This window comes from Synechococcus sp. Minos11, from assembly GCF_014279855.1.
GTDB lineage: Bacteria > Cyanobacteriota > Cyanobacteriia > PCC-6307 > Cyanobiaceae > RCC307.
This window is the reverse complement of record NZ_CP047953.1, coordinates 1,941,452-1,994,905: the sequence shown is the minus strand read 5'-3', so window position 1 is coordinate 1,994,905 and position 53,454 is coordinate 1,941,452. Positions and strand designations below refer to the sequence as shown.

The 53,454-nt window shown below is 62.4% G+C and carries 57 protein-coding genes and 2 tRNA genes (2 of these 59 only partly in view); 26 read left to right on the top strand and 33 right to left on the bottom strand.

Annotated elements, in window-relative coordinates; all coding sequences use genetic code 11:
* Both argS and nadC read right to left on the bottom strand, forming a co-directional pair.
* A protein-coding gene (gene argS, locus SynMINOS11_RS11275) for an arginine--tRNA ligase (RefSeq protein WP_186548580.1) crosses the window boundary here: on the bottom strand, positions 1-20 show its 5' portion. It extends 1,753 nt beyond the left edge of the window; only the first 20 of its 1,773 coding nucleotides appear in the window; its start codon is at positions 18-20; its stop codon lies beyond the left edge, outside the window.
* A gap of 37 nt (positions 21-57) precedes the next feature.
* A complete protein-coding gene (gene nadC / locus SynMINOS11_RS11270; RefSeq protein WP_186548578.1) occupies positions 58-957 on the bottom strand; it encodes a carboxylating nicotinate-nucleotide diphosphorylase in 900 nt (299 codons plus the stop codon).
* Between the two features lie 24 nt (positions 958-981).
* Between nadC and SynMINOS11_RS11265 the strand changes: the two genes are divergently transcribed.
* The gene (locus SynMINOS11_RS11265; RefSeq protein WP_186548576.1) at positions 982-2,583 is read left to right on the top strand and encodes an NCS2 family permease; all 1,602 of its coding nucleotides are present in this window, start codon (positions 982-984) and stop codon (positions 2,581-2,583) included.
* A gap of 4 nt (positions 2,584-2,587) precedes the next feature.
* Here the strand turns inward: SynMINOS11_RS11265 and mnmE are convergent, their stop codons facing one another.
* The 4 genes from mnmE to SynMINOS11_RS11245 all read right to left on the bottom strand — a co-directional run bounded on the left by mnmE (position 2,588) and on the right by SynMINOS11_RS11245 (position 7,986).
* Positions 2,588-3,949, bottom strand: a complete 1,362-nt coding sequence (gene mnmE, locus SynMINOS11_RS11260; RefSeq protein ID WP_186548574.1) for a tRNA uridine-5-carboxymethylaminomethyl(34) synthesis GTPase MnmE — start codon at positions 3,947-3,949, stop codon at positions 2,588-2,590.
* Complete coding sequence (locus SynMINOS11_RS11255; protein ID WP_186548573.1) at positions 3,946-4,341, bottom strand: Hepatitis C virus core protein; 396 nt, start codon at positions 4,339-4,341, stop codon at positions 3,946-3,948. The genes mnmE and SynMINOS11_RS11255 overlap by 4 nt, the downstream gene beginning before the upstream one ends.
* 65 nt (positions 4,342-4,406) lie before the next feature.
* A complete protein-coding gene (locus SynMINOS11_RS11250) occupies positions 4,407-5,663 on the bottom strand; it encodes a chloride channel protein (protein ID WP_255445408.1) in 1,257 nt (418 codons plus the stop codon).
* A gap of 1 nt (position 5,664) precedes the next feature.
* Complete coding sequence (locus SynMINOS11_RS11245; RefSeq protein ID WP_186548569.1) at positions 5,665-7,986, bottom strand: RelA/SpoT family protein; 2,322 nt, start codon at positions 7,984-7,986, stop codon at positions 5,665-5,667.
* A 20-nt stretch (positions 7,987-8,006) separates the two neighbouring features.
* Here SynMINOS11_RS11245 and nikE point away from each other — a divergent pair, with 20 nt between their 5' ends.
* The gene (gene nikE / locus SynMINOS11_RS11240) at positions 8,007-9,635 is read left to right on the top strand and encodes a nickel ABC transporter ATP-binding protein NikE (RefSeq protein ID WP_255445407.1); all 1,629 of its coding nucleotides are present in this window, start codon (positions 8,007-8,009) and stop codon (positions 9,633-9,635) included.
* Between the two features lie 109 nt (positions 9,636-9,744).
* Positions 9,745-12,339 carry a cellulose binding domain-containing protein gene (locus SynMINOS11_RS13030; protein WP_255445406.1) on the top strand — a complete coding sequence of 865 codons (2,595 nt, stop codon included), beginning with the start codon at positions 9,745-9,747 and terminating at the stop codon, positions 12,337-12,339.
* Here SynMINOS11_RS13030 and SynMINOS11_RS11225 read toward each other — a convergent pair.
* From SynMINOS11_RS11225 to SynMINOS11_RS11215, 3 genes are read right to left on the bottom strand one after another with little or no spacing between them, the layout of a single operon-like run.
* Positions 12,336-13,286 (bottom strand): RluA family pseudouridine synthase, encoded by a 951-nt coding sequence (locus SynMINOS11_RS11225; RefSeq protein WP_186548567.1) that lies wholly within the window; start codon positions 13,284-13,286, stop codon positions 12,336-12,338. The genes SynMINOS11_RS13030 and SynMINOS11_RS11225 overlap by 4 nt on opposite strands.
* Complete coding sequence (gene ylqF, locus SynMINOS11_RS11220; RefSeq protein ID WP_186548565.1) at positions 13,283-14,146, bottom strand: ribosome biogenesis GTPase YlqF; 864 nt, start codon at positions 14,144-14,146, stop codon at positions 13,283-13,285. The genes SynMINOS11_RS11225 and ylqF overlap by 4 nt, the downstream gene beginning before the upstream one ends.
* Positions 14,143-14,526, bottom strand: a complete 384-nt coding sequence (locus SynMINOS11_RS11215) for a universal stress protein (RefSeq protein WP_186548563.1) — start codon at positions 14,524-14,526, stop codon at positions 14,143-14,145. The genes ylqF and SynMINOS11_RS11215 overlap by 4 nt, the downstream gene beginning before the upstream one ends.
* 103 nt (positions 14,527-14,629) lie before the next feature.
* On the opposite strand from SynMINOS11_RS11215, the gene SynMINOS11_RS11210 reads away from it, so the two are divergent.
* Entirely contained in the window at positions 14,630-15,838 is a 1,209-nt protein-coding gene (locus SynMINOS11_RS11210) for a phosphoglycerate kinase (RefSeq protein ID WP_011936642.1), read from the top strand.
* Between the two features lie 100 nt (positions 15,839-15,938).
* Here SynMINOS11_RS11210 and SynMINOS11_RS11205 read toward each other — a convergent pair whose 3' ends face one another.
* The gene (locus SynMINOS11_RS11205; protein ID WP_186550905.1) at positions 15,939-16,157 is read right to left on the bottom strand and encodes a hypothetical protein; all 219 of its coding nucleotides are present in this window, start codon (positions 16,155-16,157) and stop codon (positions 15,939-15,941) included.
* A 58-nt stretch (positions 16,158-16,215) separates the two neighbouring features.
* Here SynMINOS11_RS11205 and SynMINOS11_RS11200 point away from each other — a divergent pair, with 58 nt between their 5' ends.
* Positions 16,216-17,112, top strand: coding sequence for an NAD(P)-dependent oxidoreductase (locus SynMINOS11_RS11200; RefSeq protein ID WP_186548561.1), 897 nt, complete (start codon positions 16,216-16,218; stop codon positions 17,110-17,112).
* On the opposite strand, the gene SynMINOS11_RS11195 is transcribed toward SynMINOS11_RS11200, so the two are convergent.
* Positions 17,078-17,806, bottom strand: coding sequence for a hypothetical protein (locus tag SynMINOS11_RS11195; RefSeq protein ID WP_186548559.1), 729 nt, complete (start codon positions 17,804-17,806; stop codon positions 17,078-17,080). The genes SynMINOS11_RS11200 and SynMINOS11_RS11195 overlap by 35 nt on opposite strands.
* A 50-nt stretch (positions 17,807-17,856) precedes the next feature.
* Between SynMINOS11_RS11195 and SynMINOS11_RS11190 the strand changes: the two genes are divergently transcribed.
* On the top strand, positions 17,857-18,939 hold the full coding sequence (locus SynMINOS11_RS11190; RefSeq protein ID WP_011936638.1) for a UDP-N-acetylglucosamine--N-acetylmuramyl-(pentapeptide) pyrophosphoryl-undecaprenol N-acetylglucosamine transferase: 1,083 nt from the start codon (positions 17,857-17,859) through the stop codon (positions 18,937-18,939).
* Here the strand turns inward: SynMINOS11_RS11190 and SynMINOS11_RS11185 are convergent.
* Positions 18,936-19,499 (bottom strand): thioredoxin domain-containing protein, encoded by a 564-nt coding sequence (locus SynMINOS11_RS11185; protein ID WP_011936637.1) that lies wholly within the window; start codon positions 19,497-19,499, stop codon positions 18,936-18,938. The two genes, SynMINOS11_RS11190 and SynMINOS11_RS11185, sit on opposite strands and share 4 nt — an antisense overlap.
* Positions 19,500-19,554: 55 nt before the next feature.
* Here SynMINOS11_RS11185 and SynMINOS11_RS11180 point away from each other — a divergent pair, with 55 nt between their 5' ends.
* Positions 19,555-19,959 (top strand): 4Fe-4S binding protein, encoded by a 405-nt coding sequence (locus SynMINOS11_RS11180; RefSeq protein WP_043738372.1) that lies wholly within the window; start codon positions 19,555-19,557, stop codon positions 19,957-19,959.
* Positions 19,959-20,492: a hypothetical protein gene (locus SynMINOS11_RS11175; RefSeq protein ID WP_011936635.1), complete on the top strand. Its 534-nt coding sequence runs from the start codon at positions 19,959-19,961 to the stop codon at positions 20,490-20,492. Before SynMINOS11_RS11180 ends, SynMINOS11_RS11175 begins: the two co-directional genes overlap by 1 nt.
* On the opposite strand, the gene SynMINOS11_RS11170 is transcribed toward SynMINOS11_RS11175, so the two are convergent.
* The gene (locus SynMINOS11_RS11170) at positions 20,456-22,189 is read right to left on the bottom strand and encodes a transglycosylase SLT domain-containing protein (protein WP_186548557.1); all 1,734 of its coding nucleotides are present in this window, start codon (positions 22,187-22,189) and stop codon (positions 20,456-20,458) included. The two genes, SynMINOS11_RS11175 and SynMINOS11_RS11170, sit on opposite strands and share 37 nt — an antisense overlap.
* 111 nt (positions 22,190-22,300) lie before the next feature.
* On the opposite strand from SynMINOS11_RS11170, the gene SynMINOS11_RS11165 reads away from it, so the two are divergent.
* Both SynMINOS11_RS11165 and glmM read left to right on the top strand, forming a co-directional pair.
* Positions 22,301-22,483, top strand: coding sequence for a hypothetical protein (locus SynMINOS11_RS11165; protein ID WP_186548555.1), 183 nt, complete (start codon positions 22,301-22,303; stop codon positions 22,481-22,483).
* An 81-nt stretch (positions 22,484-22,564) separates the two neighbouring features.
* The gene (gene glmM / locus SynMINOS11_RS11160) at positions 22,565-23,944 is read left to right on the top strand and encodes a phosphoglucosamine mutase (RefSeq protein WP_011936632.1); all 1,380 of its coding nucleotides are present in this window, start codon (positions 22,565-22,567) and stop codon (positions 23,942-23,944) included.
* Here the strand turns inward: glmM and SynMINOS11_RS11155 are convergent.
* From SynMINOS11_RS11155 to SynMINOS11_RS11140, 4 genes are read right to left on the bottom strand one after another with little or no spacing between them, the layout of a single operon-like run.
* Positions 23,926-24,873 carry a BadF/BadG/BcrA/BcrD ATPase family protein gene (locus SynMINOS11_RS11155; RefSeq protein WP_186548553.1) on the bottom strand — a complete coding sequence of 316 codons (948 nt, stop codon included), beginning with the start codon at positions 24,871-24,873 and terminating at the stop codon, positions 23,926-23,928. The two genes, glmM and SynMINOS11_RS11155, sit on opposite strands and share 19 nt — an antisense overlap.
* Positions 24,870-26,177 (bottom strand): IctB family putative bicarbonate transporter, encoded by a 1,308-nt coding sequence (locus SynMINOS11_RS11150; RefSeq protein ID WP_186548551.1) that lies wholly within the window; start codon positions 26,175-26,177, stop codon positions 24,870-24,872. Before SynMINOS11_RS11150 ends, SynMINOS11_RS11155 begins: the two co-directional genes overlap by 4 nt.
* Positions 26,174-26,845, bottom strand: coding sequence for a tRNA (guanosine(46)-N7)-methyltransferase TrmB (trmB, locus tag SynMINOS11_RS11145; protein ID WP_255445405.1), 672 nt, complete (start codon positions 26,843-26,845; stop codon positions 26,174-26,176). The genes SynMINOS11_RS11150 and trmB overlap by 4 nt, the downstream gene beginning before the upstream one ends.
* A gap of 5 nt (positions 26,846-26,850) precedes the next feature.
* Entirely contained in the window at positions 26,851-28,092 is a 1,242-nt protein-coding gene (locus tag SynMINOS11_RS11140) for an FIST signal transduction protein (protein ID WP_186548547.1), read from the bottom strand.
* 61 nt (positions 28,093-28,153) lie between these two features.
* On the opposite strand from SynMINOS11_RS11140, the gene SynMINOS11_RS11135 reads away from it, so the two are divergent.
* Together SynMINOS11_RS11135 and SynMINOS11_RS11130 are read left to right on the top strand one after the other, a co-directional pair.
* Positions 28,154-28,768, top strand: a complete 615-nt coding sequence (locus SynMINOS11_RS11135) for a DUF3177 family protein (RefSeq protein ID WP_186548545.1) — start codon at positions 28,154-28,156, stop codon at positions 28,766-28,768.
* Between the two features lies 1 nt (position 28,769).
* Positions 28,770-29,054: a DUF7734 family protein gene (locus tag SynMINOS11_RS11130; RefSeq protein WP_186548543.1), complete on the top strand. Its 285-nt coding sequence runs from the start codon at positions 28,770-28,772 to the stop codon at positions 29,052-29,054.
* A gap of 4 nt (positions 29,055-29,058) precedes the next feature.
* Here SynMINOS11_RS11130 and ileS read toward each other — a convergent pair whose 3' ends face one another.
* Positions 29,059-31,938, bottom strand: coding sequence for an isoleucine--tRNA ligase (ileS, locus tag SynMINOS11_RS11125; protein ID WP_186548542.1), 2,880 nt, complete (start codon positions 31,936-31,938; stop codon positions 29,059-29,061).
* 23 nt (positions 31,939-31,961) lie between these two features.
* The gene (locus SynMINOS11_RS11120; protein ID WP_255445404.1) at positions 31,962-32,768 is read right to left on the bottom strand and encodes a Ycf66 family protein; all 807 of its coding nucleotides are present in this window, start codon (positions 32,766-32,768) and stop codon (positions 31,962-31,964) included.
* A 38-nt stretch (positions 32,769-32,806) separates the two neighbouring features.
* Between SynMINOS11_RS11120 and SynMINOS11_RS11115 the strand changes: the two genes are divergently transcribed.
* The 3 genes from SynMINOS11_RS11115 (at position 32,807) to crtR (ending at position 34,638) form a co-directional block, all read left to right on the top strand.
* A tRNA-Leu gene (locus tag SynMINOS11_RS11115) sits at positions 32,807-32,888 on the top strand.
* 74 nt (positions 32,889-32,962) lie between these two features.
* Positions 32,963-33,565, top strand: coding sequence for a hypothetical protein (locus tag SynMINOS11_RS11110; protein ID WP_186548540.1), 603 nt, complete (start codon positions 32,963-32,965; stop codon positions 33,563-33,565).
* An 83-nt stretch (positions 33,566-33,648) separates the two neighbouring features.
* Complete coding sequence (gene crtR / locus SynMINOS11_RS11105; RefSeq protein WP_043737383.1) at positions 33,649-34,638, top strand: beta-carotene hydroxylase; 990 nt, start codon at positions 33,649-33,651, stop codon at positions 34,636-34,638.
* A 1-nt stretch (position 34,639) separates the two neighbouring features.
* Here the strand turns inward: crtR and gatC are convergent, their stop codons facing one another.
* The 4 genes from gatC to SynMINOS11_RS11090 form a co-directional block, all read right to left on the bottom strand.
* Positions 34,640-34,933, bottom strand: a complete 294-nt coding sequence (gene gatC / locus SynMINOS11_RS11100) for an Asp-tRNA(Asn)/Glu-tRNA(Gln) amidotransferase subunit GatC (protein ID WP_186548538.1) — start codon at positions 34,931-34,933, stop codon at positions 34,640-34,642.
* Positions 34,930-35,700 carry a creatininase family protein gene (locus SynMINOS11_RS11095; RefSeq protein WP_186548536.1) on the bottom strand — a complete coding sequence of 257 codons (771 nt, stop codon included), beginning with the start codon at positions 35,698-35,700 and terminating at the stop codon, positions 34,930-34,932. Before SynMINOS11_RS11095 ends, gatC begins: the two co-directional genes overlap by 4 nt.
* 3 nt (positions 35,701-35,703) lie before the next feature.
* Positions 35,704-35,826: a hypothetical protein gene (locus SynMINOS11_RS13025; protein ID WP_011936619.1), complete on the bottom strand. Its 123-nt coding sequence runs from the start codon at positions 35,824-35,826 to the stop codon at positions 35,704-35,706.
* 697 nt (positions 35,827-36,523) lie between these two features.
* Positions 36,524-37,372, bottom strand: a complete 849-nt coding sequence (locus tag SynMINOS11_RS11090) for an FkbM family methyltransferase (RefSeq protein ID WP_255445554.1) — start codon at positions 37,370-37,372, stop codon at positions 36,524-36,526.
* On the opposite strand from SynMINOS11_RS11090, the gene SynMINOS11_RS11085 reads away from it, so the two are divergent.
* On the top strand, positions 37,357-37,962 hold the full coding sequence (locus SynMINOS11_RS11085; protein ID WP_370586166.1) for a DNA-3-methyladenine glycosylase: 606 nt from the start codon (positions 37,357-37,359) through the stop codon (positions 37,960-37,962). The genes SynMINOS11_RS11090 and SynMINOS11_RS11085 overlap by 16 nt on opposite strands.
* A gap of 33 nt (positions 37,963-37,995) precedes the next feature.
* Positions 37,996-39,036 (top strand): aspartate carbamoyltransferase catalytic subunit, encoded by a 1,041-nt coding sequence (locus tag SynMINOS11_RS11080; RefSeq protein WP_186550854.1) that lies wholly within the window; start codon positions 37,996-37,998, stop codon positions 39,034-39,036.
* Here the strand turns inward: SynMINOS11_RS11080 and SynMINOS11_RS11075 are convergent.
* Positions 39,016-40,500, bottom strand: a complete 1,485-nt coding sequence (locus tag SynMINOS11_RS11075) for an NAD(P)/FAD-dependent oxidoreductase (protein WP_186548530.1) — start codon at positions 40,498-40,500, stop codon at positions 39,016-39,018. The two genes, SynMINOS11_RS11080 and SynMINOS11_RS11075, sit on opposite strands and share 21 nt — an antisense overlap.
* 66 nt (positions 40,501-40,566) lie before the next feature.
* Complete coding sequence (locus SynMINOS11_RS11070; protein ID WP_011936615.1) at positions 40,567-40,899, bottom strand: DUF565 domain-containing protein; 333 nt, start codon at positions 40,897-40,899, stop codon at positions 40,567-40,569.
* Between the two features lie 97 nt (positions 40,900-40,996).
* Between SynMINOS11_RS11070 and SynMINOS11_RS11065 the strand changes: the two genes are divergently transcribed.
* A complete protein-coding gene (locus SynMINOS11_RS11065; RefSeq protein ID WP_186548528.1) occupies positions 40,997-41,506 on the top strand; it encodes a L,D-transpeptidase in 510 nt (169 codons plus the stop codon).
* A gap of 119 nt (positions 41,507-41,625) precedes the next feature.
* On the opposite strand, the gene SynMINOS11_RS11060 is transcribed toward SynMINOS11_RS11065, so the two are convergent.
* The 3 genes from SynMINOS11_RS11060 to SynMINOS11_RS11050 all read right to left on the bottom strand — a co-directional run bounded on the left by SynMINOS11_RS11060 (position 41,626) and on the right by SynMINOS11_RS11050 (position 42,354).
* Positions 41,626-41,826: a hypothetical protein gene (locus tag SynMINOS11_RS11060; protein WP_011936613.1), complete on the bottom strand. Its 201-nt coding sequence runs from the start codon at positions 41,824-41,826 to the stop codon at positions 41,626-41,628.
* Between the two features lie 66 nt (positions 41,827-41,892).
* The gene (locus tag SynMINOS11_RS11055; protein ID WP_186548526.1) at positions 41,893-42,273 is read right to left on the bottom strand and encodes a hypothetical protein; all 381 of its coding nucleotides are present in this window, start codon (positions 42,271-42,273) and stop codon (positions 41,893-41,895) included.
* An 8-nt stretch (positions 42,274-42,281) separates the two neighbouring features.
* A tRNA-Ala gene (locus SynMINOS11_RS11050) sits at positions 42,282-42,354 on the bottom strand.
* A gap of 28 nt (positions 42,355-42,382) precedes the next feature.
* On the opposite strand from SynMINOS11_RS11050, the gene isiD reads away from it, so the two are divergent.
* On the top strand, positions 42,383-42,598 hold the full coding sequence (gene isiD / locus SynMINOS11_RS11045; protein WP_186548524.1) for a protein IsiD: 216 nt from the start codon (positions 42,383-42,385) through the stop codon (positions 42,596-42,598).
* The gene (gene coaBC, locus SynMINOS11_RS11040) at positions 42,598-43,875 is read left to right on the top strand and encodes a bifunctional phosphopantothenoylcysteine decarboxylase/phosphopantothenate--cysteine ligase CoaBC (RefSeq protein WP_186548522.1); all 1,278 of its coding nucleotides are present in this window, start codon (positions 42,598-42,600) and stop codon (positions 43,873-43,875) included. The genes isiD and coaBC overlap by 1 nt, the downstream gene beginning before the upstream one ends.
* Here coaBC and SynMINOS11_RS11035 read toward each other — a convergent pair.
* A complete protein-coding gene (locus SynMINOS11_RS11035) occupies positions 43,854-44,177 on the bottom strand; it encodes a hypothetical protein (protein WP_186548520.1) in 324 nt (107 codons plus the stop codon). The two genes, coaBC and SynMINOS11_RS11035, sit on opposite strands and share 22 nt — an antisense overlap.
* An 83-nt stretch (positions 44,178-44,260) precedes the next feature.
* On the opposite strand from SynMINOS11_RS11035, the gene SynMINOS11_RS11030 reads away from it, so the two are divergent.
* Genes SynMINOS11_RS11030 through SynMINOS11_RS11010 form a run of 5 tightly spaced genes read left to right on the top strand, consistent with a single transcriptional unit; the run spans position 44,261 to position 49,510 of the window.
* Positions 44,261-45,091: a photosystem II manganese-stabilizing polypeptide gene (locus SynMINOS11_RS11030; RefSeq protein WP_043737375.1), complete on the top strand. Its 831-nt coding sequence runs from the start codon at positions 44,261-44,263 to the stop codon at positions 45,089-45,091.
* 59 nt (positions 45,092-45,150) lie between these two features.
* Positions 45,151-46,308, top strand: a complete 1,158-nt coding sequence (sat, locus tag SynMINOS11_RS11025) for a sulfate adenylyltransferase (RefSeq protein ID WP_186548518.1) — start codon at positions 45,151-45,153, stop codon at positions 46,306-46,308.
* Positions 46,309-46,352: 44 nt separating this feature from the next.
* Positions 46,353-48,209 carry an ATP-dependent zinc metalloprotease FtsH3 gene (gene ftsH3 / locus SynMINOS11_RS11020; RefSeq protein ID WP_255445402.1) on the top strand — a complete coding sequence of 619 codons (1,857 nt, stop codon included), beginning with the start codon at positions 46,353-46,355 and terminating at the stop codon, positions 48,207-48,209.
* A complete protein-coding gene (locus tag SynMINOS11_RS11015) occupies positions 48,209-48,868 on the top strand; it encodes a bifunctional 4-hydroxy-2-oxoglutarate aldolase/2-dehydro-3-deoxy-phosphogluconate aldolase (protein WP_186548516.1) in 660 nt (219 codons plus the stop codon). Before ftsH3 ends, SynMINOS11_RS11015 begins: the two co-directional genes overlap by 1 nt.
* A 48-nt stretch (positions 48,869-48,916) precedes the next feature.
* Positions 48,917-49,510, top strand: coding sequence for a hypothetical protein (locus SynMINOS11_RS11010; RefSeq protein ID WP_186548514.1), 594 nt, complete (start codon positions 48,917-48,919; stop codon positions 49,508-49,510).
* 11 nt (positions 49,511-49,521) lie between these two features.
* On the opposite strand, the gene aroC is transcribed toward SynMINOS11_RS11010, so the two are convergent.
* Positions 49,522-50,604 carry a chorismate synthase gene (gene aroC, locus SynMINOS11_RS11005; RefSeq protein ID WP_186550850.1) on the bottom strand — a complete coding sequence of 361 codons (1,083 nt, stop codon included), beginning with the start codon at positions 50,602-50,604 and terminating at the stop codon, positions 49,522-49,524.
* Between the two features lie 135 nt (positions 50,605-50,739).
* On the opposite strand from aroC, the gene SynMINOS11_RS11000 reads away from it, so the two are divergent.
* On the top strand, positions 50,740-51,639 hold the full coding sequence (locus tag SynMINOS11_RS11000; RefSeq protein WP_186548512.1) for an SMP-30/gluconolactonase/LRE family protein: 900 nt from the start codon (positions 50,740-50,742) through the stop codon (positions 51,637-51,639).
* Between the two features lie 9 nt (positions 51,640-51,648).
* Here the strand turns inward: SynMINOS11_RS11000 and SynMINOS11_RS10995 are convergent, their stop codons facing one another.
* The 3 genes in view from SynMINOS11_RS10995 to SynMINOS11_RS10985 are tightly spaced (each overlapping or abutting the next) and all read right to left on the bottom strand, a layout consistent with a single transcriptional unit that may run on beyond the window.
* The gene (locus SynMINOS11_RS10995) at positions 51,649-52,491 is read right to left on the bottom strand and encodes a metal ABC transporter permease (protein WP_011936601.1); all 843 of its coding nucleotides are present in this window, start codon (positions 52,489-52,491) and stop codon (positions 51,649-51,651) included.
* The gene (locus SynMINOS11_RS10990) at positions 52,488-53,246 is read right to left on the bottom strand and encodes a metal ABC transporter ATP-binding protein (protein ID WP_011936600.1); all 759 of its coding nucleotides are present in this window, start codon (positions 53,244-53,246) and stop codon (positions 52,488-52,490) included. The genes SynMINOS11_RS10995 and SynMINOS11_RS10990 overlap by 4 nt, the downstream gene beginning before the upstream one ends.
* Positions 53,246-53,454, bottom strand: partial view of a metal ABC transporter substrate-binding protein gene (locus SynMINOS11_RS10985; protein WP_255445553.1) — the 3' portion only. The gene runs 676 nt beyond the window's last position; only the last 209 of its 885 coding nucleotides appear in the window; the start codon falls outside the window, past its right edge — the gene reads right to left on this strand; the stop codon is at positions 53,246-53,248. The genes SynMINOS11_RS10990 and SynMINOS11_RS10985 overlap by 1 nt, the downstream gene beginning before the upstream one ends.

The window sequence follows — 53,454 nt, the reverse complement described above, 5'->3', positions numbered from 1 at the left end:
GTTTGGGCAATGCGCAGCATGAACAGGGACCGCAGCAGCGGTGGACACAGCCTCTGATCATCCCTCCTGGCCGGTGAACCGCATGCTCAGATCCAGCCAGGAGCTGCGGGTGATCGGAGCACTGGTGGAGATCAGATCGATGCCGCTGCTGGCGAAGAGCCTCAATTGATCGGGCTGGATGCCGCTGGCTTCCAGCACCACGGGCTTGCCCCGCTGCTGGGCCTGGTGCCGCAGCTCGGGCACCAGTTGCTTGAGCGCATCGGGGCTGAATTCATCGAGCAACACCCCATCAGCGCCAGCGGCTACAGCAGCCTTGGCTTCCTCAAGGGTTTCGGCTTCAACGATCACCTGGCTTGGCCAAGGGGCTGCTGCGCGGACCGCCGCAACGGCGGCAGCCACCCCACCAGCCCAGGCCAGGTGGTTTTCCTTGAGCATCGCGGCATCGTCGAGGCCCATGCGGTGGTTGATGCCGCCACCACAACGCACGGCGTATTTCTCGAGCACCCGCAGCCCTGGGGTTGTTTTGCGGGTATCCACCAACTGCACGCCACTGCCCTGCAGTTGGCTGGCCAGGGCTGCCGTTGCTGTGGCGATGCCCGAGAGCCGCATCGCCAGATTGAGTGCGGTGCGTTCGGCTCCCACCAGAGCCGCTGCGGGTCCTCCTAGTTCCAGCAGGCGGGTGCCAGCGCTGATGGCCTCGCCATCGTTCACCAGCACCTGCGCTGTCACGCCGGAGTCCATCAGGCCAAACACGGCTGCGGCCAGTTGCCCTCCGCAGAACACACCATCGGCCTTGCTGATCCAGTGGGCTTGGCCGCAGCAGCCCTGCAGCGCCGCGGCACTGAGATCACCGCGTCCCAGGTCTTCCTGCAGCCAGGTCTGCAAGTGCTGCTGCAGCGCTGGCGTTATCGCCAGAGGGGGGATTGCCACGGCAGGAGCTGGCCACATCAATCCCATGATGGGCCGCGATCAGGCAGGGGCATGGCAACACAGCAACCAGGGTTTGGTCTGGTTTGGAGGCCAGGTGATCTCGATGGCTTCCTGGCGTTAGCCCTCAACAACCTGATCACGATCCTGCTGATCATTGGCCTCTGCAGGGATGTTCTCGGCTACCCCGACAGCTTGGTGTTTGGGGTGATCCTGCCGGCTACCGGCATCAGCTTGCTGCTAGGCAATTTGGCTTACGCCCGCCAAGCCCGTGTCTTGGGGCTTCAGGAGGGGCGTCAGGACTGCACGGCGTTGCCCTACGGCATCAACACCGTCAGCCTCTTCGCCTACATCTTTTTGGTGATGCTGCCGGTCAAGCTCACCGCCTTGGGGGCAGGGCTGGATGAGAGCACCGCCATCACCCGCTCATGGCAAGCCGGCATGGTGGCCTGCCTCGGCTCAGGCCTGATTGAAACCGCCGGAGCCTTTTGCGCCCACAAGTTGCGGTTGTGGTTGCCGCGGGCGGCTTTGCTCTCCACCCTCGCCGGGATTGCCTTGGGCTACATCTCGCTTGGCTTTCTGTTGCGCACCTACGCCAACCCTCTGGTGGGTTTGGCGAGTTTGGCGGTGATTCTGTTGGGCTACTACGGCCGTGTGCGTTGGCCACTGCCGACAGGTTTGTTCGCCCTGTTGCTGGGGTTGGTGCTCGCCTGGGGTAGTGGGTTGATGGAGGTGGCCCCTGGCGCCTGGCAACAGAGTTGGTCTCTGGTGGGTTGGCAGGGGCCCATGGTTCAGCTCGCTGGGCTGTGGCAGGCCAGGGAGGAGTTGGTGCCGTGGCTAGGGGTGATCATCCCGATGGGCTTGTTCAACGTGATCGGCTCGCTGCAAAACCTCGATAGCGCTGAGGCGGCCGGTGATCGCTACCCAACCCGTAGCTGTTTGCTGATCAATGGCTTGGGCACGTTGAGCGCAGCCGCCTTGGGTTCCTGCTTTCCCACCACGATCTACATCGGTCATCCCGGCTTCAAGACCTTGGGGGCCCGCTCCGGCTACTCCTGGATGAATGGGGTGGTGCTGGCCGTGGCCTGTTGTTTTGGCCTGTTTGGATTGGCTTCCCTGCTGATCCCCATCGATGCGGGGATGGCGATCCTGCTCTACATCGGCCTAACAATCACGGCCCAGGCCTTCCAGGCCACACCCTCACGCCATGCACCGGCGGTGGTGCTCGGCATCCTTCCGGGGTTGGCTGGCTGGGGAACCCTTCTGCTGAAAGCAGGTCTGAGAAGCGGCGGCTTGGGAACTCCCACCAATCCCTTCAGTGCTGATCTGATGGCGGCGCTCAATGCCGCCGACATTTGGGCGGCTGGGGCATTCGCGTTGGAGCAAGGCCAGATCTTCACGGCGATGCTGCTGGCCGCGTTGTTGGTCTTCGCCATTGAGCAGCGTTTTTTGACCGCTGCGCTGTGCACCGGTTTGGCGGCGCTGCTGGCTTGGTTTGGTGTGATCAATGCCTGGCAGTTCACCACCGCCGACACGGTCATGCACTTGGGCTGGGGCACCGGGGCGCCATGGGCGCTGGCCTATGCCGTGGTCACCGCTTTGTTGCTGTTGGCCCGCGTGCTGCCCCGTCAGGAGGCCGGTGCCAGCGAGCCCTAATGGGCTACTTGCCGATGCAGAAGCGCGAGAAGACGCGATCCAGCACGGCTTCGGTGATCTCAGCGCCGGTGATCTCGCCGAGTGCGCGAATCGCTTCGCGCAGATCAATGGTCCAAAAATCCCAGGGCAAGCCATCGCGTGCTGCCTGCTGACTGCGCCCTAAGGCGGCGGAGGCCGCGGCGGCTAGATCGCATTGGCGTTGATTGAGCGCCAGCAGTAAGCCCTGCCCCTCGCCGCTGAGGCCGCAGAGCTTGAGCAGTGCGCTGCTCAGCTCGGCCAATCCCAGTCCGCTGCGGGCGCTGATCGCGAGTCCTTGCGTCGTTGCAGGTTCAGCAGCGAGATCCGATTTGTTGCCCACCACCAACAGGGGCGTGCCATCCGGCACCTCGTTCCGCAGCGCGCTGTCGTCAGGGCTCCAGCCACGGCTGAGGTCATAGAGCAGCACCACCGCATCAGCGCTGGCAAAAGCAGCCCGGCTGCGTTCAATGCCGAGTTGTTCAACGCGATCGGCGGTGGAGCGAATGCCGGCGGTGTCGAGCAAGGTGATCGGCACCCCTTGGAGCACCAGGTCGTAGTCCAACAGGTCGCGCGTGGTGCCCGGCAGATCGGTGACGATGGCGCGCTCTTGGCCGCTGAGGGCATTGAGCAGGCTGCTTTTGCCCACATTGGGCCGGCCAATAATCGCGACCCGTAAGCCATCGCGTAGCAACTGGGCTTGCTGCCCGTCGAGCACCAGTTGATCCAACGCCTGCTGAACGTCTCTTAAGGCCGTGCAGACCGCCGCTCCATCGAGGCTGGGCAGGTCCTCTTCGAAGTCCACGCGTGCTTCGAGCTCGCAAAGCTGATCGAGCAATTGATCGCGAAGTGCCTCGATGCGCTGTTGCAACCCCCCATCCAGCCCGGCCATCGCCAGCTCAGCGGCCCGGCGGCTCCTGGCACTCACCAATTCGCTGATGGCCTCAGCGCGGGTGAGATCAAGGCGTCCATTGAGAAAGGCCCGCTGGCTGAATTCGCCGGGCAGGGCGCGGCGGGCGCCTGCCGCCAAGACCAGCTCCAACAGCCGTTGCACTGCCACCAGTCCGCCATGGCCGTGGAACTCCACCACCGTTTCGCGGGTGAAGCTGCGCGGCGCCCGCATGAGCAGCAGCAGCACCTCATCCACCACATCGCCATTGGCTGGATCATTGACGTGGCCGTAGAGCACCCGATGGCTTTCCCAGCTCTGCTGGCCAGCTGGTTGGAACAGTTGGCGGCCAATGGCTTCGGCTTGGGGGCCGCTGATCCGCACGATGGCCACGCTGCCGGCGCCAGCGGCGACTGCCGTGGCGATCGCTGCGATGGTGTCGTCGCGCGCCGCCAGGCTCATGGACGTTGACGCCTCAGGGCTCGCGACCAGTAGACGATCAGCAGCACATCGGCCACCATCAGCGAGATCACAGCCACAAGCCCCTGGGATCGCTCAGAGGCCAGCAGGCTGAGGCGAACTATCCCGTAGGGCACCAGTACCAACAGCTGAAGACCCAGCGCCACCAAGGCCAGCACCATGCCCCAGCCACGCCGGCCGATCAGAGCTATGCAAGCGATGATCCCCACGACTGCGGTGGGGATCCAGGCGGAAATGGCCAGCACCAAATTGGCAGTGTGCCAAGGGTCAGGCAAGCCAATGACCACTGATGCTGCAATCAATCCGAGCAGATTGGCCGCTAGCCCCACCACAGCCAGCCAGCGGTCGCGAGGCGTGAAGACTGGCCTGCTCATCGGCGGTTCCGCAATGTGGCCCCAGTTTGGTCGGCCTGGCCAGCAGGTCGATAGGTCGTCATGACTTAGTGGGGATGCAGCAATTGGGAGGCCCCCCGTTCATTCCAGCTGGCGCCGCGTAACGGGGCCGCCAAGGAGGTCGCTACGGCGCTGCACAGCAGCAGAGCCGGCAGCATCGCTGCATCCCCCTGCAGCGTGAAGACGAACATGGCGCAGAACAAAGGAGTGCCGCAGGCGGCAGCAAACAGGCTCACCGCGCCAATGGCTCCCAATTGGGCCTGACTGATGCTGTCGGTGATCGCGGCATCGGTTGGTGGGGCCCCGAGTAAGGCTCCCAGGGTCATCGTGTCGTGCATCAGCCCCCCTGGGGCGCCGGCCGCGATGCTCAGCAGCGAGCTCAGAAAGCGCCAGGGCAAGGTGTTGGGCTCGCCCCCGATCTCGCCATGCAGGCTCGCCTGCAGCGACAGGCTTCCATCGTTCAAGCTCCAGCCCCCACTGGCGATGGCGATGCCGCTTAGGCCAGCCGCAATCAGCACAGCTGTGAAGAGTCGCTGGCGTTGCAGGGCGCTTTTGATGGCCCGGGCCAGTGGCACCAGCATCCGCACGAAGAGCGCTCCCAGCAGGCTGCACAACCCGCAGACCAGCAGGGCATGGGGCCAAAGCCGCATCGGCAACATGCCCGCCACGGCCGGCTCACTGGTGATGCTGGGACCAAGCCAGAGGCTGATGGCCGCACCGCTGCCGCTCAGCAGCAAGACGGGCAACACCAACCGCCGACCTGCGCTGCGGCCCAATTCTTCGATGGCGTAGGTGACCCCCAGCAGGGGAGAGCGAAAGGCCGCGCCTAAGCCAGCGCCGCCGCCAATGGCGCAAAGCATGGGCAGCGGCAGCGCAGCTAATGGCGTGAACTGTGGCCAGCGCCGACGGATCGCCAACAGCACCGAAGCGCCCAAGGAGGCCGAGGGTGATTCGATGCCCACGGTCAATCCACCGAGATGGGTGAGCGCCATCAGCGGCAACCGCTGGAGTTGGGTGCGCAGGCTGAGCTGTTGCAAGAGCGATGCCTCTTGATCGGAGGCGTTCTCCTGCAGCGCAATCACTGGTGTTAGTCCGCCGCCCCGGGCTCGTTGCAGGGGGCCCCAACCCAGCAGCACCAGGGCCAGCGATGAGGCAAACACCAGCGCCACAGCCACCGCGGAGACGCTCTCGCTGTTGAGCCAAAGGTGCTGCTGCAGGGCAAGCCCAAGGCTGGAGAGGGCTTGATAGGGCAGGGAGATCAGTCCCAGCGCTGCCCCGAGCAGCAGCAGCCATGGCCAGGCCATCTCAGGCGCTACCGCAGCGGGCCAGGTCCAGCACATCCGCCATCGAGCGGATTTGGTTCATGGTGGCTTGCAGTTGATCAGCGCTGCTCAATTCGATCCTTAGATCGATGCGGGCTGGTTTGCCATAGGCGGTGCGAACCCGCGCATCACTGACGTTGATGCTGCTATCGGAGAGCCGGGTGAGGATGTCTTTGAGGATGCCGACGCGATCGAGCACCTCGATGCGAAGCAGCACCGGATAACGCCGGCGGTGTTCGCTGACCACGGGGTTCCAGCGCACGGGCAAGCGCCGTTCCACCGGTGTTTGCGCCACGTTGGCGCAATCCTGCCGGTGAATGGTGATGCCGTGATTACCAAGGGCAACGGCGCCAACGATCGGCTCGCCTGGCAAGGGACTGCAACAGCCCCCCAACCGGTATTCCAGCCCTTCAACGCCAAGAATCGGGCTGCCGCTGGGATCGGCGGTGCTGGTGTTGGCTTGGTCGCTGAGATTGCGGGCCAGCTCTTCATTGCTGGGGGCCTCGTTGCTGGATTCCTCCTCCAGCCGCATCTCCTCGCGCAGACGATTGGTGACTTGATGCACCGTGACGCCGCCAAAACCCAGGGAGGCCAGCAGGTCATCAACACCGGTGAGGTTGCAGCGGCGGGCGACGCGCAGGATTGGGTCGCTGCTGAGTAGGGCATCGAAGCCATCACGGCCCAGCTCCCGCTCCAGCATTTCGCGGCCGCGAGTGATGTTGTCGTCGCGGTGACTGCGCTTGTACCACTGGCGGATGCGCTCGCGCGCCGTTGGTGTGGCGACGAAATTCAGCCAGTCCAGGCTGGGGTGAGCGGTTTTGGCCGTCACGATCTGAACGAAGTCGCCGTTCTGTAGGGGGGTGGCGAGCGGGCAGAGCCGATCGTTGATGCGTACGCCCTGGCAGTGGTTCCCCACCTCGCTGTGAATGCGGTAGGCAAAGTCCACGGCGGTGGACCCTTTGCGCAGGCCGATCACATCGCCATTGGGGGTGAACACAAACACCTCGTCGTCAAAGAGGTCTTCTTTGATCGAGCGCAAATAGTCGTTGTGGTCTTGTCCCCCTTCTTCTTTTTGCCAATCAACCAGCTGCCGCAGCCAGTTGAAGCGGGCCATTTCATCCCCATCGGCAGGGGAGCCGCCCTCTTTGTATTTCCAGTGGGCGGCAATGCCGTACTCGGCCACTTCATGCATCTCGCCGGTGCGGATCTGCACTTCGATCGGCCGATGCCGACCAATCACAGCGGTGTGCAGCGATTGGTAGCCGTTGGGTTTGGGCAGGCCGATGTAGTCCTTAAAGCGACCTGGGATGGGCCGGAAGGTGTCATGCACCACGGCGAGGGCGCGGTAGCAGGTTTCTACCGATGGAGCCACGATCCGCACCGCCGCCACATCAAAGATTTCGTGGAACTCCTTCTCCTGGCGCTGCATCTTGCTCCAGATGCCATAGAGGTGTTTGGGTCGCCCCACCACCTCGCACTCATGCACGCCTGAGTTCTCCAGCCGATCGCGCAGCAGCTGAACGGTGACGCCTAAGCGTTCTTCCCGGTCGCTGCGTTTGCTGGCCACCTGCTGGGAGATGGAACGGAAGTCATCGGGTTCCAGCACCTTGAAGGCCAGATCCTCCAGCTCCCACTTGAAGCGGCCAATGCCAAGGCGGTTGGCCAGGGGCGCGTAGATGTCGCGGGTTTCGGTGGCGATGCGCTGCTGCTTCTCAGGGCGCAGTGCACCCAGGGTGCGCAAGTTGTGCAGCCGGTCGGCCAGCTTCACCAACACCACGCGGATGTCGCTGGCCATGGCCAAAAACATCTTGCGCAGGTTTTCAGCTTGGGCCTCGGTTCGGTTGGTGAAATGGATGCCGCCCAGCTTGGTGACGCCCTCCACCAGTTGCCGCACTTCGGCTCCGAAGTGCCCCTCGATTTCTTCCAGGCTCACATCGGTGTCTTCCACCACGTCGTGGAGGAACCCAGCCGCGATCACCGCAGCGCTGGCGCCGATGTCGCGCAGCAAATCCGCCACGGCCACCGGATGGATGATGTAGGGCTCCCCGGTGGCTCGCACCTGCTGGCGGTGGAGTTGATAGGCGAAATCAAAGGCCGACGCCAGCAGACCCTCTGGGTCGGTGGGGCAGGTTTCGCCCTGGCCAGGGGGCACATGCTCGATGCACTGCCTTAGCCATGCGGGCAGATCAATGGCGTAGTCATCGGGCCCAGCGATCTCTTGCCTGAGTTGGGGCGCATCGCACTCGGCTCGACCAGGCAGCGTTGACGCTGTTGAGGTGGCAAACCGTTCGGCGGCGTCCAGCATGGCCCCGTCAGACTGAGGTCATGGTATTCAGCGGCGAGCAGAATCCCAACCGTGGTCAGCAGCTCGCCATGGAGTTAGCCCCTGTGCTGCAACTAGAGGATCTGGTGGTGGCCTACCCAGGCTCCGCTGATCCCACCCTCGATGGGCTGACCTTGAGCCTCCAGCGCGGTGAGCGTTTGGCCTTGGTGGGGCCCTCCGGTTGTGGCAAAAGCACCGTTGCCAGGGCCGTTTTGGGCTTGCTGCCGGAAGGCAGCCGCAGTCACGGGCGCCTGGAATTGATGGGCAGTGATCCCCGGCGCCTGCGGCGCGGGGCGTTGAACCGTCTGCGGGGTGAGGCAGTTGGTCTGGTCTTCCAAGACCCGATGACCCGCCTCAATCCGCTGATCAGCATTGGAGATCACCTGCGCGACACCCTCTCGGCCCATGGGGCCCAGGCGGCGCGGGCCGAGGAACTGCTGCAGCGCGTGGGCATTGGCCCAGAGCGGATGAACAGTTATCCGCATCAATTCAGTGGTGGCATGCGCCAGCGGGTGGCGATTGCCTTGGCCATGGCCTTGCAACCGCCGCTGGTGATCGCTGATGAGCCCACCACCAGCCTCGATGTGGCGGTGGCTGGCCAGGTGATGGCGGAGCTCACGGGGCTGTGCCAAGAGGCGGGTAGTGCGCTGTTGCTGATCACCCACGATTTGGCCATGGCGGGCCGCTGGTGTCAGCGCATGGCTGTGATGCAGGACGGTCGTTTGCTGGAGGAGGCATCGGCTTCAGAGGTGTTGCTTCAGCCGCAGCAACCGCTGACCCAACGCTTGGTGGCAGCGGCCCGGCAACGGGAGGGAGGGGCGACCCCTCAAGCTCCAGCCACACCGGTGGTGCTGGAGCTGCATCAACTGCGCTGTTGGCATCGCCTCGGTGGTTGGCCCTGGCAGCCGCAGTGGTTGCGCTCTGTTGATGGGATCAGCCTGCGCCTTCATGCCGGGGAAACCTTGGGCATCGTTGGTCCATCGGGGTGCGGCAAGAGCACCCTCTGCCGCGCATTGATGGGCCTCAACCCTGTCCGTGGTGGTGAGGTGATGCTGCAGGGCAGGGGTTTGCGGCGCTTGCAGGGGCAGGACTTACGCCAGGCCCGCCAGCGGTTGCAGATGGTGTTTCAAGACCCGCTGGCTTGCCTCAATCCAGCCATGACCGTGATCGATGCGGTGGCCGATCCATTGTTGATCCATGGCTTGGCATCACCGGGCCAAGCGCGCGAGCAGGCCCGCACGGTGTTGGCGTCGGTGGGGCTTGATGCGTCCTTGGCGCAACGCCTGCCCCGGCAGCTCTCCGGTGGTCAGCAGCAGCGGGTCGCGATTGCTCGGGCGTTGGTGTTGCAACCGGCTGTGCTGCTTTGCGATGAATCGGTGAGCATGCTCGATGCCGAGGTGCAGGCCGAAGTGCTGCAACTGCTGCGCCAACTGCAGCAACAGCTCGGTGTTGCGATCTTGTTTGTCACCCATGACCTCGGGGTGGCCAGTGGTTTTTGTCACCGCGTCGTGGTTCTTGATCAGGGCCGCATCGTGGAAGAGGGACCTGGTGATGTGATGTTGCAGGCACCAGCAGCGGCCATCACCCGTGAATTGGTGGAGGCCTGTCCGCGCTTGCCGCAGCCCAAGTGATCTCAGGCAGCACTCAGTGAATCCTCAGGTAAAACCCTTCAGCTGACGGGTTCATTCAGCAGCGGCTCATTTTTAGGTTGCTGATGTTGCTGAATCTCCGATTAACGCCATGGCGCTATCAACACCATCAGGCCTCAGTGTTGCTGTGGCTGGAGACATTTGGTGGGGCGGATTTACAGCCGAAATCACGATTACCAACACCACTGGATCTGCCCTCAGTGGCTGGAGCTACAGCTTTGAGAGTCCGCATCAATTGAATTCAGCGCCGTGGGGTGCCACGTTGCAGGCTGAGCCCCTTGATAACGGCCTGTTTCGTTACACCCTCAGCGGCGCTGATTGGGGGGCTGCGATTCCAGCAGGCGGCTCTGTCACGGTTGGATTTAATGGCCAGCAAGGTGTTGATCTCGGTGTCACTGGCTCCCTGAACCAAGAGCTGTTAATGGCTGGTGATTCAGCCTCGCCAGAGGTGGCTCCTCAGCCTGAGTCACAACCGGTTGTTGATGAACCGGTGCCGGCACCAGTCGTTGAAGTTTCTGATCCAGTTATCGAGGAGCCTGTGATGGATCACGGCTCTGAGGATCATTCGGAGATGGACCACAGCGGCCATGACCACGGCATGGCTGCTTCCCCTCAATCAGGTGACTACATCGACATCACCAGTTGGGGCACCTTCCATGGCTCTAACAACAATTCAGAGCACACTGAGTTGGTGGGTGGTCGCACGGCGATCACGACAGAAGCGATGGTTGCTTACAACGGCTTGCGTGCCTTTGCTGGCTTGGATGCTGTTGAGATTCAGGCGGTGGGCGAGTGGGCCTTTTCCCAAGGTTTGACCAATAACTCCCAAGCCTGGGGCAATGACACCAAAGGGGTTGGCCTTTGGTATGCGATGCAAGGCGCGAAGGTGGGCTGGATTGCCGATGAGGCCTACGACCCGCAGATCCTGGCTGACATTCAGCGCACGGCGCGTCTTGGTTCAGAGAACGACGTGATGGGGATGGTTCGTGAGTTTGGCCACGAAGGATTTGCTGACTACATCCAGCAGAGTGGCTTGCAGGAAGCGTTCATCAACACCTTGAAGATGGAGCCCCATTACGGGGGCTGGATGCATGGGCGCACCCACGGCTTTTTGGATGTTGAAGGTGTTGCGATTGCCCATGACATCAATCACCTCACGGTGCTGGGTTGGGATCAAAGCCAGCCGTTCATGAATGACACCTTTGACTGGCCGCAATGGCCTGCATTGGATGTTTCTGACCAGACGGTGATCAATTACTACCAAGGCATCGTGGCTTTGGGAGATCCGCTGAGTCAGAACCTGGAGGATTTGGCTGGAGGCGGAGTAGTGAATCCTGAACCGACTCCAGCACCTGTTGTTGAAACCGAGCCTGAGCCTGTTGCTGCAGAGCCAGAGCCGATTGAGGTTATTGAAGCTGTGGAGTCAGCTCCAGTTGTTGATGTTCCTGATCCAGTCATTGAGGAGCCTGTGATGGATCACGGCTCTGAGGATCATTCGGAGATGGACCACAGCGGCCATGACCACGGCATGGCTGCTTCCCCTCAATCAGGTGACTACATCGACATCACCAGTTGGGGCACCTTCCATGGCTCTAACAACAATTCAGAGCACACTGAGTTGGTGGGTGGTCGCACGGCGATCACGACAGAAGCGATGGTTGCTTACAACGGCTTGCGTGCCTTTGCTGGCTTGGATGCTGTTGAGATTCAGGCGGTGGGCGAGTGGGCCTTTGCCCAGGGTCTGACCAATAACTCCCAAGCCTGGGGCAATGACACCAAAGGGGTTGGCCTTTGGTATGCGATGCAAGGCGCGAAGGTGGGCTGGATTGCCGATGAGGCCTACGACCCGCAGATCCTGGCTGACATTCAGCGCACGGCGCGTCTTGGTTCAGAGAACGACGTGATGGGGATGGTTCGTGAGTTTGGCCACGAAGGATTTGCTGACTACATCCAGCAGAGTGGCTTGCAGGAAGCGTTCATCAACACCTTGAAGATGGAGCCCCATTACGGGGGCTGGATGCATGGGCGCACCCACGGCTTTTTGGATGTTGAAGGTGTTGCGATTGCCCATGACATCAATCACCTCACGGTGCTGGGTTGGGATCAAAACCAGCCGTTCATGAATGACACCTTTGACTGGCCCCAATGGCCTGCATTGGATGTTTCTGACCAGACGGTGATCAATTACTACCAAGGCATCGTGGCTCTAGGCGATCCGCTGGGTCAGAACCTGGAGGATTTGGCCGGTGGTGGAGTGGTCACTCCTGAGCCACAACCGGTGCCGTTCCCTGGTCCGCTGCTGCCTAAGGAGGGGCCTGCCGAGATTGATCCCGTGGTGGGTGCACCTGTGGATGTTGAGGTCAGTGGTGATCTTTGGTGGGGTGGTTTTACGGCCTCACTCACTGTCACCAACCAGAGCGATCAAACCCTGGACGACTGGGCCTTGAGCTTCACCAGCGCCCACCGTTTTTATGGCGAAGCCTGGGGCGTTGAGGTGGTCACCGAGCAGCTCTCGGGAGACCTCTATCGCTATGAGCTCAATGGTGCGGACTGGGGGCAGTCGATCGGAGCGGGTGAATCGCGAACCGTTGGCTTCAACGCCTTGGCGGGCACCGACCTTGCCCGGAACGGAAGCCTCAGCGAAGACACCCTGCTGGCGACTGGCACCGACTTCACCGTGCTCTAAGCGGCTCGCTTGCGCAGCACCGCCAGCAGTTTTTCCAGCACCTCAGGCAGTGGGGCCTCGAACACCATCCGCTCGCCAGTGATCGGGTGATCCAAGCCCAGCTGCACCGCATGGAGGGCTTGCCCCGGCAGCTCGATGGGCAACTTGCGGCAACGGCTGTAGGTGGGATCCCCCACCACCGGGTGGTTGCGATGGGCGCAGTGCACCCGGATTTGGTGGGTGCGGCCGGTGTCGAGCTTGAAGCGCAGCAGCGAGTAGTCGCCGAGTCGTTCCTGCAGGCTCCAGTGGGTGCAGGCGTAGCGCCCGTTGTCGCTACTCACCACCGCATATTTCTTGCGGTCGACAGGGTGGCGACCAATGGCCCCAACGATCGTGCCGCTCTCGCCAGCCGGCACCCCATGCACCACGGCGAGGTATTTGCGGGAGGCCACGCGCTTTTGGATTTGCACCTGCAGCTTCACCAAGGCCTGCTGGCTCTTGGCGATCACGATGCAGCCGGTGGTGTCTTTATCGAGGCGATGCACGATCCCAGGTCGCAGCTTGCCGCTGATGCCCGGTAAGTCGGGGCAGTGGTGAAGCAACCCGTTCACCAGGGTTCCGTCTTTGTTCCCCGGGGCTGGATGCACCGTCAAGCCAGCTGGTTTGTTGATCACGATCAGGTGCTCATCTTCAAAGAGCACATCGAGATCCATCGGCTCAGGCTGCAGGTAGGGCAGTGGCTCTGGAGGCGGCATCCACAGCTTGATTTCATCGCCGGTGCGTAGGGGCGTTTTGGCGCGGCCGGTGGTGCCATTGACCCGCACATAGCCGGCTTCGATGAATTTCTGAATCCGCGCGCGGCTTTGCTCAGGCCGCTGGCTCACCAGCCAACGGTCCAGACGCATCGGCAGGGGCTTGGGGTAGTAGAGCGTCAGTAGCTCGCCTTCCCCCTCGCCAAAGCCATTCATGGCAGCTCCAGGGCAATCGGCCCCAACACTGAACGGCGGTAGTCATCGAGGAGACGTTGGGCCATGCGTTCGCTCTGGCCGGAGGTGTGCTTCAGCGCCGCTGCGCTCAACCAGGCGTTAGCAGCCCCAGGGCCAGCCTCCACGGCGATGCCGTAGCGCTGCTCCAGCAGTTGCGGCGGCACGGCAGCAGCGGGTTGCTGCTCCAGCGCCACCAGCATTTCGAGAAATGCCAGGGCGACGCCTTCGCCGTCGTAGGCGGCCTGGCCAATGTCATCGCAGAGGGCCAGATGCAGGGCGGCTTGCTGGTTATCCAGCCGCGGCGGAAGCACACCGGGTGCATCCAATAAATCCAGGCTTTGGCCCAGCCGCACCCAGCGCAGCGTGCGGGTCACACCGGCGCGCCGGGCGCTGTCGACCACTTTTTGGCGCACCAGCCGGTTGATCAAAGCTGATTTGCCCACATTGGGGAATCCCAGGGTCAAGGCCCGCACGGGCCTGGGCCGCATGCCCCGTTTGCGGCGCCGCTCATTGAGTTGCTCGCCAGCGCGGATGGCGGCCTGTTGCACCTGCTTGACGCCAGTGCCGGCTTTCGCGTCGCACCACCAGGGCGTCTGCCCCTGGCTGCGGAACCATTCATCCCAGGCCTGCCGCGCCTGCGCCGACACCATGTCGCGCCGGTTGATCACCAATAGGTGTTGTTTGCCCTTGATCCAGCGCTGCAGATGGGGATGGCCTGTGGCCATCGGGATGCGCGCATCGCGCACCTCAATCACCAAATCCACCTTGTTGAGGTGCTGGGTGAGCTGCTGTTCAGCCTTGGCAATGTGGCCCGGATACCACTGGATCGCAGGTGCGCTCACGGCACCACCAGAACAGGGCAGGGGGCTAGCTGGATCACCCGTGCTGCCGTGCTGCTGCTGGCCTGCTCCAGGTTGATGCCGCGGGTGCCCATCACGATCAAGTCGGCCTCGATCTCATCGGCCACATCGCCAATCACAAAGGCTGGTTTGCCCTCCCGCTCGATCAGTTCGCATTCGATGCCCGCTTCGGCAAAGGTGTCATGCGCTTTTTGCAGGAGCTGCGCCACGGCATCCACATCCCCCATGGAGTTGCTGCCTTCCTCCACCACGGACAGCAATACCAGCTTGCTGTCGTGTTGCTGCACCAGCTGCAGCACCGTCGCCGCGGTGTCCATGGCTGCGCGGCTTTGGTCGAAGGGAAACAGAACGGTGCGGAACATGGCGCTGCCAAAGGCCCTGTCTTTGTCTTAGCTCGCCGCCGGCATCGATCAATGCCTCGAGGTTTGAAGGGTAAACTCGCCGCGCTTCCACCTCCCACGCACTATGGCCAAGCGCTCCTTGTCGGCACTGAACAGTGATGCCCTGCGCGGCAAGCGTGTGTTGGTGCGCGTGGATTTCAACGTTCCCCTCAACGATGCCGGCGCCATCACTGATGACACCCGCATCCGTGCAGCCCTGCCCACCATCAAAGATCTGACCGGTAAGGGCGCCAAGGTGATCCTCTCGGCCCACTTCGGCCGTCCCAAGGGCCAAGTCAACGAAGACATGCGCCTCACCCCAGTGGCTGCGCGCTTGAGCGAATTGCTCGGCGCCCCTGTCGCCAAGACCGATAGCTGCATCGGAAGCGATGCTGAGGCCAAGGTGGCCGCCATGGCCGACGGCGATGTGGTCTTGCTGGAGAACGTGCGCTTCTTCGCAGAAGAAGAGAAGAACGAATCTGGCTTCGCCGAAAAGCTGGCTGCCCTGGCTGAGGTCTATGTGAACGACGCCTTCGGCGCTGCTCACCGTGCCCATGCCTCCACCGAAGGCGTGACCAAGTACCTGAGCCCGAGCGTGGCTGGCTACCTGATGGAGAAGGAGCTGCAGTATCTGCAAGGCGCCGTTGACGATCCCAAGCGCCCCCTGGCCGCCATCGTTGGTGGCTCCAAAGTCAGCAGCAAGATCGGCGTGCTGGAAGCCCTGATCGACAAGTGCGACAAGGTGCTGATCGGTGGCGGCATGATCTTCACCTTCTACAAAGCCCGCGGCCTCTCGGTGGGCAAGAGCTTGGTGGAAGAAGACAAGCTCGAGCTCGCCAAGGAGCTGGAGGCCAAGGCCAAGGCCAAGGGCGTTCAGCTGCTGCTGCCCACCGATGTGGTGCTGGCTGACAACTTCGCTCCCGATGCCAACAGCCAAGTGGCTTCCATCGATGCCATCCCTGAGGGCTGGATGGGTCTGGACATTGGTCCTGACTCCATCAAGGTCTTCCAGGACGCCCTGGGTGATTGCAAGACCGTGATCTGGAACGGCCCCATGGGCGTGTTCGAGTTCGACAAATTTGCCGCTGGCACCAACGCCATAGCCACCACCCTGGCTGAGCTGAGCGCCAAGGGCTGCTGCACCATCATTGGTGGCGGCGACTCGGTGGCTGCCGTTGAGAAGGCTGGCCTGGCCGCCCAGATGTCCCACATCTCCACCGGCGGTGGCGCCAGCCTTGAGCTGCTCGAAGGCAAGGTGCTGCCTGGTGTGGCTGCCCTCGACGAAGCCGCCTGAGGTCAGACCCGGTGGTCACCGATCGCGAGCGAGATCTCTCCCGTCAGTTCTGGGACAAGCGCCATGGGCGTCGGTCTGGTTCTGGTGGGACCCGCCGCCGTCAGGGGTTGCCCTGGTGGGTGATCACCATCGCCGTGGTGCTGCTGTTGTGGCTGCTATTTGGCCGTTGAACCAAAAGCTCCTCTGCCAGTTCAGGGGTGTTCTCTGGGAGCTCCAATAGGGCTCGAATCCAGTGGCGCATCTGCTGCGGCAAGCGCCCTTGCTGGTAGCGCTCCAGCGCCTCCATCAGCACAGGACTGTTGACCCAAGTTGGGGCCACGGCACGGACTGCAGCACGATGGCCGCATCGTCGCGATTCGGCCTGGAGCCGGCAAGCCATGGCTGCAAACATTCCGGTTTGCTTCATCGGTCTTGGGGCTCTGGGCCAACCCATGGCCGCCAATCTCCTGGCTGCCAGTGTTCCCCTCACCGTGCACAACCGCAGCCCTGAGCGGCAGCAGCCGTTGCAAGCCGCCGGAGCCCACGTGGCGGCCAGCCCAGCTGAGGCGGCGGCCTCAGCCCAGATCCATGCGCTCTGCCTCACCGATGCAGCGGCTGTGGAGGCTGTTTTGCAGGGGCCGTCTGGGCTCCTAGCGGGGGCTGAGCCCGGTGGCTTGATTGTTGATTTCTCCACCATTGATCCGGCCAGCACGCAGCGGCTGGCGGCTGAGGCCGCCCAGTGCGGCTTGAGCTGGTTGGATGCCCCGGTGACCGGCGGCACCGAAGGCGCACGCCTCGGCACGCTGTCGGTGTTGGTGGGCGGTGAGGCCAGCGATCTGGAGCGGGCTCGCCCTGTTTTGGAGGTGGTGGGCGGCACGATCACCCACCTGGGGCCGTTGGGTTCAGGCCAGCGGGCCAAGGCTGTGAACCAAGTGCTGGTGGCCGGTAGCTATGCGGCGGTGGCTGAAGCGCTGGCGTTGGGTCAGCGGTTGGGCTTGCCGATGAGCGACTTGGTGGCGGCCCTGCAGGAGGGGGCGGCAGGCTCTTGGGCCTTGCGCCATCGCGCCCCATCAATGCTCGAGCAGCAGTTCCCGCTTGGTTTCAAGCTTGAGCTGCACCGCAAGGATCTCGGGATCGCCCTGGCGGCAGCGGAGGGTTGTGGGCTTCAGCTGCCGATCACCGAGCAGGTGGCAGCAATGGAAGACCGCTTGATGCAGCAAGGCCACGGCCAGGAAGATGTTTCAGCGTTGCTGCGCTGGTTCAAAGACGATTCACCACCCGCACCGTGCGGCTGATGCTGACCGTGCCTTCGGGGTGCAGCAGCAGGGCTGCCCAGGCTTGGCGCCCGGGTTGGTACGGGGCCTGGATTGTTTTAAAAATGCCGCCGGCATTGAGGGCGCCCAGTTCAATCTCAGGGCTCTCCTCCTGCAGCAGATCCGCTTCGGTGAGCTCGGTTAAGCCGCCCGCCAAGGTTGCGTCCTTGAGCGGATCATCCATGAGCACGTCGAGGTCGTAGCGCTGCCCGGTTAGCACCGTGTCGGGGGCCATCACACTCACCGCTAGATCGCGCTCACCGCTGCGAACGATGGATTCTTCCGCCAGCACCTCCTGGCTGCCGAGGGTGAGCCCGTTACTACGCACCGCCAGGGTTTGGCTGGCCTGCAGGCGGAAGTCGCGGCCGTCTTGGCTGCCGTTGCCCACCACGCTCACGTTCAGGGTGTTGCGCCCATCGGCGAGGTCTTGGCCCGCGGCCAAGGTCCATTGGCTATCAGGAAACTGACGGCGCAGTTGGCTGTAGCGGGTTTCCAACTCGCTGCCGCCGATTTCATCGCTGCTGGCTACCAAGTCCGCCAGGGCACTCGTATCACCGTTATTCAGTGCGCTCTCCAGTTGGTCCACCAGCGCTCCGCTCAACTGGGCATGGGCCGCTGGGATTTGGCAGGACAAAACACCCCCGAGCAGCAGGGAGAGCCAGGGTGTTGCAGTCACGGCACGCCGTCGCATGGATCCTTAAGTTAGGCGCCCCGTCTTGTGCGTCCATGCCTCGGCTTCTGATTGCAGCCAGCGGCACTGGCGGCCATCTGTTTCCGGCCTTGGCGGTTGCTGACCGCATGCCAGAAACCTGGAGTGTGCGCTGGTTGGGGGTTCCCGATCGCCTCGAACGCCAACTGGTTCCCAGCCGTTACCCCCTATTCACTGTGCGGGCTGGCGGTTTGCAGGGCCGAGGCCTGCGCAAGCTCAAGCAACTGATTCAGTTGCTTTGGAGTGCTTGGCCTGTGACGCGCCTGATTCGCAAGCAGGAGTGCGCGGTGGTCTTCACCACGGGCGGCTACATCGCGGCCCCGGCGATCTTGGCGGCGCGCCTCTGCCGCCGGCCGGTGGTGCTGCATGAATCCAATGCGATCCCCGGCCAAGTGACCCGCCTGTTTGGCCGCTTTTGCAGCCGTGTGGCCCTCGGTTTACCGCAGGCGGCGGATTACCTGAGCGGTTGCCGTCCGGAAGTCACCGGTACTCCGGTGCGGGAGGACTTTCTTAAGCCAGCTGCCTGCCCAGATTGGGTGCCTGCTGGGGATGGCCCCCTGCTGCTGGTGATTGGCGGGAGTCAAGGCGCGGTTGGTTTGAACCGGATGGTGCGTGCGGCAGCCCCTGCATTGCTCGCCATGGGGTGCCGCATCGTGCATCTCAGCGGCCACGTCGATCCGGATCAGGGACAGCTCGAGCACCCGGCCTACAGCGAGCGTCCGTTTAGTGAGGAGATCCCGGCGTTGCTGCAGCACGCGGATCTAGCGATTTCACGGGCTGGTGCGGGCAGCCTCAGCGAGTTGGCCGTCTGCGGAACCCCAGCGGTGTTGGTGCCTTTCCCTCAGGCCGCCGATGACCACCAGAGCGCCAATGCCGCTGCTGCGGCTGCCGTTGGAGCCGCTGTGATCGTGGCGCAGCATGGTCCAAATGAGCCTGGGTTGCGGCGCATGCTTTGGAACCTGCTGGGCCCCCGCTTGCGGGGCTGTGATCCAGCGGCAGATCCGCTGCGCTTGCTCCGCCAAGGCATGGAGCGGTTGGCGGTTCGTGATGCCGATCGCTTGCTCTCCCAGCTGCTGCAAGATCTCGCTGCTGAGGCTTAGCCGTGGCTGCGCGGGCCCACGTTGCTGCTGATGTCACGCCGACTGGGCTCCTCGGAGGGATCCAAGCTGCTGATGGCGCCGATGCCCGCCAGGGTGGGCAGGGGTTCGCCGGTTTCCAGGGCGACGGCGATGGCGCTCAGCTCTTGCGGTTGGCGTAAGCCAATCGACTGCCCACGGCTCTCGCCATTGGCATCAAAGAGCTGCAGATGGGGAATGCCATTGACGTTCCAGCGCTGCACTTGGGGCTGCCAGCTGGGGTTGTCGACATTCAGCAAAACCAGATCGACCTGGGGATGGTCTTTGACCATTTGCTCCATGCCGGGAGCCATGGTTCGGCACGACTCACACCAGTCCGCATAGAACTCGACCACCGAGGGCTTGCCGTTGCTCAGGGCTTGCTCCAAAGGCAGTGAGCGCCGGGCCATCTGATCGAGCAGGTCGCCCTCGGAGCGACCGCCCTCGAGCCAAACCACAGCCACCACAACGATGGCCAGCAGCAGTAGCACCAGCTGAGGGAGCCTCTTCCCAGGGAATTCGGGGCCGGCTGGGGTGCTGCTCATGGCTGCGGCGCTGATGGGGCGTTGCCATGCTGGCAGCGATGCTCCCCTGTGTGCCGTGAAGCGTCGCTTGACGCTGCAATTCCCTCGGGAAGCCGTGCATCAGCCGATCACCTATCGGTTGGCTGTCGACTACGACGTGGCTTCGCGCATCATCCGCGCCCAGGTGGCTCCCAATCAACGCGGCACGTTGGTGGTGGAGCTCTCCGGCGACATTGATGAGCTCGATGCCGCCCAGGAGTGGTTGATGAGCCTTGGGTTGTCGATCAGCTCAGCGGCTGGAGAGATCGCCATCGACCCGGAGCGCTGCGTCGATTGCGGTATTTGCTCCAGTGTTTGTCCCAGTGGCGCCTTGAGCTGCAGCACACCAGACTGGCGACTGCAGTTTGATCAGCGCCGCTGCGTCGTCTGCGAGCAGTGCATTGCTGTCTGCCCGCTGGATGCCATCAGCCTGAAGCTCTGATGTCCTTCTTCCTTCGTTGGCTGACGTTGCCCGCCCGGGCCCCGATGCTGATCCTGCTCGCCTTGATCAGTGTCTATTTGGGAGCCCACTGGGGCCTGCTGCAGGAAGACATCCGCTCCAGCGTGGCCGATCAGTCCTTGGTGGATGAGGCCTACTGGGTGCTTTCGCTCTCTCAGGTGGTGATCGTGGTCTCGTTTTGCACCTTGCCGGAACTGGTGCTGCGCCAGATCTCTCTGTTCATGGCTGCCAGCAAAGCACTCACCTTGGTGGTGACCCTGCTGGTGGTGGTGGTCGGGGGGATGTACCTGCTCTACATGCCTGGTTTTGCTGATCTCTTGGTGCTCACAGCAGCGCTACTGCTGGCACGCCTTGATCTGGTGAGGTTGCGCGTTTGGCCGCCGGCCTGGCTCGGCCTGATTGGTTTTAACGCTTACATCCTGTTGTTCATGACCTACGGCCACTCCATTCACAACCAGTTGGGCGGCATGGAATGGTTTCAGTGGTTGGTCAACCTGTCTCCGAGCAAGGCATAGGTCCAGCGGTTGCCCAGCACTTTTTTCACGTAGATCCGGGTCTCGGGATAGGGGATGGCTTCCACCCAGAGTTCAGGGATGGCATCGAGATCGTCGTTGCGCCAGCTGCCGGCAGCACCGGGTCCCGCGTTGTAGCTGGCTGTTGCCAGAAAGGGATTGCCGTCTGCAGCGTTCAGCATCTCTTTGAGATAGCGGGCACCCAAGGGGGCATTGCGCTCCGGTTGCAGTAAGTCGTCTTCGCTTGGGGCTGGATCGTCCAGCTCAGCAGCGGTGCTGGGCAGCAGCTGCAGCAGGCCGATGGCTCCAGCGCTGGAGCGCACCGTGGGCGTCAGCCGCGACTCTTGCCGGGCCAAGCCCAAGAGCAGATCAGGGTCGAGTTGCTCGTTGCCCGCGGCCTCGTCCAGGAGTTGTTCAAAGTTGCGCGGATGGCGGTGTTGCTCCAGTAGCACCTGTTGGCTCAAGCCCTCAGCGGCACCAAGCAGCTGGGCCCGGTCCAGTTGCTCTAACGCGATCCAGCGATCGCCAACCCCCAGACGCAGGACGCCTTCTTGCCAAAGCTCTCTGGGCGATTCCGCTGGTCGGCCGCCCCGTTGCATGCGCCACTGCTCCCAGGCCTCAACGGGAATCCCGAGCGCGAGCAATTGATCCAAGTCCTTGGGCAGCAAGCCTTCCGCCGGAGGGCTTTCAAGCGGCAGCGCATCAGGGGCCTGCTGCAGCCGTTCACTGGCGCGCCAGCCGTAGTAGCCAAAGGGGTGCTCGCGTAACAGCTGCTGCCAGATTTGCCGCGCCTGCTCGGCGTCGCCCAGCTCCCAGGCGCTGAGGCCAAGCCAGAAGCGCACCCGTGCCAGCAGGGGAGGCGTTAGGGGTTGCTCCAGTTGTTGCTGCAGCGCCTCTTGGGCGCCATTCCAATCGCGCTCCAACAGGAGGGAACGGCTCTGCTCCCAGGCCTGTTGTTCAGGGCTCAAGGGCGCCTCAGCGGCCAGCCCAAGCCATTGCAGGGTCTTGGGCGCTGTGGGCCTCAGATCGCCAAGGCAGTTCAGGGCCGCATCGAGATCCCCCTGTTGGGCCAGGGCCGTGGCCACTTGCTCGCGCTGTTGATCGCCGAGATCACGAAGGCAGGCGCGCTGAAGGGCTGCATCGGCTCCTGGCCAGCGCGCTCCCCAAGCAGCCAGATGCAACCCGGCGCGGGGATCTTGCGTTTGGCGGTCCCAGTCCACTGCAGCGGCCAGGGCCGCGGGGTGGGCCGCAAAGCGCTGCAGCAGTTCCTGGTGCTGCTCATCTCCTGGCTGGCCCAGGTAGTAAAGGGCGTCGGCGCTGGGTGCTGCAGCTGGGAAGCGTTGCAACAGCTCTGTCCAGCGGCGATCGGATCGCTCCTGTTGGCCGAGCGCCCGCGCCGCTAGAGCTTGTTGTTTGAGCACCACGGGGCTCAGTGGGTTGTCGCTCCACCCTTGAGCGTGCAGCAACCATTGCTGCCTGGCGGCGCTGACATCGCCCTGGTTCGCCAGGATCAGCCGCGCGAGGCGTCGCCGGCTTGGGTCGGGATCAAAGCGAGCGGTTCGCCGCAGCAGGGTGGGTGAGCTGTGGCGGTCGAGTTCAGGTCGGATTTGTTGCAGGCCCTGCTGCAAGGCACTGCTTATGACCACGGTGCCGGCCGCGGCGATGCTGATCAGCAGCACTCCTCCACCCCGCAGCTGCATCAACCTCCGTTGTCCTTTGCCGGCATCGTATGGAGGTCACAATGGCGCGGCTGCAGCCCGGCGGGAACCATGGTCAAGCGATGGGAGCGCTTTCGTTCTGCTCTGGCCCAGATGCCTCCCTGGCAGCTGCAACGCCGGCGCGCTGCCGTGGCTGTGGGCCTGGGATTGTTGAGTTGGCTGTTGCGGCCTTGGCCCCCGATGGTCTGGCTGCCCGGCTGGGTGGTGGGTGGCCTGCTGCTGTGGGGTGCCATTGAGTTGTGGTTGTTGGCGTGGCGGCCCCAGCGCTGGCGCTAGGCAGACGGCTGTTTATGAGTCTCCTGCGTCCAGGTAGGCCTGGAAAACCCGTTTAATCTCTGCCCGAACGAAGTTTTTGGCATGGCCGATCTGGCGTCCCATCCGGTGGGCCAACCCCTTGGAGGAGGTGGAGTCAGCTTTGGTACCGATGGCATTCGCGGTCGCGTGGGCACCGTGATGACTCCAGCTCTGGCCTTGCAGGTGGGCTATTGGAGTGGTCAGGTGCTGCCTGGCGATGCCCCAGTGCTGTTGGGGATGGATTCCCGCAGCAGTGGGCCCATGCTCGTGGCGGCCCTCGAGGCCGGCCTAACTGCTGCAGGCCGTGAAGTGTGGACCCTCGGCTTGTGTCCCACTCCGGCGGTGGCCCGGCTGGTGAATCAGTTCCAGGCGGCTGGAGGCTTGATGGTCTCAGCCAGCCACAACCCTCCGGAAGACAACGGCATCAAGTTGTTTGGTCCTTCAGGGGCCAAGCTCAGCCGCGATCAGCAGCAGGCGATCGAAGCCGGCTTGCGCGGTGAGGTGCGGCCAGCGCTCACCAGCTGTGGTCCCACCCAGCGGCGCACCGAGCTCTTGGAGAGCTACACCGCCTTGCTGGAAAACAGTCTGGAAGGCCGGCGCCTCGATGGCCGCCGGATTGTGCTCGATCTCTGCTGGGGATCAGCCACCTCCTGCGCGGAGTCCCTGTTCCGGCGTCTTGGTGCTGAGGTGATTGCCCTGCACAGCCAGCCTGATGGCGCGGCCATCAATGTGGGTTGCGGCAGCACCCACCTCGAGCCCCTGCGCCAGGCCGTGATGGAGCACGGCGCTGAGATGGGCTTTGCCTTTGATGGAGATGCCGACCGCGTGCTGGCTGTTGATGGTCAGGGCCGCTTGGTGGATGGCGATCACATCCTTTACCTCTGGGGCTCGGCCCTGGCCGATGCCGATGCCCTGCCGCAACAACGGCTTGTGGCCACGGTGATGAGCAACCTTGGTTTTGAGCGGGCCTGGACGGCACGCGGTGGTCAGCTGGAGCGCACAGCGGTGGGTGATCAACACGTGCATGCCGCCATGGCAGAACTCGGTGCGGTGCTGGGCGGCGAGCAATCTGGCCACATCATCAGCGCCGATCACGGCATGAGTGGCGATGGCGTCTTGACCGCTCTGCAGCTCGCAGCCCTGTTGCAACCCGGCGAGACGCTGTCAGATCGGGTGGATCAAAGCTTTCGCTCGTTCCCGCAGCGGTTGCGCAATGTGCGTGTGCCGGATCGCGACCGCCGCAAGGGTTGGCAGCAATGCGATGGGCTCACCACGGCCATCGCTGCAGCTGAGGCCGCCATGGGCGATGAAGGCCGGGTGTTGGTGCGAGCCTCCGGCACCGAGCCGTTGTTGCGGGTGATGGTGGAAGCCTCCAGTCAGGAGCAGGTCGACCACTGGACCGATCACCTCTCTGAGCTCGCTGATCAGCTGCTCAACGTCTGAGCCAGGCGCAAGGCCCCATCACAAGCATCGCCTTGGGGCTGCACATGATGCAGCCCGGGTAGATGTTCCATTAGCGAACGATCCATGGCGTGCCGCAGCAGGTTCAAATGGCTGATGGCGCCCCCTGAGCAGCACAGGGCCGGGGCCTCCAGTTCGAGTGCTTCGGCAACGCCGATCACCATGGCGGCCAGTTCGTCCCCGGCGTTTTGCAGCACGCTTTGGGCATGGGCATCGCCGGCCAAGGCCTGCTGATGCACCACCGGTGCCAAGCGAGCAAAGCCCGCAGCACCAAAGTCTGGATCCACCACCAGGGCCTTAAGCTCATGGGCCTGCTGCACGCCAAGGGCTTGCCACAGGGCTGCTTTCAAACCCGTTACCGGCAGTCGTCCGTCGGCCATGCGCAGGCTGATCGCCAAGCCATCACGGCCGATGTCCATGGCGCTGCCCACCCCATCCACCAGCCACCCCCAGCCAGCGCAGCGATGCTGCCGGCCCTGCTCGTTTTGGCCCAGAGCAATGGCTCCGGTGCCGCTGATCAGGCTGATGCCCGCTTGCCCGGGGGCAAAAGCGCCTGCCAGGGCTGTGCGTTCATCCCCGGTCACCAACACCGCATCCAGCCCCAATGCTTGGCGGGCTAAGTCGGTGCCCAGGCGTTGGGTGGGGCTGTCCTGCTCGATGCCGCTCGCCCCTATCGCCGCTGCGGCCAAGGGTTCCAGGGCTGCTCCCCCCTGCCGCCTGGCAGCCTCCAGGCTGCTCTGCAGCGCCCGCCTAAAGCGCTCCGGTCCTTGCTTACTGCCCAGGTGGCTGACGCCGCTGCCTTCGCCTTCGGCGATCACGCGGCCATCGCGCTGGCTGAGGCGGCAACGGGTATGGGTCTGGCCGGCATCAAAGCCAGCGAGCAGGCCACCGCTGGGGCTGGGCAGTGTCATCGCAGTTGGCGAGCCGCCCCAAGGGTGGCGAGGGCAAACCAGCCCGTGATCTGCACTTCTGGGCGGAAAAAGATGGTGTCCACCACACCGTGGCCGGCTAAGCCGATCACGGCCGCGGCAGCTCCAAGGGCCGGCAAGCTCAAGGCCAGGTCCCGCTGCAGCTGCTGCAGCCCAAGCCGCAGGGAGCTCAGCAACAGTCCTGTGGCCGCCAGAAGTCCAGGGATGCCGGTTTCCACAGCGAGCTCGAGGGGAACCGAGTAGGCGCTCAAGGCGGTGTAGCCCGGTTGTTGATAGAGCGGATAAATCAGGTTGAAGGCACTGTTGCCCGGGCCAATGCCAATCCAGGGCCGCGCCTGAATCATCTCCAGCGCGGCTAACCAAACGTTGATGCGGAAGTTGTTGGAGCTATCGCCGCGACCGGCCAACATGCTGGTGAGGCGAATGCGCAGCGGCTCCACCTTGATGGCCGCTAGCACCAGCGCCACCACCACAGCGGTGATCACCAGCGGTGGCAGCAGCTTTCCCCACAAAGGGCCGAGCCGGCGGGATTGCCGCAGCAACAGCAAGAGCCCCAGGCTGCCCAGGGCGAGCAACAAGCCAATCCAGCCGCCTCGGCTGTAGCTCAGTAGGGCGGCCGCTAGGCCGCAGCCCAGGCTGCCCAGGGCCAACAGCTTCGGCCAAACCCCTTGCCAGCGCAGCAGGCCGATCACCGCTAGCGGCAGGATCGGCACCAGATAACCAGCCAGCAAGTTGGGATTGCCCAGGGTGCTGTAGATGCGCCGCGTGCCATCGGCAACGGAGTTGGGATCAGCCCAGAGGGCGAGATCTTCGATGGGGGCATAGAGCTGCCGCAACCCGATCACGGCGGTGATCAATTGCCCGAGCAACAGGGCGGCCAATAGCCGGTTCCACCATTGCGGCGCCCCTTCCAGCAGCCGTCGCATCAGGGCATACACCCCGAGGTAGCTCAACAGCTTCAGCAGTCCTTTGGCCGCGGCGGCTGGAACAGGCGACAGGCCCGTGGCCAGCACGGCGATAGCGACATACAGCAGTAACCAGCCATTGATGGCCCCAAGGGGGCGTTGCACTGGCGGTGTGGCGAGTCCCCACACCAGCCACAGCAACCCGCAGGCGGCAATCAGCAAGCCAAGGCCGGTGCGGGTTGCCATCGGCAGCACCAGCAACAGGGCGCAGAGCATGCCGCCTGCCAGTTGGGGCAGCAGCTTGCGCAGGCGACTCGTTGCCTCGCTGGCCAGCAGTCCCTGCCAGCACAGCAGCCAAGGGGCGGCTGGAGAGGGACTCATGGCGTCGCAGCGTCAGCGGCGCACGGATTATGGGCTTGAACGGCTGCTGTGGTTCGAGCAAAGAGCCGTCTGTAAACCGGCAGGCCCTGTTTCAGCACATACAGCTCGCGTTCAGTGGGATGCTGCAAGGGGTTGTCGCTGAGCCATTGGCCCCCATCGGCGGGTTCAAACCAGGGACCGCTGGTTGTGGCCTCCAGCATCTGGTTGATCACATCGGGCACATCGCTCTGCAAAAAGAGCTGAGCCCCTGGTGCCATCGCTGCAGCCACCCAGCTGATGAGCTCGGGCTGCACCATGCGCCGTTTTTGATGCCGCTTTTTAAACCAGGGGTCGGGGTACTGAATGGTGACCAGCTCCAATCGCCCAATGGGCAGCTGCTCCAACCAATGACGCAGGCTGATGTTGGCGTTGCAGAACAGAAAGTGCAGGTTGGTGAGCTCCAGTTGCAGGCGCTCGGCTTCCGCTTGCTTCACCAAGGGATGGCGGATCTCCAGGCCCAGGTGATTGCGCTGCGGGGTCTGGCTCGCCATCTGAAGCAGGAATTTGCCGCGGGCGCAGCCGATGTCGAGGTGGAGCGGTTGCTCTGGTCTGGCGAAGAGCTCAGCTAAGCCGGGTAATGGACGCTCCTGCTGGAAGAAGCTGCTGAGTGGATTGACGTGCTGCCGCAAGGACCTCAGGACTGGGTTGGAACCACAAGGGCCCAGCATGCGGTGTAGCCGTGCAGCTGGGTGCTGCCGTCCACTGGGCCGATTTCACCATTGCAGAACAAGCCGCTGATGGGCAGCTCTGGGAAGTGCTTGCGGCAGAGGCCTGTATCCACGTGGGCTTCGCCATAGAGCCCTTGTCCTCGCCCTAGGCAGGCAAACAGCAGAGCTGCGACCGGTGGCTGCTGGCAGCTCTGTTGAGAGGCGGCCAGTAAGCCATCGAGTTCCTGCCGGGAGGTGGCGCCATCGCGGAGTTGGAATTGCAAGCGCTGCCCCACCTGGAGGCTGTCGGCCACGGCCATGGCGCCATGGCGCGGGTCCACCCCCATCACATTGCGCACCAAAAAGGGGTTGCTGCTGCGATCTTGTTGAAGTGAAAAGCTATTGCGGGCCAAGCCAACAAACAGGGAGTGCCGCAGCAACTCCTTGTCGGGGTCAGGCAGGGTTTCGATCACCTGCTGCAGCGCCGTTACCGGATTGGCGAGCTCATCTCCTTGGCGCAGCTCCAGCACCACATTGCGCTTGGCTTGCTCAACCTCAAAGATCGGCCCAATGGGGCGGCACCCCTGGGCGACCACTGGCGCCAGCGTCCAGGCCCCGGAGATCACGCAGCCCACGGCGCTGTGGTGCACCTGATCAGCCAACAGCAGCGAGCCGTGGTTCGCGCTGTGGTTCCCCGCGATTCCGCCGAGCTTGGCCATGGCCGGATAGGCGTAATCCAACCCACTGATCAGATCGTTGATGCCGCTGATGCTGGGGTCCAGCCACAGCAACATCGCCCCACCGGCGGCCGGGTCGGCCCCCACGGCCTGCTGCCATGGCAACGCCGGGCCATCGAGATCGGGTAGTTGGTTGGCATCGAGCGCAAAGCTGTTGATCTGCGCGCCCGGCAGTTTCAGCAGCGTGACGCTGAGGCCGCAGCCTTGCTCCAATTCCAAGGGCTGGTTGGCGGAATTGGTTCCCACCACGCCGCCGCCGCAGGCACCCAACCAGTGGTCTGCTTGCAGCTTTTGCTGCAGCAGGGGCAGCAGGCGGGGCAGATCACTGGCAAAGCTGCTGCTGCAAAAGACCAGCGCTAAGTCCGCCTGGCCCATGGACTTGAGGCTGCCAGCCACCTCGTCGATGGCTTGCTCCAGGGAGGGTTGAGAGGAGAGGGCCGTGCGGGCGAGCGCATCGGGGCCACCGCTCTTGAACCAGGGCAGCATGACCATGGCGGTGCTGATTGGACGCTACAGCTGCGGCGCGGATAATGAGGCACCTTTTCGCCCTGGAATGCCACTCCCCTTGCTGCGCAGCCTGATCTGGCTGGATTACCGGCTCGCAGTGCTTTTTGCCGTGGCTCTGCCCCTGGTGTTGCTGTTCTGGGCGCTTTCAAGGCGTGAGCAAGCCTTGGTGCGGCTGCTCACCCTGTATTGGCAGGTGGCCAGCTTGCTGGGGATCACGGTGCTGCTGATGGTGGATGCCCGTCCGGTGGCCTACATCACCTCGGCCTTGGCCAATCTGTTCATCCTCATTGCCCTTTGGTTCTGGTCGGATCTCAATGAGGAGCTGGCCGATTTGCCCCCCTACCGCCCCTTGCCCCTGACGGTGCGCTGCTGGCGCTGGGCGATGACTGTGCTGTGCGTTGTGGGCCTGGTGCTCACGGCCCCAGCCCTGGGCTGCGCAGGTGCTGGTGTGGCTGGTGAGGTGTGCCAGCTGTGGCTGGAAGCGCCGCAGCAATTCCACGACCGTTTGGCGGTGGTGCTGAGCTTTCTCTTTGGTGGCAGCTGGACGGCCACCATCTCCGCTTTCCTCGGCTATCTGGGGTTGGCGGCCTATGGCGTTGGCCTGATCCAATTCCTGGTGGTGCGTTTGCCCAAGCAAGGTCGTTTAGCCGGGGGCTTCTGAGGTGCTCCCTGAGCTGGAGAGCATCAGCCGTGATCGCCCGGATCGCGCCTTGCGGCTGCAAGGGCAGATGGGGGATGGCGAAGCGTTGGAAGTGGTGATTTTTCGCGGTTTCAGCAGCAGCCTCACCCACCCCACCGCCTTTGATCCGGATCAGCCGTTGCTGCCTAGCGAAGCGAAGATTGAATCCGCCGTGCTGCTGCAAGCACCCCTCAATCCCGCCGCGGAGCAGGTGTTGGCCGGCCCGCGCCCAGCCCAAGATTTCCTCGATCCAGGCCTCTGGGGCTAATGCCTTAGGCCCCGATCGCCGCGACGCAACGCCCGCAGATCTCCGGATGCGCAGCGTTGCTGCCGATGTCGGTTTCGTAGTGCCAGCAGCGGGCGCACTTCTCGCCAGCGGCTTTGGAGATGCGCAGCGTCACCCCTTCTTCTGTGATCTCAGCCAAGGGGCTTTCTGGTGGCTGACCGCCCAACTGCAGTTGGCTAATCAGCAGCCAATCAGCCAGGTTGTCCACCTCTGGATGGGGGCTGGCCTGCAGTTGCTCCAGAGCGCGTTGCAGGGCGTCTGCCAAGGGGCCAGAACCCAGCTCCAGTTGCACAGCAGCCTCCAGAGATGCCCCGAGGTCGCCATTGCTGCGGCAGCTCTCCAATTGCCTGTTCAGCAAGGCCCGCAATTGCACAGCGGCATCGATGGCCTCGCTTTCGGCGCTGCTGAGGCCACTCCAGCTCGCATCGGCCTGGGGCCAGCCCCGCAGGAACACCGAGGCTTCCTCAACGGAATAGGGCAGGTGTTGCCAAATGTCTTCAGCCATGTGGCTGAGCACCGGCGCGATCATGCCGGCCAAGCGCTCGAGCACCAGGGCCATCACGGTTTGGCAGCTGCGGCGGCGGAAGGAGTCAGCGGCACTGACGTAGAGACGATCCTTGGCAATGTCGAGGTAGACATTGGAGAGATCCACCACGCAGAAGTTCTGCAGGGTTTGGAAGAAGCGATAGAACTCGTAGCGCTCAAAATCGCCGCTGACCTCCTCGAGAATCTTGGCGGTGCGTTGCAGCATCCAGCGATCCAGCAGCGGTAAGTCAGCCAGCGGAACCGCGTCACGGCTGGGATCAAAGTCATGGAGATTGCCCAGCAGGTAGCGGGCCGTGTTGCGCACCTTGCGGTAGACGTCGGCCAGCTGTTTGACGATGCCGGGGCCTAGGGGCACATCGGCTGAGTAATCGACTGAACTCACCCAGAGGCGCAGCACATCAGCGCCGTAGGGGGGCTCTTGCTTTTGGTTCTTCCCCCCTTCAACGATGACGGCCGGATCCACCACGTTGCCGAGGGATTTGCTCATCTTCCGGCCCTTCTCATCGAGGGTGAAGCCGTGGGTGAGCACCCGCTTGTAAGGCGCCTTGCCATTGACGGCCACGGAGGTGAGCAGGCTGCTTTGGAACCAGCCCCGGTGTTGGTCGGAGCCTTCGAGGTAGAGGTCAGCTGGATAGTTCAGCGAGGTGTCGGCCTCAGCCTCTAGGCCGCCGAGAACCCCAGCCCAGGAGGAGCCGGAGTCAAACCACACGTCCATCGTGTCGGTGCCTTTGCGCCATTGGTCGGCCTCATCCCGATAGGCCGTTGGCAAGAGATCCGCCTCGTCGCGCTCCCACCAAATGTCGGCACCGTGCTCGGCGATCAAGGCCTGGATGTGCTGCAGGGTGTCGGCGTTGAGCAGAACCTCGCCACTGGTGCGGTGATAAAAGACCGGGATGGGGACGCCCCAGGTGCGCTGGCGGCTGATGCACCAGTCGCCCCGATCTCGCACCATCCCTTCAATGCGATTGCGGCCACTGGCTGGTAGCCATTCCACTGAGTCGATGGCGCTGAGCGCGCTCTCGCGGAAGCCCTCCACCGAGGCAAACCACTGCTCCGTGGCGCGGAAGATCGTTGGTTTTTTGGTGCGCCAGTCGTAGGGGTAGCGGTGTTCGTAGCGCTCTTCAGCCAGCAGCGCCTTGGCCTCCTGGAGAGCCGAGATGATCGCGGTGTTGGCGTCTTTGAGCACGTTGAGTCCGGCGAAGGGGCCGGCTTCCTCGGTGAGCCACCCCCCCTCATCAACGGGACAGAGCACCGGCAAGTCGTATTTGCGGCCGGTGTTGAAGTCATCGACGCCATGGCCAGGAGCTGTGTGCACCAGGCCGGTCCCGGCTTCGGTGGTGATGTAATCGCCGCCAATCACCACCGGGTTGCTGCGCTCGAGCAGTGGATGGCGATAGGTCAGGCCCTCTAGCGCTTCGCCTTTGACCTGCTGCAGCGGTTCGAGCTTGAGCTCCAGCTGCTGGCTGAGGCTCTCAACTAAGTCGCTAGCGACGATCAGCTGACCACCGCTGCTGCTTTGGCAAATGCTGTAGTCGAGCCGGCCATTAACGGCAACCGCCAAATTGGCTGGCAGGGTCCACGGGGTGGTGGTCCAGATGGCAACCGCCAAGCCTTCGCAGCTCACCCCCGCCTCTGCCAAGGCCGAGCTGAGCTGCTCCACCGGAAAGGCCACAAACACGCTGGGCGAGGTGTGCCCATCGGGGTATTCCAATTCGGCTTCAGCCAGCGCTGTGCGGGAGCTCGGGCTCCAGTGCACCGGCTTGAGCCCCCGGTAGATGTGACCGGCCAACACCATGCGGCCGAAGACATCGATTTGGGCCGCCTCGTAGCGCTTCTGCAGCGTCAGATAGGGGGTATCCCATTCCCCCCAAATGCCCCAGCGGCGAAAGCCTTGGCGTTGGCCTTCCACCTGCTGCTCGGCGTAGGCATGGGCTTTGCGGCGCAGCTCGAGGGGCTTGAGTTCGCGCCGCTCCTCAGCCTTGAGGCTCTGCAGCACCTTGAGTTCAATCGGTAGGCCGTGGCAGTCCCAGCCAGGGATGTAGCGGGCTTTCTTGCCCTGCATCAACTGAACTTTGTTGATGATGTCTTTGAGGGTTTTGTTCAGGGCATGGCCCACGTGCAGGGCCCCATTGGCATAGGGAGGCCCGTCGTGGAGGGTGAAAACCGGCCCTGGGTTCTCCCGGCTGAGGCGGTTGTACAGATTCAGTTCAGCCCAGAACCCCTGCAACTCCGGTTCCCGTTGGCGCGAGTTGGCGCGCATCGAGAAATCCGTTTTGAGCAGATTGAGGGTGTCTTTGTAAGAGGTCTCGCTCGCGCTCACCAGGGTTCGACGTCTGCTGGCGATTATCCGTGGCGGCCGTCCGCGAGGAGGGCGTCGACCTCATCAAGCGACTGAATCACAGCGGCCACCGGTTGCTCAACCTGGGGCGCTGGATCCAGTACTTCGGCCTCCACGGTGGGCAGCTCGTCGCTGCTGGGGTCTTCGTCTGAGCTGGCAGCGAGGGCTTCGGGCTCGATGTCTGCCTCTGCCTCTGCTTCCGTTTCAGCCTCGACTGTTGTGGTGGCTTCAACCTCCACCGCGAGCTCGGCGGCTGGTTCGGGAACAGGCTCGGTCTCCAGCTCTGCTTCGGGTTCTGGCTCAGCTTCAGGCTCGGGAACGACTTCGGCACTGGGCTCTGTGGCCGTTGGCTCAGCTTCGGTGGGTGTGGTTTCGCCAGTGGCATCGGCACGCACCCAGCGTTTGTTGACTTCGGGTTTCTTGAGCCGCTCTTGTAACCAGCTCGCCACGATCCCGCCAGCGGCGAGGAGCTTGGCCGCGGCACCACGCAGCTGCTCCAATTGCTGCTTCCAATAGCTCGTTTCGCTGAAGCGCTGCTGCTGGGCCGGCTCAAGAGCCCCCCAGCGCTGCTGCCCCACTTCTGATCCCAGACGGCCGATTAACAAGCCGCCACAGAGCACACCCAGCATCGGAGCGCCGGTGAGCCTGTCGGATGCCGTCACCAGCACCAGGCCCAGAAGCAACACCACAGCAGCCCAAAAGCTGTCGCGTGGCCTGGCCAGCTCGCTCGCCACCAGGGGCAGCAGCATCAGCAGCAGCCCGGCGACAAGGGCGAGGGATCCGATCAGAACGGCCAGCACAGACCCTGTCATGACTGGCCACATTCAAGCGCTGCCTACAGTTGTCGTCTGCCCACCTGGCGGAATTGGTAGACGCGCTGGTTTTAGGTACCAGTGGCCTCGGTCGTGGGGGTTCAAGTCCCCCGGTGGGCACTTCCGCAATCAATTGGAACTGGGTCTGACCCAGCTTCCATCGTGTCCATGGTTGGGACTCGTAAGACCCAGCCATGGTGTTTCGGGCTCTGGCGGTATCGATTGCAGTGGTTGGTGCCTTGGCTTCGGCCGTTCCGGTGGCCCAAGGCACGGCGCGGGAAGCCTTCCACCAGTGGGGCCCTCAGATCAGTGCTGCGCCTGTTCCGGCGCGCTGGGGGCAGGTGCAACAGCTTGAGCAAGTATTGGCCATGCAAGGTGTTCCGGTGGAGTACCGCGACAACTGCCCTGCTGGCCTGGAGGGCCTCTACGACCCGCGTCAGAACAAGGTGTTGATGTGCACCAACACCATGCCGGACCGATCGGCCAACTACTGGAACACCCTGGCCCACGAGTCGGTCCACGTGATGCAGGTGTGCCGCAATGCCAGCCCTCTCTCCATGGGCTTGAAGGGCATTCAGCGCGAAATGCTCGATGACACGCCGCAGCAGGAAAAGATGTACATCCTCTCGGCCTACCCACCCGAGCAGCGTTTGTTTGAGCTGGAGGCCCGCTGGGTGGCCAACAATTTCGAGCCGCCTGCCGTGATCAACCTGCTCAAGGACAGCTGCATGGCAGCGGCCAACCGTCCAGCCACCCGGAGCTTGTTGCCCGCTTTGCTGAGCAAGACCAACCTCTGATCAGGGCTTTTCCCTAGGCTGGCTCGGTTCTTAGGTCAGGAGGTTCGGCAGCAGTGACGGCAACCCCTGTCCGAACCACGCCAATGGCATCAGGAGTGGCCGAGCGCCCCGCTGTGAGCTCGGTGCCACGGCATTTCGTTGAGCCTCCTGCGGCACTCAACCCCACCGTTGGCCTGTTCTTGGGTGGGTATGCCCTGGCGGCGCTCACCATTTGGGGTTGGTTTGTGGGCCAGTGGCCCCTTCCCTTGCTGGTGCTGATTGGCTTTTTAGCCCTGCACCTCGAGGGCACTGTGATTCACGATGCCTGCCATAACGCTGCCCACCCCAACCGCTTTTGGAATGCGGTGATGGGCCATGGCGCTGCTCTGCTGCTTGGCTTTAGTTACCCGGTGTTCACGCGGGTGCACCTACAGCACCATGCCCACGTCAACGATCCCAAGCACGATCCCGACCACATCGTCTCCACCTTTGGACCGTTGTGGTTGATCGCACCGCGCTTCTTCTATCACGAGTATTTCTTCTTCCAGCGCCGGCTCTGGCGCCGTTATGAGCTCTTTGAGTGGGCGTTGGCCCGCACCGTGTTTGTGCTGATCATCGTGGGGGCAGCCCGTGGTGGCTTCCTGCCGTTCATCTTCAACTGCTGGTTTGCCCCGGCCCTGTTGGTGGGGGTCACCTTGGGCTTGTTCTTCGATTATTTGCCCCACCGGCCGTTTGATTCACGCAACCGCTGGACCAATGCCCGCGTTTATCCGGGCAAGACCATGAATCTGCTGATCATGGGGCAGAACTATCACCTGGTTCACCACCTCTGGCCCTCGATTCCCTGGTTCCAGTACCAAGCGGCCTACCGGGCCACCAAGCCCCTGCTGGATCGCAAGGGTTCACCTCAGCGGTTGGGCATCTTCGAGACTCTGCACGACTGCGGCAATTTCTTCTATGACGTGTTGCTTGGCATCCGCAGCCACAGCCGCACCCGCTCCAAACTGCGCTGGGTCGCCCACTTTGTGCCTGGTTTTCAGAACCGCCGGCGCGTGATCGGTCTGCTGCACCGCACCAGCGTCGGCCCGCGCTGAGTCAGCTGTTCAGGATTCGCGGCACCCGGAAGAAATCACCTTCCCGCTGAGGGGCTTGGTTGAGCAGCTCTTCGCGCACTGGAGTGGGTTCAACCCCGTCTTCCCGGGTGACGTTGACCACTTCCACTGCTCGCGTTGTGGGCGGCAGGCCCTCGGTATCGATGGCCTCGAGCTGAGCCACAAAATCAAGAATGCGCTCGAGCTGCGGGGTGAAGGTGGCGATGCTGTCGTCTGGCAGATCAAGCCGCGCCAGTTGGGCCACCTTGCGCACGTCGTCGGCGGAGATGTGGCTCATGGGGCGTCGCTGGCCAGAAACTGCTCCAGATCCTTGCAGAGCGCCGTGGCAGCCAGCTCCAAGAAGCGTTCGCCGTGATCCGCCTTGGCCAGATAGGGGTCAGATCCCATGCGGCCATCGGGGTGGCGCCGCCGGAAATCATCGGGGCCGTGGATCGGGCCGGCGGGGGCTGGCTCAGGCAGGGGCCGCTGCAGGTCTTGCAGGCTTGGCTCTAAATGCAGGGTGAGGGCGATTTCGCTGGGGGTGGCGTGATGCCCTTCACGGTTCCCGTAGAGGTTGCGGGCTTCTTGCATCACCGGACCAGCCATGAACCAATTCGCCATGCGGCATTGGAGCTTGGGGGCCACGGGCAGTTGGCGCCGCCGCGCTTCGCCATAGGCCTCCGCAAAGGCGGCCCGCCCGGTGGCGATGTTGCCGCCATGGCCATTGATCACAAAGACCCGCTCAAAGCCATGGGTGGCGAGGGAGAGCACCACATCCCGCAGCACCGCCAGCAGCGTGCTGGGCTGCAGGCTCACGGTGCCGGCAAAGCCGAGGTGGTGCTCAGCCATGCCAAAGGCTTGAGCCGGAGTTACCAGAACCCCACTGCGGCGGCCCACCTCCAAAGCCACGGCTTCAGCGGTCAGGGCATCGGTGCCAATCGCTCCGGTAGGCCCGTGTTGCTCGGTGGAGCCCAGGGGCACAATCACGCCTTTACAGCGCTCCAGGTAGGCCTCCACCTCAGGCCAGCTGCGCAGCTGCAGCCGGATCGCTTCGGTTGTGGTCATGGCTTAGTGGGCGGTGCCGTTGCCGTCGTAGGCGTCGGTGTCGTAGTAGCCACCGCTCATGCCGAAGAACACCAGCGACACGCTGAACAGGATGGCCAAGGGAATCAGCAGCTGGGCCAGGGTCATGGGCTGGGGTGCCGAATTGGTGTAAGACCACTCTGGCGGCTTCTGGCCTTGTGCGAGCTCTTTCTTCCAGCTTTTTTGCTTCTAGTTCTGATGTGGTGGCTGCCGAATCAGTTGGATGGCCTCTTTAAGGCGCCAATTCACATGGGAATGAGCATCGACTAGATCAAGCTGCCTCTCTTTGCCCCTCAAAGGAGTATTCAGCTTGTGAGGTAATGCAGTGCTGCCATTTACATGAATTGATTGAAAAGAATAAAGCGCAAAATGCTCATATCAAGCTAGTGCCCAAAGGATTTCTTGAGATGCCAAATATGTTTACTTTAGATGTTAATGCCATGCTTAGACTTTGTATATGGATGCGATGAGCTGAGGCCCCACCAGCTCAGCGGCTGCCGCTTGATTAGGCGCCAAGTCAACGGATCACCACTTCGGGAAGCAAGCCCTGATGTGAAGGTGCTCAATCTGGGTTTGAGGTTTCACGTTTGTCCTGGGAGGCTCAGTATGTCCGCCAGATGCTGGCTTTATTGAATCAAATTCCTCGTATCACAGGGGAAAATAAATAAAGGTAATAACCACTCGCCTGCCTGACGTGGAAGAGGCGTTGCTCTTGTAGAGGTGTGGAAATTCAAAAGGGCTTATAGAGACCTGCAAAGTCCTCTGGGCGGTCAAATTCAGCAGGAGTATGTCATTAAGTTAGGCGCTAGTTGTGCTTTAGCACATACCAGTCATCCCATTTTGATACTTTCTCCAACACTTGGACATATCCCTTTTTGAGCAGTAGAGCGTTGATGGCCTTTCTGTTTCTCTCGACATAGTTGTGTTCGACGCAGATTGACTTTATTGTGCGCTTCTCAAAGTTATATCCTTCCAGAATTTCAAGTTCGCTCCCTTCTGTGTCAAGCGACAGAAACTGTATATCGGTCGGCGCATTATGCCCGTCAAGTAAATCAGTGAGGGATATTGTTTCGACTTCGTATTCTTTAGAGGTGCTGAGGCGAATTTTCGAGGCCCAGTCGCCGTTGTTGGCAAATTTTTTAATTCCTGACAGCTCAGAGCCTCCTTCGATAGTATTATTAACTTCTAAAAACTGAAGTTTGCTTCCGCTAGTTCTTGCAACGCACCTTGTGTCGATTATGCAGCTTCTATTTCCTCTTAAAGCCTCGTGCCAGGTTTTGGCTGGCTCTGCAAGTATCCCATTCCATCCTAATTTCTTTTCTAAAAGCCAGGTATTGCTTAGGTTGATCCCGTCTGTGGCTCCAAACTCTACAAAAAATCTTGGAGAGGTGCTTTCGGTAAAAGCTAGTGCAAATAAATCTTGGGCAAGCTGTGCTCTCGAGTGGGGTAAATATGCGGCTATAAGGTCTCGTTTAGTTTCCGGGAGCTCGCTGTAGAGAATTGAGGAGTTATCTAAGTTTCTGTAGAAGTTGACCTCTTCAGTATTAGTCAGTTCTTTCCCTGCTGCACGAAGGGCCTTTTTTATGACTCGCTTCAACATATTGATTGATACTTTGTCTAATTCTAGCTTGTTTGCGATTGAACCCACTCCCATTGCCACCACGATCTCCCAGCCCCGCCGCGTTCCCCCAAGCTTTTTTCGGTCGCCCCGCTGAGCTTGTGGGCCCTGAGCTCATTGGTTGCCGCTTGGTTAAACGCCAAGCCGACGGCAGCCTGCTTTGGGGTGTGGTGGTGGAAACGGAGGCTTATTCCCAAGAGGAGCCCGCCTGCCACGGCTACCGCATCCGCACCAAACGCAATGCCACCTTGTTCGGCCCGCCGGGCCACTGGTACGTCTATCTCACCTACGGCATCCATCACTGCGTGAATGTGGTGACAGGCCGCGATGACTGGGCCAATGGGGTGTTGCTGCGTGCCATTGCTTTGCCCCAGGAGCCGCCGCGGGTCGCGGCAGGCCCTGGCTTGTTAGCGCGCCGATTCGGTATTGATCTGAGCCACAACGCTCAACCGGTCGCGGAAGGTACGGGCCTTTGGCTGAGCGAAGCGAGCGAGCCACCAGGTGTGTTGATTGAGAGCGCCCGTGTTGGCATCAAGCAGGGGTTGGATTTGCCCTGGCGTTGGCTGTTGGCGGAACATCCGAGTCTCAGCAAGCCGGTGGTGCCGCTGCAGCCCAGATCAGATTGAACCCTTACTTTGGAGGTGATCGCCCGTCCTCCCCTGAGCCGCTGGAGCTACCGCCATGTGCTCGACCTGGCTGCCTTCAGCCAGGAGGACTACGCCACCGTGCTGGAACTCGCCAATCGCTTTCGGGCCTTACCCATGAGTGGTCCTCGGCGTTTGCCTGCTCTGCAGGGCCGGTTGGTGACAACGCTCTTCTTTGAGCCCAGCACGCGGACGCGCAGCAGTTTTGAGTTGGCGGCGCGGCGCTTGTCCGCCGATGTGCAGAGCTTCTCGCCAGCCAGCAGCGCTTTAGCCAAAGGCGAAAGCCTGCTCGATACCGCCCGCACCTATGTGGCCATGGGTGCCGATGTGTTGGTGGTGCGTCACCGTTGCGCTGGCGTGCCGGCTGAGTTGGCCAGAGATCTTGAGGCGGCTGGCTGCCGCACAGCGGTGCTGAATGCCGGTGATGGCTTGCACAGCCACCCCAGTCAAGCCCTGCTGGATCTCTTCACCCTGGCTCGCCATTTCAACCCGGAAACCCCCACGCTTGAGGCGCTAGCCGGCAAGCGGATTGTGATTGTTGGCGACGTGCTGCATTCCCGTGTCGCCCGCTCCAACCTGTGGTCGCTCACCGCTTGTGGTGTGGATGTGGTGCTCTGTGGCCCAGCGAGCCTGTTGCCGGATGCCTTTGCCCAGTTCACCCACGCGCCTCCGCCCGGTCAGGCGCAGGATCTGGTTGCGCAGCGCGGCAGTTTGCGCATCGAACGTGATCTCGATCGTGCCCTCGAGGGTGCTGATGCGGTGATGACCCTGCGCTTGCAGCAGGAACGCATGAAGGAGCAGTTGATCACCAGCCTGGAGGCTTACCACCAGCGCTACGGACTCAGCCACCGCCGGCTGGAGCGCTGCGGCAAGTCGGTGCCTGTGCTGCACCCCGGACCGGTGAATCGCGGCGTTGAGCTCAGCGGAGAGCTGCTCGATGACCCGAGCCGTTCGCTGGTGGAAGAGCAGGTGCGCAACGGGATTTCGGTGCGCATGGCCCTGCTTTATCTGATGGCAGCCAGTGAGCCCGCCAGCTCAGCTGCTGGGTTGAGCTGAGGCGGGTGCTGGGGGGTTGTCCGCTTCGCGGAAGTTCTCTATGGCCTTGCCCATGGTTCCGTCCATTTCGGCGATGGACGGTTCGCTGTGCAGGCCCATGGGGAAGGGGGCTGACCCTCCTTCCAGCCCCACGTGCTGGCTGGGCATCCCGGTCAGCAACAGCGATCCCCGTTGCCTGGTGAGGATGGCCCAAAGCCATTTCACCAGCAGGGTGAGGCGATTTTCTTCATCGGGCATGAAGGCCAGGTGGGCTACGGCCCACAGAACCCAGGCCGGTAGGCCCGCCAGCTTGATCCCGCGCAGGTCGGCCACCGCGCCGAGCCGGCCCAACACCGCCATGCTGCCGAAGTCAAACCAGGCAAAGGGTTTGTGGCTGCGGCCCTCCAGTTGGGCGCGAATGTCTTTGGCGACCCAGCCGCCCATTTGCACCGCTGGACCGGCCATGCCCGGCAAGGGTTTGCCATCGGCGGTGTGTTTGTAGCTGCAGAGATCGCCCACCACCCGGATTTCAGGGTGATTGGGGATGGAGAAATCCGGTTCCACCATCACTCGGCCGCCGCGGTCCACCTCACAGCCAGTGGCTTCTGCCAGTTTTTTGCCGAGATGCGAGGCGCGCACACCAGCAGTCCAAAACACATTGGCGGCCTTGATTGTGCGCTCACCCTCGGGGGTGGTGATCAGCACTTCACCGGGCACGATCGACTGAACCCGGCTGTGGAAGCAGAGCTCCACACCCATGGCTTGCAATTCCTTGGCAGCAGCTGCAGAGCAGGCTTCCGGCATGGCCTTGAGCAGCCGGTCGCCGGGGTCCACCACCATGATCCGTGTGGCCCCTGGGTCGAGTTGGTTGAAGTCCTTGGCCATCGAGCGCCGCATCAGCTCGTTGATGGCGCCGGCCATTTCGCAGCCGGTGGGGCCGCCGCCAACCACCACAACCGTTTGCAGAAATGCGCGCTCGTCGCCGTTGGGGGTTTGCTCGGCTTGCTCCAGGGCCATGAGCAGCCGGCGGCGAATCTCTTCGGCGTGCTCGAGGATCTTCATCGGCGGGGCAATGCCGCGCCAGTCGTCATGGCCAAAGAAGCTGCTGCCTGATCCAGTGGCCAGGATCAGGTGGTCATAGGCCATGGCCTTGCCATTGAAGACGACCTGCTTGGCCTCGGTTTGGATCTCGCTGACTTCACCAAGCAGCACCTGAACATTGCGCTGGGCCCCCACCAATTGGCGCAATGGGGTGGCCACATCGCCGCGGGAGACCAGGCCAGTTGCCACTTGATAGAGCAGCGGTTGGAACAGGTTGAAGTTGCGCTTGTCGATCAGCGTGACGCGCACATCAGCGCCCTTGAAGGCCTTGCAGGCCTTGATGCCGGCAAAGCCACCACCAACGATCACCACATGGGGCTTGCCCCGCAGCTCCTCCATTGGAGGCTCGAGTTCAAGAAAGAAACGCTCACGGGTGGCAGTCATTGGCCCTTGTAGCGATCAACTTCCACAAGGTATGAACGCCGTTCAAAATTGGCCGCGAAGCAGGGATTAAATGCTCGATTTGATGCCTTCGAGCAGCAGGCCATAAACGATTCCCATGCGGGCCATGTCCAACAGGCCCAGCGGCAGTTTGTCGCCGCCGCGCTTGAGCAGGGGCCGTCTTGCCTTGATGGCGAGTTCTGAGGCGGCCACCACCACCAGGGCTCCCACTGGGTCGATCACCATCAGCACACCGGCGACCGAGCCGATGCTGACCCCGGCACTGAAGCCGGCCAACAGCACCAGCACCAGCAGCGAGAAGCGGCGCCATGGGTTCTCGGCCCATTGGCTCAGGCGGCTGAGCAGTTGACCGCTGAGCCGGTTGAGTCGCGTCGCTTGCATCGCTTGAGTCGCGTGGGATTCGGTTTGCGCGCTGTCCTGTTGTTTTCCTCTGGTGAATGGAAATCAGCGAAGCTCAGCGCCACCTCGAACGTGACCCATGCTTCCGTTCTTTTTGGGGGAACCGCAAGAGCTGCCGGATCCAGCGCTGCCCACTCAGTTCGCCAAGCACGTTGCTGAAACCGAGGAGCCCTGGCTTGAGTTGGCCCCAACCCCGCAGCGCGATCGCCGCGGAAATCGTCTCTGGGATCTCACCCTCTGGCGTGGTGAGCGGCCCCTGCGCCGCTGGACGACGGTGACTGGGCGCCCTGAAACTGAGCGCTTGGATCGTTTTTGGAGGCCCGGCAACCACGCGCCACTGCCGCCGGGCGCCTACACCGTGGGGTCTCCGATCAAGCTTCATTCCGGCGATCTCTATGAGATCGGTCGCAGTTGGTTTATCCCTGTTGATCCACTCTTTGGCACGACCCGGGGCCACTTCGGCATCCACGAGGACGTCAGCTTGGATGGCACGGCAGGTTGCATCGGTCTGGCTGGTCGCGCCCTAACCGAAGAGGTCACCCGCTGGGTCAAGCAGGTGGGAGCCCGTTACCTGGTCGTGCTCGATTGATTGGAAGATTTGGCGAAGCGAGCCTGGGATCCCCATCACCTGGCCCGGTGCTCCGCCAGGCCCTTTATACACAACATCTGGTCCTTGTGGCTGCCTGAACCACTACAGGTGGTGCCAGCTCAGGATTTGACTTCTTTGGCCTTGCGGCTGCCTTTGCCTTCCAGCAGTTCCAGCAGCGCTTCCATTTGGGCCATCACACCACGGACTTCACCGCTTTCGGGCAGCAGGCCGTCGTCCATAACGCCTTGATGCATTTCGCGCAGTTCTTGGCGGATGTAACGGAGGTGGCTGACGACCTGTTCACGCTTGGACTGCGACATCGCTCACCATTGAGGTTGGTGACCCTTTGTACCCCATTGAGGTGCTGAGGGATAAACTCCCGCTCCTCATCGCTGGGTTGCACACGCCTCTTGCAACAGGCGGCTCAGCAGCGTGAAGGGCCGTTCGGGGTACCAAAAACCCGCTTCACCAGTGATGGCAGCTTGTTTGGCAAAGCTGCCTGCGTTGAGATCCAGCGGCGCGCTCAAGCGGCGGATGCGCCGTCCCTCGCAGTCGATTCCATAGGCCACAGCCCAGCGGCCGGGGCCACTGATTTGCTGGCGTTCGGTCCAAGCCACACGCATGGTGGCCGGGCGATCCTCTGTTGATTGCTCACTCGTCAGAGCCCAAGCCGGCAGCGGCTGCAGCGGGCCAACATCCAGCAACACGATCCTGTCCTGCGCGGTTTGCAGCAGGGGCAGGGAAGCCAAGAGCAGCGGCCAGGCCATCATGGCGATGGAGAATAGGGGATTCGAACCCCTGACCTCTGCGGTGCGATCGCAGCGCTCTACCAGCTGAGCTAATTCCCCTTGGGGACTTGATTCGAAGCTACCAAACATGTCCTCAACCGGCCTGATCACTGAAGAACTGCTGGCCGCCCAGACCGAAGCCAGCGTGGCGGTCCTCGCCCAGCGCCTGGAGGACGACGATTACGCCTCCCCATTTGATGGGCTTGGCGACTGGCACCTGCTCAGGGCCCTGGCGATCCATCGCCCTGAGCTCGTGCGCCCCTATGTGCATCTGGTTGATCAGGAACCCTTTGACGAGGACTGATGACCAGCGCTCCCCTCGATCCGCTTGAGCCCCTTGCTGGGCGGCGCATTTTGGTGGCGGGATGCGGCAGCATCGCGGCGGTGAAATTGCCGCAGCTGGTGAGCGCCCTGGTGAAGCGGGGGGCTGAGGTTCGTTGTCTGCTCTCACCCAGTGCAGCCGAATTGGTGAGCCCTGTGGCCTTGGCCAGCCTGTCGCGCCACCGCTGCTATCTCGAAGCTGATCAATGGAGTCATCACGAGCCCAGGCCCCTCCACATCGAGCTGGCGGAATGGCCTGATCTGGTGTTGCTGGTGCCGTTGAGCGCCAGCACGCTGGCGCGGTTGGTGCATGGCCTGGCTAACACCCTGCTGGCCTCCACGCTGATGGCCACACGGGTTCCTGTGCTCGCGGCGGCAGCGATGAACACCGACATGTGGGAATCGCCTGCGGTGCAGCGCAATTGGCAGCAACTGCAGAGCGATCGATCGCTGTTGGCGTTGCCCCCGGCCACCGAAGGTTTGCTGGCCTGTGACCGGCGCGGCAGTGGCCGAATGGTGGAGCCGAGCTTGCTCCTGCAGGCGGCCACGTCCTTGGCGGTGCATGGCGTTCAGCGCGATTTCGAGGGTGTGGAGTTGCTGGTCACAGCCGGCCCCACCCAGGAGTTCCTCGATCCCGCCCGGGTGCTGAGCAATCCATCCACTGGGTTGATGGGGGTGCTGCTGGCCCAGGCGGCCCGCTGGCGCGGGGCGCAGGTTCGCCTGTTGCACGGTTCGCTGCAGCTGGAGTCTGGGTTGCTCGAAGGGTTGAACAGCGAGCGGTTTGGCACGGCCGCTGAGTTGGAGCAGCTGCTCGAGCGCCATCAGGCCAGTGCTGCAGCCGTGGTGATGGCGGCCGCTGTGGCTGATCAGCGTTTGCAGCAGCCCTTGAGCGGCAAGCTCAGCAAACAGGAGCTGCAAGAGGTGCTGCACAGCCCAGCCAGTTGGGAAATGGTTCCGGATCTGCTGCACCAGATGGTGCAGCGCCGCTCCGCCGATCAGGTGTTGATGGGTTTTGCAGCCCATAGCGGCGATGTGTTGACCCAGGCCGAGGCCAAATTTCAGCGCAAAGGCTGTGATCTGCTGTTTGCCAACCCCATTGATCAACCAGGGGTTGGTTTTGCCGCCTCAGCAAATCAGGGATGGCTGCTCAGCCGAGGAGCCAGCCCAGAAGCCATGGGCCCGTGCAGCAAGTTGGCCTTGGCCCATGGCCTTTTGGATCGCCTGCGGCTCAGGTTGCCTCAGGCAGCGAGGGCGGATTGATCAGGCGTGTCGTGCTCGTCACCTGGTTCCAGCAGTTCCATGAAGGTTTTGAGCTGTAGCCGGGGGATGTAAGGCCAGCCACCGTTTTGCTCCATGGCCTGCAGCAACTTGTAGAGCTGGTGGCGATCGGAGGGCAGGCTGTTGCGGAACGGCCCGTCTTGTAAGTCGCGGTGGAGCTGTTCGAGCTGCCGCAACACCACCAACAGCTGTTCGGGATCGTTCCCAGCTTGCTCGCTGAGCTCAGCCCCTTCGGTGCACCAACGTTGCAGGCGCGCCGTCCAGTCGCTTTGGGGGGCAGACATCGAGCCATGTTGAGAGCCGCGACATCCTACGAGGGACGGCGGTTTTCAGTTGTACGATCGCGCTCACGATGTACTGCCGGCCCATGCGTTCCCTGCTGCGGACAACCGTTGCTCTTTGTTTGGCGGCCTGTCTGGCACTGCTGACCGCCTGTAGTGGCGACGCCAAATCGATCGATCGCGCCGATCTGACCTACGACGACATCCACAACACTGGCCTGGCCAACGACTGCATCACCCTGCCGGAGTCGGCCCGCGGCAGCATCAGCCTCACCGCTGGTGGCAAGTACTCCTTGCAGGAGATGTGCTTCCACCCCAGCACCGTCGCTGTAAAGGGTGAGCCCACCAACAAGCGTCAGGAAGCCCAGTTCGTGGAAGGCCGGATCCTGACCCGCTACACCTCCAGCCTCGACTCGGTCTATGGCGATCTGGCTGTAACCGACAGCGGTTTGCAGTTCAAGGAGAAAGGCGGCATCGACTTCCAGCCGATCACCGTGCTGCTCCCCGGTGGTGAGGAAATTCCGTTCACCTTCTCCAGCAAGCAGCTGCTGGCCACGGCCGATGGCAGCGCCATCACCACCAGCACCGATTTCAGCGGTGAGTACCGCACCCCCAGCTACCGCACCAGCAACTTCCTCGATCCCAAAGGCCGTGCGCTGACCACCGGTGTTGGCTACGCCCAGGGTCTGGTGGCCGCTCAGGACATCGGGGAGGACGAACTCAACAGCGAGAACGTCAAGCGCTACATCGATGGCACCGGCACCATGTCTTTCTCCATCACCCGCGTTGATGCCGAGACCGGCGAATTCGCTGGTGTCTTCACCGCCGTTCAGCCTTCTGACTCCGACATGGGTGGCCGTGAGACGTTTGACGTTCAGGTCTCTGGTGAGCTCTACGGCCGCCTCGAGCAGGCCTGATGGCTCCCGCCGGGGGCCGTTGATCTGGAAGAATTCCACCGCATTTCGCCCCCGGCTCGATGACCAGCACCGCTCCCCAGGCACTGATTGCACCCCACGGCGGCACGCTGGTGGATCTGCGCTTGCCTGCTGACCAGTGGGATGCGGCCATCGCAGGAGTTGATCACCGCGTTGAGTGCAGTGATCGCAACGCTTGCGATGTGGAGCTGTTGATGGTGGGAGGTTTCTCCCCCCTGCGCGGCTTCATGGGCGAGGAGGACTACCGCTCGGTTGTCGAGAGCAATCGCACCACCTCAGGCCTGCTGTTTGGCCTGCCGATCGTGATGGACACCGATCGGGACGACATTGCCGTTGGTCAGCGCCTGCTGCTCACCTATCAAGGCCGCAACCTCGCCGTGATGACGGTGGAGAGCAAGTGGGAGCCCGATAAAGCCCGTGAGGCGCTCGGTTGCTACGGCACCAGCTCTTTGGAGCACCCCGCCGTGCGCATGATCGCCACCGAACGTGGCCGCTTTTATCTGGGCGGTTCCATCGTTGGCATGGAGCTCCCCCAGCGTCCATTCCCCTGCAGGACGCCTGCAGAAGTGCGTTCCGGTCTGCCTTCAGGTGAAGACGTGGTGGCCTTCCAGTGCCGCAACCCCATTCACCGCGCCCACTACGAGCTCTTCACCCGCGCTCTGCATGCCGAGAACGTCAGTGAGAACGGCGTTGTGCTCGTGCATCCCACGTGCGGCCCCACCCAAGGCGATGACATCCCCGGGGCTGTTCGCTTCCAGACCTACGAGCGTCTGGCCGAAGAAGTCGATAACTCCCGCATCCGTTGGGCTTATCTGCCCTACTCGATGCACATGGCTGGCCCGCGGGAAGCGCTGCAGCACATGATCATCCGCAAGAACTACGGCTGCACCCACTTCATCATTGGCCGCGACATGGCCGGCTGTAAGTCGTCGGTGAGTGGTGATGACTTCTACGGCCCCTATCAAGCCCAAGATTTCGCCCGCGAGAACGCCCCCGAGCTGGGGATGCAAACCGTTCCTTCGCTCAACCTCGTTTACACCGACGAAGAGGGCTACGTGACCGCTGAGCACGCCGAAGCCAGCAATTTGCACGTCAAAAAGCTGAGCGGCACTCAGTTCCGCAAGATGCTGCGCAGTGGCGAGGACATTCCCGAGTGGTTTGCCTTCCGCAGCGTTGTTGACGTGCTGCGTGCCGCCTAACGGGCGACTGCAGTTAACATTCCGTAATCTCGAGGGGTTGAGCCTTGGCCGCAAAGAAGAGTTGGCGCAACGCGGGGCTGTATGTCCTGTTGATGGTGGTGTTGATCGCCCTCGGCACCGCCTTTGTTGGAGGACGTTCCAATACGCCCAACAATGCGCCGGTCAACCTCCGCTACAGCGACTTCGTTGAGGCCGTTCAGAGCAACGAAATCTCCAAGGTGCTGATTGCTCCTGATCGGGGCACAGCATTGGCCGTTAAGAGTGATGGCCAGCGCGCCCAGGTGAACCTGGCCCCCGATAAGAACCTGCTCAACCTGCTCAGCGAGCACGACGTTGACATCGACGTGCAGCCCAGCCGTCAGTCGCCGGCATGGCAATCGGCGTTGGGCAGCCTGCTGTTCCCCCTGCTGCTGCTGGGTGGATTGTTCTTCTTGCTTCGCCGCGCCCAGGGCGGTGGTGGCAACCCGGCCATGAGCTTCGGCAAGAGCAAAGCGCGGGTTCAGATGGAACCCCAAACCCAGGTGACCTTCGAAGATGTCGCCGGCATTGAAGGCGCCAAGCTTGAGCTCACCGAGGTAGTCGACTTCCTCAAGAACCCCGATCGCTTCACCGCTGTTGGCGCCAAGATCCCCAAAGGCGTTCTGTTGGTGGGACCTCCTGGCACCGGCAAAACCTTGCTTGCCAAAGCGGTAGCCGGTGAAGCTGGCGTTCCCTTCTTCTCGATTTCCGGCTCGGAATTCGTCGAGATGTTTGTTGGCGTGGGTGCCAGCCGCGTCCGCGACCTGTTCGAACAGGCCAAGAAAAACGCCCCTTGCATCGTCTTCATCGATGAGATTGATGCGGTGGGTCGCCAACGTGGCGCCGGCCTTGGCGGCGGCAACGACGAGCGCGAGCAGACCTTGAACCAACTCCTGACGGAGATGGATGGTTTTGAAGGCAATACCGGAATCATCATCGTTGCGGCCACCAACCGCCCCGACGTGCTTGATCAAGCGCTGATGCGTCCTGGTCGCTTTGACCGTCAGGTGGTGGTTGATCGCCCTGACTACAGCGGTCGTCTCCAGGTGCTTGGCGTTCACGCCCGCGGCAAGACCCTGGCGAAAGACGTTGATCTCGACAAAGTGGCCCGTCGCACCCCTGGCTTCACTGGCGCCGACCTGGCCAATCTGCTGAATGAGGCCGCCATCCTGGCTGCTCGCCGTCAGCTCAGCGAGGTCTCCATGGACGAGATCAACGACGCCATTGAGCGCGTCATGGCAGGTCCTGAGAAGAAAGACCGCGTGATGAGCGAAAAGCGCAAGCGCTTGGTGGCTTATCACGAGTCAGGACACGCCTTGGTGGGCGCCCTGATGCCTGATTACGACCCTGTTCAGAAGATCAGCATCATTCCCCGCGGTCAGGCCGGTGGTTTGACCTTCTTCACCCCCAGTGAAGAGCGCATGGAGTCGGGTCTTTACTCCCGCTCCTATCTGCAAAATCAGATGGCGGTCGCCTTGGGCGGCCGTGTTGCCGAAGAGCTGGTGTATGGCGAAGACGAAGTCACAACCGGTGCTTCCAATGACCTCCAGCAGGTGGCCCGTGTGGCGCGCCAGATGGTGACCCGTTTCGGCATGAGCGACAAGCTGGGTCCTGTGGCTTTGGGCCGTTCCCAAGGCGGCATGTTCCTCGGGCGCGACATTGCTGCTGAGCGTGATTTCTCGGAAGACACCGCAGCCACGATCGACAAAGAGGTGTCGACCTTGGTGGATGCTGCTTACACCCGCGCAGTGCAGGTGCTGAGCGACAACCGTGCCCTTCTCGATGAACTGGCAGAGATGCTGGTTGAGATGGAAACCGTTGATGCTGAGCAGCTTCAAGAGCTGCTGATCAGCCGCGACGCCAAAGTCGCCGACTACGTCTGATGGAACCAGGGGTGCGCTGCGGCGACCCCTCAGGCCTTTGTGACTCACTGCGGCAATCGCCCTTGCTTGCCGTGTTGCGACCGGGCTCGCCAGCGCAAGCGCAGCGTCAGATCGATGCTGTTGCTGCCGCTGGCTTTCACCACGTCGAACTGGCTTGGAGCCAAGAGCCTTGGTGGTTGGAGCTGCTGCAGACCCTGCCAAACCACTGGCCTGATCTGCGTTTTGGTGTAGCCGGTGTGCGCTGGGCCGAGCAGTTAGTGGTCGCCCACGGCCAGGGTTTGCGCTTTGCGATGTCGCCGATCAGCTGCCCGGAGATGTGGGAGCAAGCCGATGCGTTGGGGTTAACCCTGGTGCCCGGGGTGTGGAGTCCGAGTGAGGTGCATCGCGCTGGCGCTCGAGGTGCTGTGAAATTGTTTCCCGCTGCCAGCCTGGGCCCGTCCTATTGGCGCCAGCTTCGCGGGCCGATGGCACCCCTGCCGTTTTGTATTGCGGCCGGTGGGCTTCGACCTGCAGATCTCAGTGCCTGGTTTGCTTCTGGGGTGGAAGCCGTGGCGCTTGGATCCACGCTTTTTGATGAACAAGACCTGCTGCATCCGGGCCATGCCGAGCAGCTTGAGCCGTACTTGCACGGCATCACCACCAATCAGGAGACGTTGTAGATCTGAGTCTCAGGTGTTACATCTGGGAATGACCTATATCTGCGAGCCATGGCAGAGCTCAAAGTCAAGCTCAGCGACAAGGCTCTCTCTCTGATTGCTCAGCTCCAGAAAGAGATCTTCAATCGTCGCCGTAAGAAGGTGACCCCCTCAGGAGTGGTTGAGACTCTTGTGGAGTCCGCTGCGAAGTCTCAAAGCGACAAGCGTTTCGCCACATCGTGGAAAAACCTTGTTGTTGATATCGAAAAGGCCGCCAAGTTGGCCAATCAGCACGGCAGCAAGCCCAGCAACCTCAGCGATGAGGAATGGGCCATGGTGTTGAGCCATCGCACCCGTCCGGTCAAGACCGGCAATGTGAAGGCCAAAACCACAACCACCCGCCGCGCTGTTGCCAAGAAAGCAGCTCCTAAAAAGGCTGTTGCCAAAAAGACAACGGCCAAAAAGGCAACCACCACCACCAAGGTGACCCGCAAGGCAGCTGCTAAGCCGGCAGCTCGCAAGACCGCACGGGCCGCATCGCCTGCGAAGGCCAAGCGTTCCACCGGTTCGGTTGCCAAGCGGATGGCCAAAGCAGCCAGCAAGTTGGGTTCTGGCGCCGCAACCTCCAGCAATGGAGTGGGCAGCGCAACCGCAACCCTTAGCTGAACCAGTTCAGCTCAACCGCACTGGCCGCGTTGGCGTAGAGCGTGATCAGCGAGCACCAGGGCCACCATGGCTTCCACCATGGGCACGGCCCTGGGCAGCACGCAGGGATCGTGGCGTCCTTTCGCTGCCAGTGTTGTGGCTTCGCCACTGGCGTTGATTGTTTGTTGTTCTTTGCGGATCGTGGCGGTTGGCTTGAAAGCCACCCGCAGCACGATCGGCTCGCCATTGCTGATTCCGCCTTGGATCCCACCAGAATTGTTGGTGGCGGTGTGCAAGCTGCCGTCGCTGGTGGGCAGGAATGCATCGTTGTGCTGGCTACCCAGAAGGGTGGTGCCTGCAAAGCCCGAGCCAATCTCAAATCCTTTGGTGGCCGGTAGTGACATCACGGCCTTAGCGAGATCGGCCTCCAACTTGTCGAAGACCGGCATTCCCAGCCCCGTGGGTGGCCGGCGCACCACGCATTCGATGACCCCGCCGCAGGAGTCGCCATCACGCCCGATGGACTCAATGCGCTCGATCATCTGCTCCGCCATGGCGGCATCGGGGCAGCGCACGATGTTGGACTCCACCGCGTCCAGCGTGGGCACTGCGGGATCGATGTTGGCTTCCAGGGTGTGGATGCGTTTCACCCAGGCCAGCACTTCGGTGCCATGCAGCTGCTGGAGCATTTGCTTGGCAATGGCTCCGGCGGCCACGCGGCCGATCGTTTCACGCGCTGATGCCCTGCCACCCCCGCTGCGCGCCTGAATGCCGTACTTGCTTTGGTAGGTGGCATCGGCGTGGGAGGGCCGAAAAGCCACCTGCATTTCCTTGTAATCGCCAGGCCGCTGGTCTTTGTTGCGCACCACCATGGCAATCGGGGTGCCGAGGCTGACCCCATCGAGCAGACCGCTGAGTGCTTCAACGCGGTCATCCTCTTTGCGTGGGGTCGTGATCTTGCTTTGACCAGGCTTGCGCCGGTCCAGTTCGGCTTGGACGGCCTCGATGTCGATGGCTAAGCGCGGAGGACACCCATCGACAATCACGCCAACACCGCCGCCGTGGGATTCCCCGAACGTGCTGATGCGGAAGAGATGGCCGAAACTGCTGCCCATGGCCAGCTGAAACTGCATCGAGCGTACGGGCCAGAGCGCGTCATGCGTTTGTTTGTTTCTTGAATCCTTCTGGAGAGCTCCCAAAAGCCTGTCGAAGGCTGGACACACTGGAATGAGATCCAGCGGGCTTCGGCCATGGTTGTTTCCGTTGTCCGCCCGCTCCAGGCGCGCTGTGTTCTGCCGGCTGGAGCCCATTTGGGTGAAGGTCCCCACTGGTGGGCCGAGCGCTCCCAGTTGCTGTGGGTGGATATCGAGTCGTCGCGAATCGGACTCTTTGATCCCCACAGTGGCGACAACAGCTTCATCGATGTGGGGTGCCATGTCGGCTGTGTGGTGCCCACGGTTCATGGCGATCTCTTAGCGGCGACAGCAGATGGTTTTTTGCGGGTGGACTCCACAAGTGGTGAGCGCTCACTGCTGCACCACCCCGAGGCCCATTGCCTCGATAACCGGTTCAATGACGGCAAGTGCGACCCCTGGGGCCGGCTTTGGGCCGGAACGATGCACTACGAGTTCGCCACCGGTGCTGCAGCGCTTTGGCGTTTGGACACCAACCTGCAATCACGCCTCATGCGTTCTGGCGTGACCATCTCCAATGGGTTGGCTTGGAGCGTTGATCGGCGCTCGCTTTATTTCATTGATTCCCCAACGCTGCAGGTATTGCGATTCGCCTTGGATGAGCAGGGCGATCCCCTTGATGAGGGCACGGTGTGTGTGGAGATCCCGGCAGCCTGGAATTGTGTGCCTGATGGCATGACCATCGACGCTGAGGGGATGCTCTGGATTGCACTGCATGACGGTTCGGCGGTCACCCGTTGGGATCCAGGCAGTGGCGAGCAGCTGGCCACTGTGGAAGTGCCCTGCAGCAAAGTCACCTCCTGCTGCTTTGGCGGAGCGAATCTCGATCAGTTGTTCATCACCACGGCCCGTCACCAGCTCGCTCCCGATCAACTGGAGCAGCAACCCTTGGCGGGAGGCTTGTTTGTGGCTGAGGTCGGTGTTGCTGGCTTGCCAGCTCATACATTTGCGGGGTGAGCCCTGGCCTCAGGCGCCTATCTCTGGGTGTTGGCGAAAGATGCCGTGACGTGGTGCGAACAGAAATGCCAACAAGAACAATCCGGTTTGCACCAGAACGATGCAGCCGGCGGTGGAGCTATCGCTCCAGTAGCTGATGATCACCCCCAGCAGGCTGGCGAGCACGCTGCTGGTGATGGCCAGCAGGGTCATGCGATCAAAGCGGTCGGTGAGCAGATAGGCCGTGGCACCAGGGGTCACCAGCATCGCCACCACCAGGATGATTCCCACGCTTTGCAAGCCCGCCACCGCTGCCAGCGACAGCACCGAGAGCAGCACGTAGTGCAACAGCCCAGTGTTGATGCCGATCGATCGCGCGTGGGTGGGATCAAAACAGAACAGCAACAGGTCGCGGCGCAACAGCAGCAGCACAGCCACCACCAGCGCTGAGATCAGCAGGGTTTGCTGGATATCGGCCTGGGAGATGCCCAGCACATTGCCAAACAGGATGTGGGTGAGGTCGATGTTGCTGCGGGTCTTGGAGACCAGCACCAAGCCCAAGGCAAAAAATCCGGTGAACACCAGTCCAATCACGGTGTCTTCTTTCACCCTGGATTTCTGTTTGACAAAACCGATCGCCGTCACCGAGCCGACGCCAAAGACAAAAGCCCCCAGCGAGAACGGCAACCCCAGGGCATAGGCCAACACCACCCCAGGCAACACCGCATGGGAGACGGCATCGCCCATCAAGGCCCAGCCCTTGAGCGTCATGTAACAGGACAGCAGGCCGCAGACCCCGCCAACCAGAGCGCTGACCAATAGGGCCCTGACCATGAAGTCGTGGCTTAAGGGCTCCAGCAGCCAAGTGATCATGGCTCGGGTTCCTCGGCCGAACTGGGCCCCGTCAGCAGGTTGGGAGGCATGCCGCCAAAGGTGAGTTCCAGGTTCTCTGGTGTGAACACCTCGGATGTTTCGCCGTAGGCGAGCACGGTCTTGTTGATCAGAACCACCAGATCGCAGAAGTCGCGTACATGGCTGAGGTCGTGGGTGGAGATCAAAATCGTGCGTCCATCCCGGCGTAGCTGCAGGAACAGCTCAGCCATCAGCTTTTCGGTGCGTACATCCACCCCGTTGAAGGGTTCATCGAGCAACAGCACCGAGGCCCTTTGGGCGATGGCCCTGGCCAAAAAGGCGCGCTTGCGCTGGCCACCGGAGAGGGAGCCAATCGGGCGATGGCGCAACTCCAGTAGGTCCACCCGTTCGAGGGCATCGCGCACCGCGATGCGATCCGATTGGCGCGGAATGCGCAGCAGGTTCATGGCGCCATAGCGGCCCATCATCACCACATCCCAAACCGAGACGGGGAAGCCGCAGTCGATGCTTTCGCTTTGCGGCACATATGCCACCGCCTGCTCACGCTGGGCTTGGGCCACGCGCTGCCCATTGATGCGGATCCGGCCGCGGGATGGCCGCACAAAACCGGTGAGTGCTTTGAACAGGGTCGACTTACCAGCCCCGTTCATCCCCACAAGGCCGCAGATGCTGCCAGCGGGGAGATGCAGGCTGGCGTCATAAAGGGCAACGCGGCCGTTGTAATCAACGCAGACCTGATCGGCTTCGATGCGCATCAACGCTCACCTCCTTCGCTGCCGAGTCCGCGCTTGATCAGATTGACGTTGTGGCGTTGCAGATCAAGCAAGCTGGCGGCCGGGCCGTCACTGCCCGAGAGGGAATCCACATAGAACGTACCGCCAAAGCGGGCGCCTGAGGCCTTGGCAACTTCCCGTTGGGCCTTATCACTGACGGTGCTTTCACAAAAAATGGCTGGGACTTGGC

Coding starts and splice junctions, on each gene's coding strand:
- nadC (WP_186548578.1), bottom strand. CDS start 957: ATGGGATTGATGTGGCCAGCTCCTGCCGTGGCAATCCCCCCTCTGGCG.
- SynMINOS11_RS11265 (WP_186548576.1), top strand. CDS start 982: ATGGCAACACAGCAACCAGGGTTTGGTCTGGTTTGGAGGCCAGGTGAT.
- mnmE (WP_186548574.1), bottom strand. CDS start 3,949: ATGAGCCTGGCGGCGCGCGACGACACCATCGCAGCGATCGCCACGGCA.
- SynMINOS11_RS11255 (WP_186548573.1), bottom strand. CDS start 4,341: ATGAGCAGGCCAGTCTTCACGCCTCGCGACCGCTGGCTGGCTGTGGTG.
- SynMINOS11_RS11250 (WP_255445408.1), bottom strand. CDS start 5,663: ATGGCCTGGCCATGGCTGCTGCTGCTCGGGGCAGCGCTGGGACTGATC.
- SynMINOS11_RS11245 (WP_186548569.1), bottom strand. CDS start 7,986: ATGCTGGACGCCGCCGAACGGTTTGCCACCTCAACAGCGTCAACGCTG.
- nikE (WP_255445407.1), top strand. CDS start 8,007: ATGGTATTCAGCGGCGAGCAGAATCCCAACCGTGGTCAGCAGCTCGCC.
- SynMINOS11_RS13030 (WP_255445406.1), top strand. CDS start 9,745: ATGGCGCTATCAACACCATCAGGCCTCAGTGTTGCTGTGGCTGGAGAC.
- SynMINOS11_RS11225 (WP_186548567.1), bottom strand. CDS start 13,286: ATGAATGGCTTTGGCGAGGGGGAAGGCGAGCTACTGACGCTCTACTAC.
- SynMINOS11_RS11215 (WP_186548563.1), bottom strand. CDS start 14,526: ATGTTCCGCACCGTTCTGTTTCCCTTCGACCAAAGCCGCGCAGCCATG.
- SynMINOS11_RS11210 (WP_011936642.1), top strand. CDS start 14,630: ATGGCCAAGCGCTCCTTGTCGGCACTGAACAGTGATGCCCTGCGCGGC.
- SynMINOS11_RS11200 (WP_186548561.1), top strand. CDS start 16,216: ATGGCTGCAAACATTCCGGTTTGCTTCATCGGTCTTGGGGCTCTGGGC.
- SynMINOS11_RS11190 (WP_011936638.1), top strand. CDS start 17,857: ATGCCTCGGCTTCTGATTGCAGCCAGCGGCACTGGCGGCCATCTGTTT.
- SynMINOS11_RS11185 (WP_011936637.1), bottom strand. CDS start 19,499: ATGAGCAGCACCCCAGCCGGCCCCGAATTCCCTGGGAAGAGGCTCCCT.
- SynMINOS11_RS11175 (WP_011936635.1), top strand. CDS start 19,959: ATGTCCTTCTTCCTTCGTTGGCTGACGTTGCCCGCCCGGGCCCCGATG.
- SynMINOS11_RS11170 (WP_186548557.1), bottom strand. CDS start 22,189: ATGCAGCTGCGGGGTGGAGGAGTGCTGCTGATCAGCATCGCCGCGGCC.
- SynMINOS11_RS11165 (WP_186548555.1), top strand. CDS start 22,301: ATGCCTCCCTGGCAGCTGCAACGCCGGCGCGCTGCCGTGGCTGTGGGC.
- glmM (WP_011936632.1), top strand. CDS start 22,565: ATGGCCGATCTGGCGTCCCATCCGGTGGGCCAACCCCTTGGAGGAGGT.
- SynMINOS11_RS11155 (WP_186548553.1), bottom strand. CDS start 24,873: ATGACACTGCCCAGCCCCAGCGGTGGCCTGCTCGCTGGCTTTGATGCC.
- SynMINOS11_RS11150 (WP_186548551.1), bottom strand. CDS start 26,177: ATGAGTCCCTCTCCAGCCGCCCCTTGGCTGCTGTGCTGGCAGGGACTG.
- SynMINOS11_RS11140 (WP_186548547.1), bottom strand. CDS start 28,092: ATGGTCATGCTGCCCTGGTTCAAGAGCGGTGGCCCCGATGCGCTCGCC.
- SynMINOS11_RS11135 (WP_186548545.1), top strand. CDS start 28,154: ATGCCACTCCCCTTGCTGCGCAGCCTGATCTGGCTGGATTACCGGCTC.
- SynMINOS11_RS11120 (WP_255445404.1), bottom strand. CDS start 32,768: ATGACAGGGTCTGTGCTGGCCGTTCTGATCGGATCCCTCGCCCTTGTC.
- SynMINOS11_RS11110 (WP_186548540.1), top strand. CDS start 32,963: ATGGTGTTTCGGGCTCTGGCGGTATCGATTGCAGTGGTTGGTGCCTTG.
- crtR (WP_043737383.1), top strand. CDS start 33,649: ATGGCATCAGGAGTGGCCGAGCGCCCCGCTGTGAGCTCGGTGCCACGG.
- gatC (WP_186548538.1), bottom strand. CDS start 34,933: ATGAGCCACATCTCCGCCGACGACGTGCGCAAGGTGGCCCAACTGGCG.
- SynMINOS11_RS11095 (WP_186548536.1), bottom strand. CDS start 35,700: ATGACCACAACCGAAGCGATCCGGCTGCAGCTGCGCAGCTGGCCTGAG.
- SynMINOS11_RS13025 (WP_011936619.1), bottom strand. CDS start 35,826: ATGACCCTGGCCCAGCTGCTGATTCCCTTGGCCATCCTGTTCAGCGTG.
- SynMINOS11_RS11090 (WP_255445554.1), bottom strand. CDS start 37,372: ATGGGAGTGGGTTCAATCGCAAACAAGCTAGAATTAGACAAAGTATCA.
- SynMINOS11_RS11075 (WP_186548530.1), bottom strand. CDS start 40,500: ATGACTGCCACCCGTGAGCGTTTCTTTCTTGAACTCGAGCCTCCAATG.
- SynMINOS11_RS11070 (WP_011936615.1), bottom strand. CDS start 40,899: ATGCAAGCGACGCGACTCAACCGGCTCAGCGGTCAACTGCTCAGCCGC.
- SynMINOS11_RS11065 (WP_186548528.1), top strand. CDS start 40,997: ATGCTTCCGTTCTTTTTGGGGGAACCGCAAGAGCTGCCGGATCCAGCG.
- SynMINOS11_RS11060 (WP_011936613.1), bottom strand. CDS start 41,826: ATGTCGCAGTCCAAGCGTGAACAGGTCGTCAGCCACCTCCGTTACATC.
- SynMINOS11_RS11055 (WP_186548526.1), bottom strand. CDS start 42,273: ATGGCCTGGCCGCTGCTCTTGGCTTCCCTGCCCCTGCTGCAAACCGCG.
- isiD (WP_186548524.1), top strand. CDS start 42,383: ATGTCCTCAACCGGCCTGATCACTGAAGAACTGCTGGCCGCCCAGACC.
- coaBC (WP_186548522.1), top strand. CDS start 42,598: ATGACCAGCGCTCCCCTCGATCCGCTTGAGCCCCTTGCTGGGCGGCGC.
- SynMINOS11_RS11035 (WP_186548520.1), bottom strand. CDS start 44,177: ATGTCTGCCCCCCAAAGCGACTGGACGGCGCGCCTGCAACGTTGGTGC.
- SynMINOS11_RS11030 (WP_043737375.1), top strand. CDS start 44,261: ATGCGTTCCCTGCTGCGGACAACCGTTGCTCTTTGTTTGGCGGCCTGT.
- sat (WP_186548518.1), top strand. CDS start 45,151: ATGACCAGCACCGCTCCCCAGGCACTGATTGCACCCCACGGCGGCACG.
- SynMINOS11_RS11015 (WP_186548516.1), top strand. CDS start 48,209: ATGGAACCAGGGGTGCGCTGCGGCGACCCCTCAGGCCTTTGTGACTCA.
- SynMINOS11_RS11010 (WP_186548514.1), top strand. CDS start 48,917: ATGGCAGAGCTCAAAGTCAAGCTCAGCGACAAGGCTCTCTCTCTGATT.
- aroC (WP_186550850.1), bottom strand. CDS start 50,604: ATGGGCAGCAGTTTCGGCCATCTCTTCCGCATCAGCACGTTCGGGGAA.
- SynMINOS11_RS11000 (WP_186548512.1), top strand. CDS start 50,740: ATGGTTGTTTCCGTTGTCCGCCCGCTCCAGGCGCGCTGTGTTCTGCCG.
- SynMINOS11_RS10995 (WP_011936601.1), bottom strand. CDS start 52,491: ATGATCACTTGGCTGCTGGAGCCCTTAAGCCACGACTTCATGGTCAGG.
- SynMINOS11_RS10990 (WP_011936600.1), bottom strand. CDS start 53,246: ATGCGCATCGAAGCCGATCAGGTCTGCGTTGATTACAACGGCCGCGTT.